Below are 52,689 nucleotides of genomic sequence, written 5' to 3'. Positions count from 1 at the left end.
AGCATGAGTAGTTTTTATTACTCATGCTTTTTGTGTCAGGTTGACTCCTGTAAGATCAAGTAATCATCCATCAATTTTTATAAAGAGCTTATGTCTTCTACTCCTCTAACATTAAATTTAGTTGAGGGTTCTGTTAGCTTTAGTTTTTCCCCCCAAGCGGCCACGGAATTAAAGGGTGCAATTGATCAATTGATGGAACGTCTCAAAACTGTTGCAGCTAAACCCAACTCTGGTACTAAAGTGACTCCTCAAGCACCATTGGAATATCGTTATACAGGGGAAATATTTTTAGAAATTTTCTGTAATCCCAATATCTGGCCTACACCCTTTGCGGCTAAAGTCTTACTGACTGTACGGGATATCAATATTCGTTTGACTACGGAAGCTGAACTAGTCAGAGTGATAGAAGATATTAACCAGTATTTAGAGCAAGTGGGATAAAGACTGCAAACATCTAGTTATTTAACTGTTGAATCCCAGCAAAATAGACACTCAAGATTTATGTCTATCTCAGGATGTAAGGGGGGATTTACTGGTGCTAAAGTTTGGATATTGCCCCAAACACACAAATTTGGCATTTTACTGATTGTGGCAACGTTTTGTTAGGAGTGAATGTGAAGAATATTTTTGTTCGTAAAGGTATTTATTGCTTATCTAGTTTAGCGGCTGTAGCTGTTGCTGGGACTGGCTTATCTGCTCATGCTCAAACAGTACCTCCCGTTGAGGCAAACAGCGATGCTATGTCTCCCGCAACATCAAGTGTTGAACCAGAAGTGGAAGCACAAAACTTCTCTTTTCCCAGTGCGACAACTTTTAACGCTGACAGCCGGACAGTTACACCAGTACCAGGAACAGTAGCCACTACCTCAGCAACTCTGGTTTCACCGGAAGCTGCAACATCTGCTCCTGCTGTTGCACCTACTCCCAACACAGTGGCACAATCAGATATTAATGTTGGTAGACGTACCCGTGGCGGTAGTAGCTACGTTGGTGTGGCTGGCAATATTGGTATCGGTGGTGGTGATTCATCTTTGGGAGATGGGAATTTTGCAGCTATCAGCAAGATTGGATTTACTAACACCTTTTCTATTAGACCCTCAGCTGTATTTGGTGATAACACCACGATTCTGATTCCTGTCACCTACGATTTTAACTTTAGACAGGTAGATCCATTTGATGAACCACTAGCGATCGCACCATATGTAGGTGTAGGTGCAGCTATTAAAACTGGTGATGATTCCCAAGCCGCGTTTTTAGTCTCCGGTGGTCTGGATGTCCCTCTGAATTCTCAATTTACTGCTACAGCTGCTATCAATGCTGGCTTTTTTGATAAAACAGATGTCGGCTTGTTATTAGGTGTAGGCTACAATTTCTCTGGCTTCTAAGTAGAGTGGTGAGTAGTGAGTGCTGAGTGCTGAGTGCTGAGTAGTGAGTGCTGAGTATTTTTAGGTTACTCAGCAATGAGTTATGAATTACGGAATGCAAGATACTCATTACTCATTACTCATTACTCATTACTCATTACTCATTACTCATTACTCATTACTCATTACTCATTACTCATTACTCATTACTCATTACTCATTACTCATTACTCATTACTCATTACTCATCACTCATCACTCATCACTCATCACTCCCTACTGCTTGGGAGTCACTTTATCAATAACTTTCAATTTGCCATCGTCCTGTACTGTCCAGACATCGTAAACACCAATGACATCACCGTTAGCATCAACATCCACATTCCCGCTAGCACCTTGATAGTTAATATCTTTGCCTTCTTTGAGTAACTTCAAACCTTCGCAAACATCGGTGACTTCTACACCAGGTGCATTAGATACTTCTCTAATTTTACTGGACACGCCAACACCTGTATTATCTTTAGCTGCTTGGGCTGCCAATACTAATAATGCGGCTGCGTCCCAGGCTTGGGGTGCAAATTCTCCTGGTGAACCACCCTTTTTAGATTGCCAAAGTTTTGTGAAGGCTTCTAAGGCTTTACCATCGGAACCAGGGACAGTCCCGATGACCCCAGAGACGATGAACTTACCATCTGCGGCTTTACCTACTTGTGCGGGAAATTCATCTGATTTCATGCCGTCTGTGAGCATGATTTGTACGCCGTTGGTTAAACCTTGCTGATAAGCTGATTTTAATAATAGACTGCCTGTCTCTACATAAAAAACGCCCAATACGGCATCTGGTTTACCTGCAAAGGCCGCAGTAGCTTCAGTTTCAAAGGTGGTGGCTTTGGGGTCGTAGCGGACAGGGTTATTTTTGTTAACGACTGTTCCGCCCAATTTTTCAAAGGCTTGAACAAAGGCTTTTTCAAAACCAACTCCGTAGTCGTTGTTAATCACTACGGTAGAAACTCGCTTATAACCTTTTTTAATGGCGAGTTCCGCTAAGGCTGGCCCTTGATAACTATCGGGGGGAACTGTCCGCGCCCAAAAGCCTTTAAAATCGCCTTTTTGCGCCAATTCGGTAAATTTGGGGCTAGTGCTACCAGGGGAAATCAGCATGACGTTATTTTGGGCAGCAATTGACACTGCCGCAGTAGATACGCTACTAGCAAATGAACCAACTACACCCGCAACTTTATCTACAGTTGCGAGTTTGGTCATCCCGGCTGCGCCTGCTTTGGGGTCGGTTTGGTCGTCTACTGCTACCAATGTGACTGGTTGACCATTCACACCTCCACAGGCATTAACTGTTTCTACTAGCAGAGGCACAGCAGCAGCCATTTGCTGACCAATTGATGCTAAATCCCCTGTGGTTGGTAGTAATGAACCTATCTTTAATCCGGTGTTATTGCTGCTTGTGGGACTAGTCGTACTGTTGGTATTTCCACCGTCAGTAGTGTAGGTGGTGCTTGAGCAAGCCGCCATCAAAAACCCAGTAGCTAGGGTAGTTAAGCCCAGAGTAAGGGACGCACTAATTTTAACCATAATCACTTTCACTCCTCTATTCTGTGGGAGCTTGAAAGCAAGATGCAAACTAGATGTTTTTACTTAGTTCAATCTTATATCAAGTCTCCAAAGGTTAAATGATAGCATCTACCTTTGGATACATATAGTGATTGCTACGACTTTTGTATTTTTTTGCAACACAGTTAGTTATGTGTTGCTTTTTTGTCTCCAAAACGGAGAGGGAGGGATTCGAACCCTCGGATGGGTCTTACGAGTCCATCAACAGATTAGCAATCTGCCGCTTTCGACCACTCAGCCACCTCTCCACGGTCACGAAATATAATGTTAGCAGTGATTTTTGGGAAAGTCAAGAGTTATTTAGTCAATAGTCAATAGTCAATAGTCATTAGTCATTGCTGTTAACTATGGACTATGGACTTTGGACTATTGACTAAACTTATAGGACTTGCGATCGCATCCAAGCTATGGGTAGGGTGCATAACTTTTGCAATTGCGGGACGTAGGCACGCTGATTAAAGACGTTGTAATCGTTGCGTTCGATGACATCTAAGATTTGCCCGTAGAGCATGGAAGCTGCCCACACAGGCCAGCGTGCATCCAGGGCTAGGTGGGCGATGCCTTGTTCGGCTTTGGTGTAGAACTGTCGCGCCCGTTCGATTTGGAAACGCATCAACGCCCGCCAACGGTCATCGACTACACAGTTAAAGAAGTCTTGTTCTGTGTAGTTGAATTTGGCTAGGTCTTCTAAGGGAAGATAGATGCGTCCTCGCCTAGCATCTTCGCCGACATCCCGCAATATATTTGTGAGTTGATTGGCAATTCCCAAGGCGATCGCTTCTTCTGTGGGAATATAAAGTGGTTTACGCTGAGACCACGGAGCTGTGTTTGCGGTGTTGTCTACTTCCATAACGGCGGTTGACATCAAGCCGACTGTGCCAGCAACGCGGTAACAGTAGAGGTATAATTCCTCAAAGGTTTCATAACGACTACGGTATAAATCCATACGCTGACCAGCAATCATATCCCGAAAGGGCTGAATGTCGATGTCAAAACGTTGCAGGGTATCGACCAAAGCAACATCATAGTTTTCTACGGGAATACCCGCAAAAATTGATTCTAGATGTTGCTCCCAGAGGTCTAAGGTTTCTGGTGTAGTAATGGCAGCACCGGGGCCGTCTACTAGTTCATCGGTACGACGACACCAAGCATAAATTGCCCAGATAGCTTGACGTTTTGCCGGACTCATCAACAAAGTACCCAAGTAGAAGGTTTTGGCGTACTTGGCTGTGAGATGCCGACAAATTTTGTAGGACTCGTCTACAGAGACCAGCGTTTTCATGCGCGGGGGGGAATCAGGCAGTTGCAGCATTCGTTGCAGGCGGTCGGGTTAGCGTTTGCAGGTTAGAGGCATTAGCCACTGGCAGTGATTCGCAGATCGCCTGCGCTGTTAGCTTACCAGAAAGTACAGCTCCTTCCATACTGCCTAAGTAGCGTTGCATGGTGTAACTCCCTGCTAGAAAGAAGTTAGCGATAGGAGTTTTTTGGGAGGGACGGTACTGTTGACGACCGGGGGTCGCTTTGTAAACTGAACGCGGCGTTTTCACTACATGAGATTTCAGCAACTTGGCTGGATTTTCTCCCCCAAAATCATCGGGGAAGAGTTTTTCTAGTTCTGCAATTGTGGCAGCAACTATTTCCTCATCGGATTTGCTAATCCAATCTTTAGCCGGTGCTAGAACTAATTCCAGCATGGAGCGATCAGGATTGGCATATTCGCGACAAGTGTTGCTCATATCAGCATAAACGCTGAGGAGGGGCGATCGCGAAAATAATAACTGATCGATATCGGTTAATTTTCGGTCAAACCATAAGTGCAAGTTAATGACTGGCACTCCTTCTAAACCTTCTAGCTTCTGGAAATACTCCATTTGCTGCCAAGGTTTGGGTAATATCACTTTGGCGACATCTACTGATGTGGCGACAACGTAGCAATCGGCGGTTTCTATATAATCAGCTGCACCATTGATTCCCCGAATGACGAAGTGCTTAACACTCCCATCTTCATTGAGAACAATTTCTTTGAGTGGTGCATTGAGGCGCACTTCCCCGCCGCCTGCGGTGATATGGTCTACGATGGGAGCGCATAGCCTTTCTGTGGGTGAACCATCCAAAAATGCTATTTTCGAGCCGTATCTTTCTTGTAGAAAGCGATTGAGCGCAGTTAAGAGGATGGTGGCAGAAACTTCTTCGGGATTGATAAAGGTGAGTGCTTTCGATGCTGCGATAAACACATCGGTGGAAACTCGCTCATCAATTCCCTGTCTTTCTAACCATTCTTTGAAACTGTACTTGTCCATCTCCTCTACATACTTTTGACCTCTGACCACGGCTGGAGTTAAGCCGACGGCGAAGCGCAGTTTTTGTCCCCAGGTCAACATATCGTTGTTGCGGAGAATGGACGCAATGACGTTGAAGGGGGAGGGAATATCGGGAACATCAAACCGGGAGTATGTTCCTGGCTTATCTGGTTGGTTAAAAATCAGTGTATGTTCTTTCCATTGGAGTCGGTCTTCAATACCTAACTCCTTAAGTAACTGGAGCATATTGGGGTATGCACCGAAGAAGGCGTGTAATCCAGTTTCATACCAGTCGCCGTCTGAGTCTTTCCACGCCGCGACAAGACCACCCAATACGTCCCGGCTTTCCAAGACAATGGGAGTGTGACCTGCGTCTGTGAGATATTTCGCGCAGGAGAGTCCTGCTAAACCAGCACCCGCGATCGCTACTCGCATTTAAACCTACTGTTTTTCAATATTTCTTAATTGTTTTGTCGTTCTCATTATACGTTGCAATCTGTTACATTTGGCAGAAAAAAGGGATTGGGTGTTGGGGACTGGGGACTGGGGACTGGGGACTGGGGACTGGGGACTGTGGACTGGGGACTGGGGACTGGGGACTGTGGACTGGGGACTGGGGACTGGGCATTGGCGTAAATATTTCTCCCCTGCATCCTTACACCCCTACACCCCTACACCCCTGTTTTTCTGAGGAAGGTGTAGGATCAGGCCTGAAATGGTTGCGGGTAAATGATTATGTCAGCTTCTCAACAGCTAGCGAGTTTTGGAAATCACCTGATTGTTGGTGTTTCTGGTACTACTTTAAGTGATGAGGATAAGCGCGCTCTCAGTGAATTAAAGCCTGTGGGGGTGATATTCTTTGCGAAAAACTTCCGAGATGGTGTTCCCTATGATGTGTGGCTGCAAAGTTTTCGGGAGTTGCACCAGCAAATTAGGGAATATACTGAACGTGATTTGATGTTTTTTACATTGGATCATGAGGGTGGTCGAGTTGTGCGGACACCTTTACCAATTACCAGATTTCCCCATACGGTGTTGTTGCGATCGCACTCCCAAGAAGTAGCCAAAGCTACAGGCATCGAATTAAAATCTTTGGGCATTAATTTATCTTGGTCTCCTGTAGCGGATATTTATTCTAATGCCCAAAATCCGGTGATTGGATTTCGCGCCTTTAGTAACACTCCCGAAACTACGGCTAAAGCTGTCTGTGAATATTATCAAGGACTCAAAGCATCGGGCATTGTCGGTTCTGCCAAGCATTTTCCGGGACATGGCGACACTAGTAAAGATTCCCATCTAGAATTACCTGTTCTCAATCTCTCTTTGGAAGATTTACGTCAACGGGAATTGATACCGTTTAAGGCTTTAATTGAGGCGCAAATCCCAATTATGATGACGGCGCATATTCTTTTTCCGCAAATCGACCCTGATTGGCCTGCGACTCTCTCAGCCGCTATTCTCAAAAATATCCTGCGGGAAGAGTTGGGATTTGGGGGTGTAGTTGTATCTGATGATTTAGATATGAAAGCTGTTTCTGATATGTTTATGGAACAGGGAACAGTGGCGCGTGCTTTTAATGCTGGATGTGATTTATTTATTGTGTCGCGCAATATTCATTCATCATCAATGGAACGGACTTATCAAATTGCGGCTGATTTTGCTGAGGCGTTAAATCAAGGTAGCTTGGCTAAGTCTGTGGTGGTAGCGGCTAGAAATAGAATTGAGAAGTTATTAGCAACTACACCACAGTATGATGTAGAGATGTTAGATCAAAAAATATTTTTACAACACGCAGAATTAGCGATCGCCTGTACTTTTTAGTTAAAAATGTAGGTGATTGTAATCACTAATCAAATTCTGGAGACCACAAATCAGAAATTTGTACTTCCCATCCAGGAAGCAAATAGTGACTTGATCTAACATTTATCTAAATCATAGAGGTCATCTATGCGATCGCAATCATATTTTCCTTTAATCTCTTGGTTGTAAAATCTGCCAAGGGAGTCGGATGATTGTAATTCTTGCCAAGTTTCTGGTTCTACTCCTGAATATTGATAGATTGCGCCGTTTTGAAACTCAACTTGCAATATTTGTTCATCACTACAATAGCCAACAGCACTAGCCATTGATGAACTCACAGGAAGCATCGCAATTGGTTCTATTTCAAAAGGTAATGTAGCTGTTTTTGCTACGATTTCATTGAGTTCTTGCAATCCTTCAAAAGCTTGCACCGGTGCAGGAATTTCTATAACCTCTAACTCATCGCCTCGGTCGAGTAATAGTTGTAAATGTCCATCAGTATGTGCGATCGCAACTAAACTACTCAAGTCTACTTTAGATAGCTTCATGAAATTTGCTCTCCTATTTCTGTAGGCGGGAGTTAGAAGTTTATGCAGTTAGAAATATATAGTATTTTTGTACTATATAGCTCATTGATTGTCAATCTCATTCATCTACTCTTCAAAAAAGTCTCAAATAAAGACATAAGGGAAGCTGAGTTATACCAATCCACAAAAAACTTGATACAGATGCAAACACTAAAAGGTAAGCTGAGTCTCACTTTCTTAATGAGTGAATTTTGCGGAAAGTTGCGTGCGGGGGTTCCCCCCGCCCTTGCAAACTTTCCAAGACGAATTTTGAATTGGTATGAATCCCAGTCGAGTTACCTGTTTCAGTTCAGCAACAATGAAGTAGTAATTCAGAAAGTTTGTAGTCAGGACTTTAGTCCTAATTGTTCTAAGCACTAAAGTCCTGACTACAAATGAGACACTTAAACAGAAGTTAGCGATTTGTGTGTTTGCAAATGGCAATATAAGCGATTGATTGCATTGATATGGGCATAAGCAGCAGCCACTACAATATCTGTATCAGATGCTTGTCCAGAAAAAATTCTGTCTTGATAAGCCAAACGAACTGTTACTGTTCCTAGTGCGTCAATTCCCCCAGTTACCGACTGCACAGAAAACTCAATCAATTGGTTGGGAATCTGCACTAGTTGATTAATTGCTTGATAAACTGCATCTACTGGCCCTGTACCGACACTTGCATTAGTAATAATTTTGCCTTCGGGGGTAACAATAGTAATTGTTGCTGTAGGACAAGTGCAGTCACCGCAAATTACTTGGACGTGTTCTATTTGGAAGCCACTTTCAACTTGAATTTGGGTTTCATCCCGCACGATCGCTTCGATATCCCAATCAGACATTTCCTTTTTCTTATCGGCGACTTCCTTGAAGCGGTTGAAGGCTTTGTTTAAGTCTTCTTCACTCAATTCAAACCCCAACTCCTTCAGCTTGGTACGGAAAGCATTTCTTCCTGAGTGTTTACCTAAAACAATGCGATTTTCTGGCAACCCTATGGAAGCTGCTTCCATAATTTCATAGGTTTGGCGGTGCTTAATTACACCATCTTGATGGATACCAGACTCATGAGCAAAAGCATTTGCTCCTACAATGGCTTTATTTGGCTGAATCAGCATCCCAGTTAATCGGGATACCAAGGTGGAAGTTTTGTAAATCTCCTGGGTTTTGATGTTGGTGAGGGGTGCATCAGCATCAACGGAACGATCAAAATAGGGATGGAAATAGTGTTTACGAACCTGCAAAGCCATGACAATTTCTTCTAAGGCGGCATTTCCTGCCCGTTCTCCAATACCGTTAATGGTACACTCCACCTGACGGACTCCTTGTTCAATGGCAGCTAAGGCGTTGGCTGTGGCTAACCCCAAATCATTTTGAGTGTGAATGGAAAGAATTACTTGATCAATATTGGGGACGTTTTGGCGAATCCCTTGAATTAAATTACCGATTTCTTTGGGTGTGCAGTAACCGACGGTATCAGGAATATTAATGGTAGTTGCACCAGATGCGATCGCCTGTGACAAAACTTGATACAAAAACTCAGGTTCGGTACGGCTAGCATCCATTGGTGAAAATTCCACATCGTCAACGAAAGACTTAGCATAGGCTACCATCTCGGCAGCGATCGCTAAAACTTCACTACGGGATTTTTTCAACTGATATTGCAAATGAATATCAGAGGTGGAAATCATCGTGTGAATTCTCGGACGCGCTGCACCTTTTAAAGCCTCGGCGGCGGCTTGAATGTCTTGGCGTACTGCTCTAGCCAAACTGCAAATCACCGGGCCACCAACTATCCCCACCTGTTCAGCAATGGTTTTGACAGCTTGAAAATCCCCTGGACTAGCCGCAGCAAACCCAGCTTCAATCACATCCACGCCTAGCAGAGATAGTTGATGAGCGATCGCTAGCTTCTCTTCTACGTTCAGGGTTGCACCTGGGGACTGTTCGCCATCCCGCAGGGTGGTGTCGAAGATGATGATTCTGTCTGCTTGTGATCTCATACTCATAACTTTCTCCCGTGGTGTTTAGGGAATTATTTTTGATGCCTGGGGATATTGTATACAATTTTAGATATTGTATACAATATAAAATATGAATTTAAATGAACTAGCAGCCAACGTTCTGCAACAACAACGCAGCACCCCCGATTTAATCGCTGATGCTTTGCGGGAAGCCATCCTGCGGGGCATTTTTCAGGAAGGGCAATTTCTCCGACAAGATGAAATTGCTACCCAATTCGGAGTTAGCCGCATTCCGGTACGGGAAGCTTTACGACAACTAGAAGCGGAAGGATTAGTTACATTGCATCTCAATCGTGGCGCGATGGTATCAGTGTTAACTGCGGTGGAAGCACAAGAAATTTGTGAAATTCGCAGTGCTTTAGAAGTGAAAGCGATACAGTTAGCAATTCCCCAAATTAGGGAAATAGATATCGAAAAAGCTGGGAAAATTTTAGTAGCCAGCGACAAAAGCACCGATGTGGGTGAATTAGCCAAACTCAACTGGGAATTTCACGCCACCCTCTACACCACAGCCGCACGTCCCCGAATGTTGGCGATGATCAAAAATCTGCACGTCAATGTTGATCGCTATGTACGCGTACAGATGGCACAAATGGATTATCAAGAGCGATCGCAAACAGAACACTATCAACTGCTAGATGCTTGTCAACAACGAGATGCTCAAGCGGCGATGAGATTACTGCAACAGCATATCGATACAGCTGGACAGCAGCTAGTTGCTTATTTACAGCAAAAAGCCCCACTGAAATAGTTTCTCTGTGCTACAACTACACCCAAAAACTTTAAAATATTCAAAGTGTATTAAAAATCGTAAAGCGTAATAAATATTTATGCCTCCCCGTTGGCCTCGTAAACCCGATCGCAATGACCCTGAATTTCGCAAGTTAGATGACCGTATGAACTTTGCCGTTCATGTAGCCGTTGCTGCTACGATTAACTCAGGGTTATGGTTCTTCCATAACTTGACAGCAGCTAATTGGGAATGGTTGCCCCCATTGACAGCAGGTTGGGTTGTAGTATTGTTAGGGCATCTAATTTACATTGCGGCGATCGCGAATTACTCTCCTACTCCCCCCAAATCCACCTGAAGAGGGAACATTAACGCTAGGGTGATTGTAACCTGTGGTTGTTTATTTGCCTGATAAATTGCGCGATAATGTTAATTAGTCTGAGACTTTGCGCTCTTTTTTGATCTGGAGTGATTTATATGGCTAAGACTAATACCACAGAATTACTAGAAGCCCTAGCAGCCGAAATCGGCGACAATATTTATATAGATATTGCTAAATGGCATCTTTATTTATCTAACGCCAAGTTACACACTGTAGTAGCTGAACAGTTATATCCTCTAATTACCTCTAAAGCGGTGACTGAAGACCGAGTTACACAGGTATTAGAATCTATTACCGTTAAAATTGGCGGTGGGAGGAGAGAGCTACCCTTGATAGATTTACTACCTCTGCAATGTCAAGTTAACTTAGTCGATATTTTAGAGAGATATCAACGCGAGATATAATTGTAGTATAGGCAGGCGATCGCATACGCGATTTAAGTAGCAAGCATTTCTCCAAAGATTTAATAAATAGTATTTGATTAGGGTGATTTGCTTGCTTTAAATGCTGACTTTGAATTGAAAATATTTCCGAATAAATAAATCAACGACACAGAGAAATCATATTTATCTCTGTAATCTTTTATTGCCATAAATATAGTAGCAATCAGAGGAGGTAATGATATGTTTTTACAAATCAAAAATAGTACCGATTTAATCAAAGTTCTTGATATCCAAGAATTAATCAATCCCAATTTAGACGTAGTTCATGGTCAAGACCAAGAAGGTCAAGAAGAACAAGAACCTGATACTTTTAAAAAAAACAATCTGGTTTTTCCCTCCGGTGAAAGTTTACCACGCTGTTGGATAGATGCGAACTACAGAATGGCTGTGTAAACATAAGATATGTAAGGGACTAGGGGAGTGAGATAATTTTCTCATCTCCCCTATTTATTACCTAAGACTCAGCACTTAATTTAGATTCGGTTTGGGGTGAAATTACTTTAGTAATCCAAACTGTGAAAATGTGGGATAGAACTCCTAAAGGGCCTGCAAATAAACAGAGTATCAGTGAATGAATTGTCCAAATTCCAGTCTTTTGTCCTTCCCAATAGATAAATCTCCCTACAAATAAATCCATTACTAAAAAATGAATCCAACCTGTAGCCGCAGCTTTTTCGTCTGCGAAGAATTTTGCAATATCAGCCAATTGTGGATTAGATAAGGCTTGGGCATTTTCTGGGGTAATACTGGTAATGAATAAATACAAATATGCCCCAGCTAACGGTAAAAATGGAATGTATGATTCCATGACTCGCCGTGTGACTTTCCAGTTAGGGAGAAGAATCATTAATGCCCAAAAAGGTAAAACGAAAACATTAGCAACGTTAAATAATTGCGTGATGTCCATAATATATTTGATTAAAATTTCCGCAGTCTTCAACACTCAACAGTTAACAATTGTGATTCTATCTCTTTTGAGTTTAAATCACGCCCAATAAATACTAAACGGGTTTGTCTGGCTTCTGTGGCTTGCCAAGGACGATCATAAAACTTTTCAAAGCGGTTGCCTACACCTTGCATTACTAAACGCATGGGTTTATTCGGTACGGAGACAAAGCCTTTAATACGGTAAATTTCTTGTTGATTTACTAATGATTCTAATTGTTGTTGCAGTTTTTCTGGGTCAAAAGTCCGGTCTAAAATGACGTGTGTAGAGTTGATTTCGTCGTCGTGGTCATGGTCTTCTTCGGTGTCGTGGTGACTGGGACGACTATCTAAATTATCTTCAACGGCAGCTTGCCATCCTAATAATATAGATGGGTCGAGTTGACCGCGATCGCTCTCCACAATTTTCACGACTCGCGGTAATTCTTGCTTGACTAATGACTCAACTTGTGATTTTGTGTCTGCATCCACTAAATCAGTTTTGCTTAAAACTACCAAATCTGCACAGGCTAACTGGTCTTCAAATAGTTCTTGCAATGGTGTTTCATGTTCTAGACTATCATCGGCTTGACGTTGGGAGGCGATCGCATCCAAATCACTCGCAAACGTCCCAGCAGCCACAGCCGCACAATCTACCACTGTCACCACTGCGTCTACTGTAGCGGCATTGCGGATTTCCTGCCAGCGAAAAGCTTTCACCAAAGGCTTAGGTAAAGCTAACCCAGAAGTTTCAATCACAATACAATCAATGCTGTCGCGGCGTTTGATTAACTCCTGCATTGTCGGATAAAATTCCTCCTGCACAGTGCAGCACAGACAGCCATTCGTTAATTCATAAATATTATTCCCATCGGCTTCATCTTCAGGGCAAATTTGACAGGATTTTAACAACTCGCCATCAATACCCAGTTCGCCAAACTCATTGACTAATACAGCAATGCGGCGACCTTGGTTATTTTGCAAGAGGTGGCGAATTAGGCTGGTTTTTCCACTACCCAAAAAGCCTGTAATGACCGTAACGGGAATTTTTGTAGCCATCTAAAATTAATTCAAAATTCAAAACAGCAAATCTTAACCCACCGAAGTGGGTTGTGCTTGTGTGGTTCTTTCTTAATATATATGAGTTCTCGCTTGTGAAGTACCCCTTTTTGCTGCACTGAAAAAGGAGCTTCCAATTTCAGTTAGGGACTTCCAGATAAAAAAATATCCAAACTGTAGGGTGCGTCAGTATGAATAATCTCTTGGTATAGTTAGGTTTTCTCGCACTGACGCACCCTACTAACCTCCCCACTCTCCATTCCTCACTCAGCACTCATCACTCCCCACTCCGTTTTGTCAAAATTATAGGGGTAGTTTTGCAACCACCCCTATTTCCCCTCATATTTAGAATTTACTTTCAGCACCTTTGCTGATACTTATACTTACTTTGAGATATTAACTAAACTTTCGACTTCAGCAGAAGCTAAAGTTGGTGCGGTGAAAATTTGAGAGTACAAACTCTTTGGCTGTTGTCCACCTACAACTGGTAATACTTGACGCGCATGGGTTGCAACTTCTACTGTCTTCACATCGTAAGTCTGCGTTACCATTTTAGGATACAAACCGATACCGATGATGGGAAGAATCAAGCAAGCGGTGATGAACAACTCACGGGGTTTGACATCAGCAACTACAGTATCTAAATGTAATTCTTCACTTTGATCACCGTAGAACACTTTACGCAGCATGGACAGTAGGTAAATGGGGGTTAAAATCACGCCTACTGCTGATAAAAGAACTACGACAACTTTAAAGCTAGAACTGTAAACATCACTGGAAGCGATACCCAGAAATACCATCAACTCACCCACAAAACCACTCATTCCAGGTAAGGCTAGAGAAGCCATTGCGCCTGCGGTGTAGAGTGCGAAGGTTTTGGGCATGACTTTACCGATACCGCCCATCTTATCCATTAATAAGGTGTGAGTACGTTCGTAAGTGACACCGGTTAAGAAGAATAAGCTAGCCGCAATTAAACCGTGGGATACCATTTGTAACATCGCGCCACTTACACCCAATTCTGTGTAGGAAGCTAAACCGATGAGGACAAAACCCATGTGAGCAATTGACGAGTAAGCAAGACGGCGTTTGAGGTTGGTTTGAGCAAAGGCGCAACAAGCACCGTAGATAATGTTAACTACACCTAAGATTGCTAAGACGGGAGCGAAGTAAACGTGAGCATTAGGCAACATTTCCATGTTGAAGCGAATTAAGGCATAACCACCCATCTTCAACAACACACCAGCCAGAATCATGGAACCAGGTGCGGACGCTTCACCGTGAGCATCAGGTAGCCAGGTGTGTAAGGGGAAAATTGGTAGTTTGACACCGAAGGCAATTAAGAAACCTGCGTAAGCTAATAATTCAACAGCTTTGGGATATTCTTTCATTCCCAAAGAGGCGATATCGAAAGTAAATGTATCTCCAGAGAATGCTAATGCAAAGCCAGCTACAAGAATAAATATAGAAGCAGCAGCAGTATAGAGGATAAACTTGGTAGCTGCATAGCGGCGTTTTGCACCTCCCCAGATGGAAATGAGCAGGTATACAGGAACTAGCTCAATTTCCCACATTAGGAAGAATAACAGTAAGTCTTGGGCAACGAACACGCCTAACTGCGCGCTATACATTGCCAACATCAAACCATAAAATAATCGCGGCTTGTTGGTTACTTTCCAAGCCGCGAAGATTGCTAGGGTGTTAATTAAGCCTGTCAGTAAGATGAGAGGCATCGATAAGCCATCTACTGCTACTGACCAATTTAAGCCTATTTGGGGTAGCCAAGCGTATTTTTCGACAAATTGATAGGCGGAACTGTGAAAATCGTAGTTTTGCCAAAAGGCGTAAATCATTAAGGCAAAATCAGCGATTGCTACTCCTAATCCATACCACCGAACAGTTTGACCTTCTTTATCTGGAATTATAGGGATGGCTAGGGCTGCCACCAAGGGTAAGGCAATTATGGCTGTTAGCCAGGGAAATTCAACGGGATTCATCACTTCTAACAATCGTTTTTTGTTTTCGCTTTTAATTACATTATATTAAGGAATCGTTACTTTTGTAAACGATATTTATCTCTAGAGAAATTAAATTTTTCTGATCGTTTAGGAATAAATACTCAAAAAAACCAGTATTTTCCGCAAAAAAGAGCATAAATACTTACCATAATTTCGACTCATCTATCCTAATCGTAAACATTTGTAACGTCAACCAGCGACAGCAAGTATAAATTACCGTTACAAATCGCAATATATCGCCAGAAGGATGTAGAGGTGAGGGACTTCCAACTAAAAAAATATCCAATCGCTTTGGTGAGCAGGGGGAGCAGAGGGAGCAGGGGAAGCAGGGGGAGAAAGAATCTTCTCATCTTCTTTGCTATCAACATTGGATAATTTATTTTCTGGAAGTCTCTGATGAAAAAACCTACCTGACAGCAATTTTAGATTTTAGATTTTGGATTAAAAGCTGTAAACTCTCTCCCTTGCCCCCTGCCCCCTGCCCTCTTCCTCCTTATTAAGCTAGGCTAAGTAGAGATTTTATTGAGTAAATTATGCACAGACTTTTATCTGGGCCGTTGAGTGTGGAACGATTAACGGTGAAGATTGCAGGGTTATCTGCGTCGCTACAGGGTAAGAAGTTGGTGCAGTTATCAGATTTTCACTATGATGGTTTACGGCTTTCGGATGCGATGTTGGAAGAAGCGATCGCTGTTACTAACCAAGCACAACCAGACTTAATATTATTGACAGGGGATTATGTCACTACTACGCCTGAACCCATTCACCAATTAACGCCACACCTCGAAAAACTGCAAAGTCGTTATGGTATTTACGCTATTCTCGGCAATCATGACTTATATTACAAAAATTCCCAAACTGTAATTACTCAAGCACTTACTAATATTGGTATTCGCGTACTTTGGAATGAAATTGCCTATCCATTAGGAAGGGAATTACCAATAGTCGGACTTGCTGATTATTACTCACGGGAATTTAATCCAGCCGCAATTTTCCCACAATTAGATCCATCAACACCGTGTTTGGTAATAGTTCATCATCCTGATACCGCCCATTATTTACAAGCTTGGCGGGTAGATTTACAACTATCTGGTCACACTCATGGGGGACAAATTGTTATCCCCGGCTTGGGGGCTGTATTACCCTATCACAAAAAAATCATCCGTAAAATTCCGATACGAGTGCGACGATATTTCCCCTGTCTACGCAAAGAATTTTTTATAGTTCGTCATTGGGAATGGTTACAGGGCTTACATCGTGTCGGCAATAATCAACTATATGTCAATCGAGGGTTAGGAACTTATTTCCCAGGACGCATATTTTGCCCACCAGAAGTAACAGTAATTACACTGGAAACAGAATAGTTATTAGTCATTAGTCATTAGTCATTAGTCATAGTTATAATTGCTGGATGAACTTTATTCATATCCCTACACCCCTACACCCTTATACCCTTACACCCCTAGATTAAGTTATTATTTTTTAACACTTTCTCAAGACTTATTTTGTTTTTTGATAAGCTGTAGACGCTGGTATGAGGAGTCCCTAATAGATTATGCACTGGTTGTTTACAGGACGTTTAAGTGTAGATAAACTCACGGTTAAGATTGCAGAACTCCCATCTAGTTTGCAAGGCTTAAAGTTAGTGCAGTTATCAGATTTCCATTATGATGGATTGCGATTATCAGAAGAATTATTAGCAGAAGCGATCGCAGTGACTAATGAAGTAGAACCAGATTTAATAGTATTAACTGGTGATTATGTTACTGATGATCCTGCACCAATTCACCAACTAGCATTAAGACTAAAATATCTACAAAGTCGCTATGGCATTTATGCCGTACTTGGTAATCATGATATTCACTTCCAACACTCCCAAACAGAAGTTACTCAAGCTTTAACCAGTATCGGTGTCAACGTCTTGTGGAATGAAATTGCCTATCCTTTAGGAGAAGATTTACCAATAGTAGGATTAGCTGATTATTGGTCAAAAGAATTCAATCCTGCACCACTAATGGAACAACTCAATTCATCTACACCCAGAATTGTTTTATCTCATAATCCAGACACAGCCAAAATTTTAGAACAATGGCGAGTCGATTTACAATTATCTGGTCACACTCACGGAGGTCATATTGTTTTACCAGGTATAGGGCCTGTAGTTTACCACTATAAAAAACTCCTCAAACAAATTCCCAAAAAAACGCGACGTTGGATTCCGTTGTTATTAGGAGATTGTTCTAAAGTGGTGCGATATTGGGAGTGGGCGCAAGGATATCACCAAGTTTCTACCAATCAGTTATATGTCAATCGTGGTTTGGGAACTTATAGACCAGGACGCTTATTTTGTCCCCCAGAAGTAACTGTGATTACGTTAGTTTAAGAGTCAATAGTCAATAGTCATTAGTCATTAGTCATTAGTCATTAGTTATAGTCATTAGTTATGCCCCATGCCCCATGCCCCATGCCCAAAAAACACGATAACCGCCCCAAGCTAAGAAGGAAAAAATCATTAGCTGAGACGGTTTAGTAAATGTGCAATTGTTAGAGAAGATGGAAAAAACAGAGATAAAAATAACTCAACTAGGGTGGACAACGTTCGCAACCATTACCCTTAGAACCTTGCATCCTTGATTCCAATAGGCAGGCATTTCTGGCTGTAAGTTCAAAACCTCCACAAATAAATCAATAAACTCAAGGCGAAAACACTTATACAGGATGCGACCGACGAGTTTAAGATTGCGAATCAATAAGCCATTAGAGCAGGAGGTACATGGCTCTAACTTCAAGGTTTGTTTCTGATGAACTTTTAACCTTTCTGTACCTTGGTCTTAATTTAGCACCTTTTTTTTCTGGTGATCTGTCTATTTACTAAACTTGAACACCATTAACGTTTTGCAACAATTGAGAAACTTTCCTTAATTATTTTTTTACTTCCCTATCTCCCGTCTCAAAAAAAGGTCTAAAATTCATGAACAATTGATTGCCCTTAGATTCCCCAATCCCCAGCGAAGCACTGAGCTTGTCGAAGTGTCCCCAATCCCCAATCCCCAGTCCCAGAAATCTTTGCCTTTTACCTTTTGCCTTTATCTGTTCCCCCCTCCTCTGGTATCCTCATCTAAGAGGTGTAGGTGCAGCACGGGTTGATATTCAAAAAAATATTTTTGCTGAATGGCCACGAATAAGGACTAAACTAAAAAGTCTTGTGCAGCAAAACTCCTAACTTATATAAATCATGTAATCATGTCTAAGGTTCTTGTCTCCGATCCTATTGACCAAGCAGGAATTGACATCCTCTCACAAGTTGCTACTGTTGATGTCAAGACAGGTCTCAAACCAGCAGAATTAATAGAAATTATTGGTGAGTATGACGCGTTAATGATTCGTTCGGGAACGCGGGTGACTCAAGAAATCATCGAAGCCGGTACTCAACTGAAAATCATTGGTCGTGCCGGTGTAGGTGTGGATAATGTAGATGTGCCTGCTGCTACCCGCCGAGGAATTGTTGTAGTTAATTCCCCTGAAGGTAATACGATTGCGGCGGCAGAACACGCCCTAGCAATGATGTTGTCTTTGTCACGTCATATACCTGATGCTAATGCTTCAGTGAAAAGCAGCGTGTGGGATCGCAAAACTTTTGTAGGTTCAGAAGTATACAAGAAAACCTTGGGTATAGTTGGTCTAGGTAAAATTGGTTCTCATGTGGCGGCTGTTGCCAAAGCGATGGGGATGAAATTACTAGCTTACGACCCCTTCATTTCCGCAGAACGGGCAGAACAAATAGGCTGTCAGCTGGTAGAGTTTGATTTATTGATTCAGCAAGCAGACTATATCACCCTGCATATTCCCAAAACTCCTGAAACAGCCCATCTGATCAATGCTCAGACTCTGGCTAAAATGAAGCCCACAACCAGGATTATTAACTGTGCGCGTGGTGGGATCATTGATGAAGCCGCTTTGGTCGAAGCAATTAAAGCAGGCACAATTGCTGGTGCAGCGTTAGATGTGTTCGAGTCTGAACCATTGGGTGAATCAGAATTGCGATCGCTGGGTAAAGAAATCATCCTCACCCCCCACTTAGGCGCGTCCACCACAGAAGCACAGGTGAATGTAGCCATAGATGTAGCCGAACAAATCCGCGATGTTCTTCTAGGTTTACCCGCCCGTTCCGCAGTCAATATCCCTGGACTTGGCCCCGATATTCTCGAAGAACTCAAGCCCTATATGCAGCTAGCAGAAACCTTGGGTAACTTGGTCGGACAGCTAGCCGGTGGTCGAGTAGAATTACTCAATGTGCGCCTGCAAGGGGAACTAGCAACAAATAAGAGTCAGCCATTGGTAATCGCTGCCCTCAAAGGTCTACTGTATCAAGCCCTTAGAGAACGAGTAAATTACGTCAATGCCAACATCGAAGCTAAAGAACGGGGAATTCGCGTCATTGAAACCCGTGACGCTTCGGCGCGTGACTACGCTGGTTCATTACGCCTAGAAGCCACAGGTACTTTAGGTACGCATTCTGTAACTGGTGCATTATTAGGTGATAAAGAAATTCACCTCACCGATGTTGATGGTTTCCCCATTAACGTCCCCCCCAGCAAACATATGCTGTTTACCCTACACCGCGATATGCCAGGAATTATTGGCAAATTAGGTTCCTTATTGGGAAGCTTTAATGTCAATATTGCCAGTATGCAAGTAGGTCGCAAAATCGTGCGTGGTGATGCAGTTATGGCACTCAGCATTGATGATCCCTTACCAGAAGGGATTTTAGCAGAGATTACCAAAGTACCCGGCATCCGGGATGCGTACACAGTAACTTTATAAAGTGCTGAGTGCTGAGTTGTTAGTGCTGAGTGCTGAGTTGTTAGTGATATTAGTGCGTCTTGATTGAAAGCAGGATTAATCGTATCTATATCTGTAGATTAGTGAAGAGAAAAGTGAAGAGTGAAGAGTTAGGAACAAACAAGATAACTCAAAACACTCTAAAACTTCTGTCTAAGCAAGGCTAACATCCCACTCCGCTAACTAAACCAGCACCCAGCATCGGCTAAACGCCACGCTACTCGCTAACAGCACCCAACACTCAGCACTCCACTCAGCACCCAGCACTCATCACCGGCTACACGCCACGCTACCGCTAACAGCACTCAACACTTAGCACCCTGCACCCAGCACTCAGCACTCAGCACTCAGCACTCATCACTAAACCATGGCAAACACTTGGTGGGAATTACAGATTTCATGCGAACCAGCGTTAGAAGACTCGGTTTTCTGGCGGTTGGAAGATTTTGGTTGTCGCGGAACAGCTAGTGAAATCAAAGGTACTGACTTTTTAGTTAAGGGTTACTTACCCACATTTCAAGCCCAGGTACTTGATTTAGCGGCTTTGGGGCTATGGTTACGTCAGGATGCTTTGTGTGTGGGATTATCGAGTCCTACCTTGAGTTGGCAGCTAATTGATGAAGAAGACTGGGCTAGTAGCTGGAAACAATATTGGCAACCGCAAGAAATAGGCGATCGCTTCCTCATTAACCCCGCATGGCTACCATTACCTGAAGACATCGATAGATTAGTCATTCGCCTTGACCCTGGTGTAGCTTTCGGCACAGGCAACCATGCTACAACTCAACTGTGCTTAGAATCTCTAGAGATGCGTTTAAGTTCAGTTCCGCAATCTTTCATCAGTACAGGTAGTAAACGTGAACCTGTTATCATTGCGGATATTGGTTGTGGTTCTGGTATTTTAGCAGTTGGGGCAGTATTATTAGGAGCAGAAAAAGTCTATGCTGTAGACACTGATCCCTTAGCAGTGCAATCGACTTTTAGTAATCGTGCGTTGAATGATATTCATCCAGAAAAAATAGTCCCCGCCGAAGGTAGTGTAGATATTCTCAAGAAACTCATTGAAAAACCAGTAGATGGAATTGTCTGCAATATATTAGCTGATGTCATTATTCAATTAGTTCCAGAAATCACAGAGATATCTAAATCCAGCACTTGGGCTATTTTCAGTGGCATTTTAACAGAGCAATCAAAATCCGTCGCTGATGCTTTAGAAAAACATGGGTGGGTAGTTGCTACCATGTGGAAACGCAAAGAGTGGTGTTGCTTAAATGTGCGTCGCTCTTAAACACAGGTAGAATACAGAGTTAGCGCAGACTGAATATCTGTCTTGGGATTTCACAACTATCGATTAGCAATGAGACAAAAAAAGATTTATTCGGTTTATCCGAAATGACTTTTCACTCACATTTCTATAACCTAAACCTACTAACCGAGGTATAGATGGTAAATGTCCTTTAGGTGCATCTAGACTGAAGTTGTATTCATCATGTTTAACCCATATCTTCTTAGTAGGGTTTATTAGCCATCCAACTTCATATGCAAATTTCTGACAATCGTTGCTAGCTTGTAAAATACTTTTTTGAATGCTAAAACCAAATTTGCCTTGACTATATTTAACCCACAAATTATTAATATTTCTAAGGTCTTGAGCAGATAATTTGTGGATTTCCTTATCAACTAACCAGCGTCCCTTTTGATGCCCACATATTTTCAGGATCATAGAGTAAGTCTCTTGATCAGCCTCTTGCCATTTTTGTTCTTTTAATAGGTTTTCTAATTTACCATAATCCATACCATTAACAGTGGAGGATATGAATAATTTTTCTACTAATTGTGATATTTCTTTTAAAATAGTCTGAGTTTCTGAACCTTGCTTCTCAGACTTTTTTACTGTATCTTTCGTTATCTGCAATTCACGTTTTAATTCTTTAATTTCGGTACACAAGTCTTGAGAAATATCAGTAATAGTGGGAACAATGACCAATTTTTCTAACAATTGTAATATTTCTTTCAATCTAGTCTGAGTTTCTGAACCTTGCTTCTCAGACTTCTTTACTGTATCTTTCGTTATTTGTAATTCACGTTTTAATTCTTTAATTTCGGCACACAACTCTTGAATATCTGAATTCATATTTTGTAGACAAATTGCCTTTAATTCTTGCAATTCCTCATGACTGCGCCGCAGTTCTTCTATTGCTTTTTCATAATAACTTAATGGTGTTTTAAATTGACTATTATCTGGTTTAAACATTAGCAATACCGTTACAAATACAATATTGGATTTTAAGTAAATTTGGGATTATTTTCAAAAATAATATAGGTTAAAAATGTTTAATATTTAAAAAATATTTATTCATTAATAACGTGATAGAAAAATTTTAATTCGGTGTGCAACTTCACCGCCATTTCTAGAATCTAAACCAACCAAACGAGATGTAGAAGGTAAGTGTCCCTTATTAGAATCTAAGCTAAAGTTATATTCCTCATATTTCAACCATTCGGTATTAGCTAAACTTGCTAACCATCCAACTCTATATGCAAAGTGTTTATAATCTTTCTTGGCTTGCCAAATATTTTTTTGAACACTGAAGCCAAATTTTCCTTGACTGTGTTTAACCCATAGTTTATTTATAATTTCCAGGTCTTGACGAGGCAAGGTTTTGATTTCACGATCATCTAGCCAGCCTTCTTCACTACGATCGCAAATTTTAAGGATCGCAATGTAAGTCTCTTGATCAGCTTCTTGCCATTTATTGTCTGTTAACAGTTGCTGCAAATTTCTATAATCTATCCCAGACATATGAGAAACAAGTGTTAATTCTGCTGACAAGTGAGATAATTGTAACTGTAAATTTGATAGGTACTCCAGAATCTCTGTTTGAGGTACTATCGCCTGAGATGGAGAAGTCATTTGAGATAATTTCTCTTTTATTTGTGCTAAATCCTCAATAATTCGATTGTTCATATTCCTTTCATCGATCATACCTTCTTGAATAATTTCTAATTTCTGTTGAGAATCTGAAGCAGTTTTTTGCATCTCCAATAAATTTGTCTGAATTTCTGCTGTTTTTATTTCAGAACTTACTAATTTCTCGTGTGTATTCTTCAGTTCATCTTTTAATTGCTGAATTTCTGAATTCCAAGACTGAGTAAGAGAATTAGCCCCTTGTAAATATATATCTTTTATATCCTGCAATTCTTCACGACTGCGCCGCAGTTCTTCTATTGCTTTTTCATAATATTCTAGAGGAGTTTTTCCTTGAGTTTTATCTACCTTAAACATAAAGTAAATTCCTATATTATAATTATTGGTTACTATTCAATAGTTTTGGCGAGTAATTAGCCTGTAAAGTTAAGCTATCTCTATCGTTATCGCTTTCCATAACACCACGCCAAAATTTACACAATAATCCATACCTAATCCAATCTTGAACAGCTCTTTTTTTCAACTCTGGAGAATGGCTCACTAAAGCAGCCATTCTTTCTGCATTATGTTGTAGTTGTCCATAAACTTTCAACACTTCATCAATTGGTGTGTTCTCATTTAACTTACTCAATTCGTAACATTCACTGAGTTCATAAAGCTCAACATCAGATAACATACCGCCTGGTTTCCAGGATATCTTCAGCTTTTGTCTACATTTATCCAAAGGAGATGGTAATGCGTGGACTAAATATCTTTTCAACTCATTCCGAATTATTTCGATTTCTGTCTTTATAATTTCGCCTATCTTATCTACTATCTGATTAGCATCTTGAAATAACTTATTTTCTAAAATCTCAATTTTTTGTATACTTTTATAAATACTGTCATCAGCCAAACTAATTGCATCCATAATGGACAATGTCATTTGATTGATACGGTTTTCTAGATAAAAGTCTGTTTCTGCAATGGTTTCACTAATAGCTTGTCTTGTTTCAGAAATAGCTTGTTTACGGATAGTTTCTATTGTTTCTAAATTCTTCTTCACTTTCCCATCTGCTGTTTCCAAGAGCTGATTAATATCAGCCACAGTTTTAGTTTCTAATTTTTCAGTATTCTTGATTGCCTTATCAGTCCATTGTTGAGTTATATAATCAAGTTTGTTTGCTAAAGGATACAGTTTGTTGTCAAACAATCCACCTATTTCTTTGCGAAAATCCTTGATAATATTTTTTGATGCACCTTCAAATTTCTTAACAAGTCCTGAAAATAGAAAACCAAGCATTTCTCAACACCCTTTACTAGATCAAATAGGAGGTATTTATATATTTATAAATAACATCTATTTTTCTAAGTGTCGACGAAAAATATTTATTAAATACATCCGTGAAAATTCGGTAGACAAACTATTTATTTATAAATAACGAGTTGATAATTATGGACACATATAGGAGCTTTTTTGTGAAAATAACTTATTTTGTGTGCGAAGTTTAGTACGAGCGCGATATGCTGGGAATATTAGGAATCTGACTTAATTATTGAAATTACTTACGTAGGCAGGAAACATAAAATAAGAAAGCAGAAATTATAGATGTACTGTTTTTTTTGATATCAAAGTATGATTCTTATGGATAGATGGCTGATTTCTATTAATGATTAATTAACCTCAAAGAAAGTTTAGAGACGCGCATTTTTACGTCTCTAAACTTAACTTTTGTTAAACGAAATTTTGCAGTCTTTGAACTAGCTGCGGTGCTTGTAAAACACCTTCAACTCGATCAACAGGTTGACCTTGTTTAAACAGTACCAATGTTGGTAGAGCTTCGATTCTATATTGGCTAGCTAATCCTGCGTATTTTTCTGTATCAATTTTAATAATACGCAAACGCCCTTGTAATTGAGTGTTGACTTGCTCTAAAATCGGCCCCATCATCTGACAAGGGCCACACCATTCAGCGTAAAAATCTACTAAAACAGGCACATCAGAACCAGACAGCATCTCTTCAAAGCTGTTGAATTGTTTATTTGTAGCCATGTGACACACACCAATTCATTATTGATTGAATTCAATCTTAATGTCTGCTTTGCAAAAACGGTGTAACATTATTTTGTTTTTATTGTTGCGAAATAAATTAGGGATTGGGGACACTTCGACAAGCTCAGTGCTTCGCTGGGGATTGGGGATTGGGAAAGCGATTTTTTATATTCAATACTTTTTTGAATTTGCAATTTTAAATTACTGATCATCTGTAGGTACAAATCACCATAAGATAATTAGCGCGGTGATTGAAATTTTGAGGAATAGTTCATGGCTGTTTTAAGTGAAAATTTAAAAGGGCAAGTAGCAGTTGTTACGGGTGCTTCACGAGGAATTGGCCGGGCGATCGCACTAGAATTAGCTGCTTATGGTGCAACTGTCGTCGTTAACTATGCCAGTTCTAGTGGTGCGGCTGATGCAGTGGTAGCAGAAATTACTGGTAAGGGTGGAGAGGCGATCGCTCTCCAAGCTGACGTTTCCCAAGCGGATCAGGTAGATGCTCTTGTCAGTGCTGTTATGGATAAATTCAAACGCATTGATATCTTCGTCAATAATGCTGGAATTACCCGTGATACTTTACTATTGCGGATGAAGCCTGAAGAATGGCAAGCAGTCATAGACCTAAATTTAACCGGCGTTTTCTTATGCACTCGTGCTGTGAGCAAAATCATGCTCAAACAGCGTTCTGGCAGAATTATTAGCATCACATCTGTAGCAGGTCAAATGGGTAATCCTGGTCAGGCTAACTACAGTGCAGCTAAAGCAGGTGTGATTGGCTTTACAAAAACCGTTGCGAAAGAACTCGCTTCCCGTGGAATCACAGTCAATGCTGTTGCGCCTGGTTTTATTGAAACCGATATGACCAGCGACCTCAAAGCCGATGAAATTCTCAAATACATTCCCTTGGGTCGCTACGGTCAACCAGAAGAAATTGCCGGTATGGTGCGCTTCCTCGCAGCTGATCCCGCCGCCGCTTACATTACAGGACAAGTTTTCAACGTTGATGGTGGGATGGTGATGGCTTAATTTTGGGAATAGGGAATGGGGAATGGGCAATGAGCAATGAGCCATTGGATATCAGTTAAAATCTTCCCTACACCCTTACACCCTTACACCCTTACACCCTTACACCCTTACACCCTTACACCCTTACACCCTTACACCCCTACACCCCTATCTTTCTTCCTTTCCTATGAGCCTTTGCCAAACGGTAAAGCCTAGCAGGACAATAATACTGGTGGTAGAGGCAATCATGACGGGTAAGCTCATCCCCTGAACCCTCATGGCTAATAAGTTGCAAAATAGGGTGATTAACCACAGGGTAAATGCAGCTCGACGTTGGGAAAATCCCCAAGCAAGTAAACGGTGATGTAGATGATCTTTTCCAGGGGTACTTAAAGGGTTTTTGCCTGCTAATAACCGTCGGATAAATACTTGGGTGGTGTCTAGAACTGGCAACAACAAGAATAAAACTGAGGGGCCAAGGGCATAAATGGTATTACGTTGTAAGCTACCTAAAATACTGGTGGCGGCTAAAACATAACCAAAAAAGTATGCGCCAGCATCACCCATAATAATCCTTGACGGGTGGAAATTATGGCGTAAAAAGCCCAAGGCAGCACCCCCCAAGGCTGCTAAGACTAAGGTAGCCGCCGCACGATTGGGAAATTGGGCAGAAACTGCTAATAAACTCATGGCAGTGATGAAACTAATCCCGCCAGCTAGTCCATCCATGCCATCCATCAGGTTAACGGCATTAGTAATACCAACAATCCACAGGACGGTGAGCAACATCGACAAAATAGAGTCTATCGGTGTACCCAGATGTACATCAACACTAATACCGTTAGCAAATAGTAATAATGCCGTGATAATTTGCGTCCACAAACGTACAGAGGGGGGTAATCCGAACTGATCGTCTATAAAGCCGACCAAGACTAGAATTGAACCTCCCAGTAAAATAGTCAATACTTGAGCTAATACATTCTGAAGTTCAATGGGGCGCAGTAAGATAGCTAATACCAGTGCGGCAATTACTCCCGCATAAATAGCCAAACCTCCTGCATTTGGTAAAGGTTCTCGGTTGAGTCTTCTGGCGTTCGGTTGGTCAGCCCAACCCACCCGCAAAGCAAATTTACGTACTGTGGGGATTAAACGCCAAGTAACTAACCAAGCCAAGATAAATGTAAACACTACTGCTAACCAGCCGGTGCCGCTAGGGCTAGCAATGCCAATCAGCTTAAGGGAGTTCTCTAAGTTCAGAACCATCTCCCGATTTAACCATTACTGCCAGTATCCTACATGAGCATCAAGTGTATATTACTCAATTTTTTTGATTTTCAGATGTGATTTGGAATGTTTAGGTAGTTAGCACTCTGGGTCAGTGAGTGCTAAATTGTCTAATGGAAACGCTAGAGAAAGGGAACATGGCAAAAATTATTTCTTTTGATGAAGAGTCACGGCGCGCCCTAGAACGCGGTGTAAATGCCCTGGCTGATGCTGTAAAAATCACTTTGGGGCCAAAAGGTCGCAACGTGCTTTTAGAAAAAAAATTTGGTATTCCCCAAATTGTCAATGACGGGATCACGGTTGCGAAGGAAATTGAATTAGAAGATCCTTTAGAAAATACTGGTGCTAGGCTGATTCAAGAGGTAGCATCTAAAACCAAGGATGTAGCAGGTGATGGGACAACCACAGCCACAGTTTTAGTACAAGCCTTGATTAAAGAAGGTTTGAAGAACGTTGCCGCCGGCAGCAATCCTGTAAACTTAAAGCGCGGTATCGATAAAACTATTGAGGCGTTGGTAGCAGAAATTGCTAAAGTTGCCAAACCAGTAGAAGGAAGTGCGATCGCGCAAGTAGCTACCGTCTCAGCCGGTAACGACGAAGAAGTCGGTAACATGATTGCCGAAGCAATGGAAAAAGTCACCAAAGATGGTGTCATTACCGTTGAAGAATCAAAATCTCTCACCACTGAACTCGAAGTAGTGGAAGGGATGCAAATTGATCGCGGTTACATTTCCCCCTACTTCGTCACCAACAATGACCGGATGACGGTAGAGTTTGAAAATGCCCGCATCCTGATTACCGATAAGAAAATCAACAGCATCCAAGATTTAGTACCTGTATTGGAAAAAGTTGCCCGTTTGGGTCAACCCCTGCTGATTATTGCTGAAGATGTAGAAGGAGATGCTTTAGCAACTTTAGTTGTGAACAAAGCACGGGGTGTATTAGCTGTAGCCGCAATTAAAGCCCCTGGCTTTGGTGAACGCCGCAAAGCACTGTTGCAAGATATTGCTATCCTCACCGATGGGCAAATGATTTCTGAAGAAATCGGCCTCAGCTTAGATACCGCAACTTTGGAAATGTTGGGTACTGCCCGTAAACTCACCATCGACAAAGAAAGTACCACCATTGTGGCTGGTAGTTCTGCTAAACCAGAAGTACAAAAACGCATCGGTCAAATTCGCAAGCAGTTGGAAGAAACTGATTCCGAATACGATAAAGAAAAACTCCAAGAACGCATTGCCAAACTCGCTGGCGGTGTGGCAGTGATTAAAGTCGGTGCAGCCACCGAAACCGAACTCAAAGACCGCAAGTTACGCATTGAAGACGCACTCAACGCGACAAAAGCGGCTGTAGAAGAAGGTATTGTTCCTGGTGGTGGTACAACCTTAATTCACTTGTCTAAAAAGGTAGACGAAATTAAGAACGGCCTGGTTGAAGAAGAAAAAATCGGGGCTGATATTATCAAACGTGCCTTAGAAGCACCCTTGCGCCAAATTGCTGATAACGCTGGCGTAGAAGGTTCTGTCATCGTCTCCAAAGTCAAAGACAGCGAATTTAACATGGGTTACAACGCTGCTACTGATGAATTTGAAGACTTGATTGCAGCCGGAATTATTGATCCTGCTAAAGTCGTGCGTTCCGCATTGCAAAACGCTGCTTCTATTGCTGGTATGGTATTAACTACCGAAGCGATCGTTGTCGAAAAACCAGAGAAGAAAGCACCTCCTGCACCTGATGCTGGCATGGGCGGCATGGGTGGTATGGGTGGCATGGGCGGTATGGGCGGTATGGGCGGCATGGGTATGTTCTAATACCGCGCATGGGGCATGGGGAATAGGAAACTACCCCATGAAGGCAGTTGCTACAACTTTGGAAACCAAAGCAACGCACTGCCTCCCCAATGCCCAATTCGCAATTTCCAATGCTGCTGATGATGCGGGGATGTTTAAGAGCCACAAGGGAGGGGGACATTTAGATAGAAGCCAAATATGTCGTCTGATACCCTACTGCGCGATGCTTGCAAACAAGTAGGTGTAATTTTAGGAGAATTTTAGAATGAATAGTGGCAACAATTTTGAACAAAGAATTTTGGCAATTGATGCAAACTTAGCTTTGAAATATCCTTTAAACAAGCGTATTTTGCAAGTAATAAAAGAAATGTATCCTGCTACATATAGAAATATTTTAAACACGGATTTAAATCAAAGAACGTCTGAAGATATATCCAATGTTTTTAAAGTTTATAATTGGTATCAGGAAAAATATCCAAACCAAAAGAATATTATTAATAGCTTCGGTTATAAGCCGTTTCTGCTAAATGGAAAAATTTACCATATTCTCATCAACCTAGATTGGGTATCTGACGCACAGGAAATGCAGCAGAAGCTAAAAGAACTAATTGATGATATGAATCAGCTAGAGAAAGATGCTCTTGTCAAGAATGATCTGGATCTGATTGATAATGAATTTCAAAAAGGTAGAAACTTCTACAAGAAAATTCATGAGTTAGAAATGAAGATAGAAGAAGGAAGTATAGATGCTGAGATTATTGAGTTATTAGCTGCTGGGATTTTTGATATAAATATATCATTATCAGCTTTTAGAAATCCTTTTTATTTAGATTCTCAACCAATAATGTTTCATGCACAACAAGCAGTTGAGAAATTTTTAAAATCATTATGCGCCCAACATAAATTACCAGAAATCCGCAGGTCTGGTAAGACAGTAGATGATTATGTGAAAAAAAATTATAATCATAATATTAACAAATTAAGTCAAGATTTAAAGACTCTTTTACCTGACTTTAATGCAATTGCTATCAAAGTTCAGGAACTACATACAGAAGTACCAGAGATGACTATTAGATATAAAAATTCCGGTAAAACTATTGAGAATGCAATTCATTGTATTGATCTGATGATAGAAATTTGTGGCTATGTTGCTGAAAACTTTACCTAAAAATCATAACCATTGTTGGTGTTGTTTGGTCAGTCGTGAATCATTTTGTACCCACCAAACCCAAATGTGAGTGTCAAGTATAATCATTGCAAAACTTCCCAGTCCTCTAAAGCGACGGGTTCTGTGGGGTCGTCATAACGGTATGGCTGTGTGTTGTGCAAAGGATAAAGACTTATATTTGATTGAGGTAAATGTTGAGCTTGTTGCTGTGGAGTTTTAGTTTCCAGAATAATCACTTCCACAGCGTCCCCAGCATGAAAAGGTAAACCCTGTAGCGTCAGAGTTCCATCTTCAGTTAAAACGACTTCTATCTTGTGAGCATTCATATTTCAACGCAGTAAGCAGGGTTTTCAGTAGGAGTTACAGTTGTAATTACATTATTACAACTGTAACTCCTACTGAACTAAAGCAATCATATAGCCCAAAACATTAGGGGCAACTTCCTCAAGAACATCTGCTAAAAGCAGAAGAACCTGGGGAGTTTGCCCCTAAATTTTACTTAAACTTACTTTACAAAAATTTACTTTTTACCAATTCTCCAAAATTCAGCTTTCGTAATTTTGAATTTTGAATTTTGAATTGATATTACTCAGCAGTTGCTAGTTCAGTGCTACCGCGTGTGCGTTTGCGAGTTAAGGTGTTGTACAACATCACACCAATGGCTTTGATTAAGTTACCTTCTAGTTCTTGGAACATCTTCATGTTCATGCCAAAAGCGGCGTTAGCTTCATCAACAATGCGATCGCCTGTGGCATCATCTAAAGGTAGTTCATCTAATGTTTGACGATATTTAGCTTTGAATGCTTTCTCATCGCTGATATCTGCAAATTCATAGAAAGCTGTACCTTGGCCATCATTGAGGTTCATGGCTGTTACAGCAATGTTTTTGAGAATTTGTCCACCGGATAAGTCACCCAAGTAACGGGTGTAAGAATGGGCGATTAATAATTCTGGTTCAGTAGCAGAAATTTCTCGAATGCGTTTGACATAAGCTTCCCCGGCTGGAGATAACTTGACTTGTTCGCGCCAGTTAGCACCATAGTAGTAACTTAGGTCTTGTTCTAAGGTATGCTTACGGTTGAGTTGGGTAAAGTTAATTTTAGAAATAATCGGATGCTGGGAGTGCTTTTCCATCTCCTCTTCCATCGCTGAGTAGATGTAGTAGAAGTTACCTACTAACTTCCGGTAAGAGCTTTTCTCTACTACCCCTTTTAAAAAGCATTTGACAAAACCCACGTTTTCTGCCATTGTGTGGGCTTTCTTTGTACCAACACGCAGTTTGTTTGCTAAATTGCTGCTCATACTAAAATTCTCAACTTTAAAGGTTCAACTGCCGGGGTTGTAAATTACAAACGGCTAAAAAATACCACTAAAAAGTTACATTAGAACTATTTGATGAGAATTTATATTAAAAATTTTTAAGCAATTACAACCGATAGCTAGTAGCTAAATACTGTTGGTATGGCAGAGTCTGGTTAAACAGAGTAAAATAGGCACACTCGAAAACCCAGACTGGGTAAATCTGGGTTTGTAAAATTAGGCAATATTTAGACTGTAACTAGTATTAGACCAATTATCCAAAATTAGGAAACAGATGCAAAGCTTGAAACCCAGATGGTATCTGAATTGCGTTAGCGTAGCGGGACGTTAGTACATTGCGAATAGCGAATTGCGAATTGCGAATTGCGAATTGTATTAGACATCACCACAATAGTTTGTAGCAATTAATCGATTATTTCTGTAAACCAAAACTTTGCCGTAACCACCATCTTGCACAGCAGCATACAGATAATTACCATTTCTAAATCTGTAAACTATATTGCCATCGCCGTCGCGTCTGGCTGTGCCACCATTGAGTAAAAGACTGGGACGTTGCAGAGTTGTAGGGATATTATATGCTGCGTAGCGTAGTGCGCCATTGTTGAGGCGCGAAACCTCAATGTATACATTTTTAGCACTACAACTAAATTGTGTGGTTGCAGCGTGGGCAGCAGGAGAGATTCCGAGTGTAGCAGTTAATATGGAAGCGGTTCCTGTAACTGTAGCTAAAATAGCTGAAAGGGCTTTTGTGTTCATAAGAAGTAATGTTTAAAAGCTTGTATGCTTCAGCTACAAAACTCAGTTACTAGTTTTCGGATTTTGGGAAGAAAAAAATTAAATTGATTGAGTTTGTAGTAAGGACTTTAGTCCTTTTTTGAGAATTGAAGTTCTTAGAGATGATGTATAAAGTAAAGCTTAAATGCGTAACGCATCGCATAATCATGGTGCGTTACGGCAATTTATACTGTCGCTCACACTCAAATCATCACACTGCCGTAACACACCCTACTTAATTACTACTTAATTACGAACTTTTATTTACTCTCTGCTTTTATGCAAATCACCTATTCCAGAGTTATACACCTGAGTCATGTCATTGATGAATATATCCCTCAATGGCCAGGTGATCCGCCAGTCAAGTTTACAACTGTGGCGGAAATTCCTGATGATGGCTATTATTTGCGGGGTTTTTCGTTAGGTGAACATAGTGCTACTCATATTAACGCCCCTAATAGTTTTTTGACGTATGGTGTCGGTATTGATAAATACCCTGCGGAATCATTGGTTGTGCCGGCGATAGTTATTGATATTAGCCAAGTTACGGCTGATAATTCTGATTACACCTTAACTATTGCTGATATTTTGGCTTGGGAAGGAGAATATGGCAAAATTGAAGGCGGTAGTGTAGTGCTACTTTACACTGGTTGGCAACATAAATGGGGAGATAAACAGGCATTTTTTAATCAAGATGCTGGAGGGATGATGCACTTTCCAGGGTTTAGCAGTTATGCTACAGAATTTTTACTCAATCAACGACAAATTGCAGGTGTGGGGATTGATACACATGGTGTAGATCCGGGAATTGATAGTGGCTTTGCAACTAACCGTCTAGTTTTGGCAAAGTCTGGTATTGTGTTAGAAAATTTGACCAATTTAGACCAGTTACCACCCAAAGGTACTACATTAGCACTCGCAGTTCTTAGATTACGTGGTGGTTCGGGTTCTCCTGTGGGTGTGTTGGCTTTTGTACCCTAGCTTATATCAATTTTGGATTTGGGATTTGGGATTTCAGAACTGAAAAAATAGGTGAGACAATCAATTTCAACGGTGTAAATGACCAAAGAAGAACTGCTGCAAATTATTGCACAAGCTGCCAAAGACAATGTGACGGAATTAGACCTTTCTTTCAAAGGCTTAACAACACTGCCACCGGAAATTGGTCAACTTACTAACCTGCAATTGCTCCACCTCCAAGATAATCAACTGAGCAGTCTGCCACCGGAAATTGTCCAACTGGTCAACCTGCGATCGCTCAATCTCTACAAAAATCAACTGAGGAGTTTGCCACTAGAATTTGTCCAACTGGTCAACCTGCGATCGCTCGACCTCAGCAGTAATCGACTGAGGAGTCTGCCACCGGAATTTGTCCAACTGGTCAACCTGCAATCGCTCGACCTCGGTGGTAATCAACTGAGAAGTCTGCCACCGGAAATTGTCCAACTGGTCAACCTGCAATCGCTCGACCTCCTCAGTAATCAACTGAGCAGTCTGCCACCGGAAATTGTCCAACTGGTCAACCTGCGATCGCTCGACCTCAGCAGTAATCAACTGAGGAGTCTGCCACCGGAAATTGGACAACTAAAAAACCTGCAATCGCTAAACCTCAACATTAATCAACTGAGCTGTCTGCCACTGGAAATTGTCCAACTGGTCAACCTGCAATCGCTAAACCTCGGTTGGAATCAACTGAGCAGTCTGCCACCGGAAATTGTCCAACTGGTCAACCTGCGATCGCTCCACCTCCGCAGTAATCAACTGAGGAGTCTGCCACCGGAAATTGGACAACTAAAAAACCCGCAATCGCTCGACCTCAGCAATAATCAACTGAGGAGTCTGCCACCGGAAATTGGACAACTAAAAAACCTGCAATCGCTCGACCTCAGCAATAATCAACTGAGGAGTCTGCCACCGGAAATTGGACAACTAAAAAACCTGCAATCGCTCTACCTCCTTGCTAATCAACTGAGCAGTCTACCACCGGAAATTGGACAACTAAAAAACCTGCAATCGCTCTCTCTCTACAATAATCAATTGAGCAGTCTACCACCGGAAATTGGACAACTAAAAAACCTGCGCTCGCTCGACCTCAGCAATAATCAATTGAGCAGTCTACCACCGGAAATTGGACAACTAAAAAACTTGCTATTGCTCGACCTCGTTCGTAATCAACTGAGCAGTCTGCCACCGGAATTTAGACAATTGGTCAACCTGGTATCGCTCGACCTCGTTGGTAATAAACTGAGCAGTCTGCCACCGGAAATTGTCCAACTGGTCAACCTGCGCTCGCTCGACCTCAGAGAGAATCAACTGAGCAGTCTGCCACCGGAAATTCGGCAACTAAAAAACCTTACAAAACTGGATCTTCGTAGAAATCCAGTCCCCATTCCCCCCGAAATCTTGGAATCGAAGAAAATTAGATTTGGAGAGCCTGGTGATGTGAATGAAATCCTTGATTTCTATTTCCAAGTACAAGACCCAACCGCGACTGAACCTTTATATGAAGTCAAATTCTTAATTGTTGGCGAAGGGGGAGCAGGTAAAACCTCTCTAGCCAAGAAAATCCAAGACGAAAATTACCAACTCCAACCAGATGAAGAATCAACCGAGGGTATAGAGGTTATCCGTTGGCACTTTACCCAACCTAACGGTAAAGACTTTCGTGTGAATATCTGGGATTTTGGCGGACAGGTAATTTATCACCAGACCCATCAATTCTTCCTTAGCAAGCGTTCTCTCTATGCCTTAGTAGCGGATGACCGCAGAGAAAATACTGATTTCTACTGGTGGCTCAACGTTGTTGAACTCCTCAGCGATAATAGTCCAGTTCTGATTATCAAAAACGAAAAACAAGACTGTCAATGTGAAGTTAATGAACGCCAGTTACGTGGAGAGTTTACCAACCTCAAAGAAGTTTTGGCTACTAACTTAGCCACTAATCGCGGTTTAGCCGCAATTAAAGACGCAATTCAGCTTTACATCAGCAGGCTTCCTCATGTTGGGACACCGCTACCAAAACTTTGGGTAAGAGTCAGAGCCGCATTAGAAAACTATTCTCGTAATTACATCACCCAAGAAGAATACTGTCATCTTTGCCGAGTCAATAATTTAACAGACCGCAAAGATATGCTGCGGTTGAGCAGCTATTTGCACGACCTCGGTGTTTTTCTCCACTTCCAAGATGATGCCACACTCAAACACTACGTCATCCTCAAACCAGAATGGGGAACTACTGCGGTTTACAAAGTTTTAGATAATGATACTGTCAAGCAAAACCTTGGTTGTTTTACACGGGATGACCTTGAAAATATTTGGAAAAGTCGTGAATATGCCGAAATGCGAGATGAACTGCTGCAATTAATGATGCGGTTCAAACTATGTTACGAAATTCCTAGTCGTCCTGGTACTTACATCGCGCCGCAATTACTCTCCATTGAACAACCTGATTATACCTGGGACGACACCAACAATTTAATACTTCGCTACACCTATGAGTTCATGCCCAAAGGTATGATTACCCGTTTTATTGTGGAAACACACCCTTGGATTGAATGGCAAACACACGTTTGGAAAACAGGCGTTGTTCTCCACAAAGACCAAACCCGCGCCGAAGTCATAGAAAATTACAATCAACGAGAAATTAAAATCCGTGTAACAGGAAATCGCAAAAAAGAACTCATGGCAGTTGTCACCCATGAACTAGAAAAAATCCACAAGTCTTATGAAACTTTAAAATATCAAACCCTAGTTCCCTGTAACTGTGAAATGTGCATAAATCTGCCAATTCCTCATTTTTATTCTTTAGACTCACTCAACAAACGTTTAAACGCTCGTCGCTACCAAGTTGAATGCGAAAACAGTTATGAAATGGTAGATGTGCGTAGATTAATTGATGATGTTATGTTCACTTCCGAACGAGAATATGGGGAAATTAATCCTCAAGTTACACCTTTACAAAAGGAATTAGAACAAGAGAGGGAACAACCTAAAATGACTAATTCATCTATATCAGAATATGAGAAAGAAATTTTTATCTCCTATGCTTGGGGTGGAGAAAGCGAAACCTATGTTAATCGTTTAGACGAAATTTTACAAACTAAAGGTATCACCATTATTAGAGATAAGCGAGACTTGGGTTACAAAGGTCTAATCAAAGCCTTTATGGAAAAAATTGGACACGGTAAATGTGTAATTGCTGTGATTAGTGATAAATATTTAAAATCGCCTAATTGTATGTTTGAACTGGTGCAAATTGCTAAGAATGGTGAGTTTTATCACCGAATTTTCCCGATTGTGTTAGCAGATGCCCAAATTTATAAACCTATTGAAAGACTTAAATATATTAAACATTGGGAAGACCAAATCAAAGAATTAGATGAAGCTATGAAAGGAGTTTCCGCCGCTAATTTACAGGGATTTCGAGAAGAAATTGATCAATATACCGAAATTCGCAACACAATTGCCGAAATTATCGACCTGTTGAAAGATATGAACACCCTCACCCCCGACATTCACAGCGAGACAGAATTTGAGGAATTAGTGCAGGCGATTAGCAACCGCATAGATGAGTAAAATTAGATGTCACACTGCTATAGGACTCATATTTGATTTCTGAAAAAACTCGGTACACCCCTGTTACTTCTTTTCCTGTTCCCTGTTCCCTGTTCCCTTCCTACGCAAATCATTTCAATAATCAAAGCGGATTCCTATATATCAGTATGGTAAGCTAATCAGCATTTAAGTTGCGTAAAGCCAGGGCTAAAGCCCTTACTACAAACGAATCAGTCTGGAAAAATGAATGATGATTAGCTTATGAAGGCAGTTTTTTGATTCCCTGATCCTTTGTTCAGAATAATTGCTGATTTTTTATCTGACTAAAGTCCTGACTACTAACTTTGAATTTGGAAGTGCGCTTCACAAAAATATATATAGAAGAAACTTATAGATATCAGAAGAAAATCAAAATGTGTAATCAATGATGCAACTGGCAATTCACACTATGATGAGAATTAGACAAAAAATTTGTAAAGAGGGGTAAATCTATGAGTTCAATTGATGGTGTCCTCTTGACTCTAGTAAATACAGTTGTGTGTCTGACGTTGCCAAAACTCCTGTCTGTAGTTTTAGCTACAAAAAATCAGAAGCCCAGTACATCAAAATCTGCCACAGAACTACAAGATACTGCTTCTAGTATTCCCAGTTATGTAGACATAGCTTCTTAGAATAGCAGCCAGCGATCGCACCTCAAAAATTAACAATTGCAAATCACCAAAAAAAGCTACAAACAAACAACTTCTCTACAATAGTAGTTTTCATAGATGCGATCGCTAAATTAATCCCCAGTCCCCAATCCCCTTAAACTACTTCCGTTGTCGTCGCCATTTTTCCCGCACTAGGCGAATCTCATCAAAGGTATAACTACCGCCTAACTGTTCTTTAATTGGCGTTAAGGGAATATCACCCAGCACTTCTAAAACTTGCCAAATTTTTTGTTGATGTTCTAAAGGGACTAATTGATTTAAGTCTACAGGCTGATTTTTTTCGATGAGTTTTTCTAAATGACTAGCAATAGTAGCCGGGCTTAAATTACGTTTTTGAGCAATTTGAGCAATATTTAAGCCTTGTTGATGTAACTGTAATGTCTGTAATTCAGTCCCAGAGACTAAGCTGAGTGATGGTGTATATCCATTAGTCTTAGTGGTCGAATTTTCTTCTTGAATATAGGCGCGAATTTCTGAGAGAAACTTTTCTCCATATTGGGCGAGTTTATGACTACCTACCCCAGAAAGTTTACCGAATTCCGTTAAGTTTTTCGGCTGTACCTGTGCCATTAATTTCAAAGTAGAATCGTGAAAAACTACATAAGGTGGTACAGACTGTTCATCGGCTAATTGTTTACGCAGCGATCGCAATCTCTGTAATAATGCTTCTGCAATCTCAGCTTTAGGATTATCGGGGACTAACCGCACTTTTTGCGCTACAGGAACAGATAAGAAAACTTGGCGTTGACGGCGCATCACTTCCCAACTTAACGCATTTAATTTCAGTACAGAATAACCATCGGTAGTCTGTTCTAATAAACCTTGATGTAAAAGCGATCTTCCCAACATTCGCCATTCATCTGCGGTTCTATCTTTACCTATACCGTAGGTAGAAAGTTTATCATGTTCATATTGAATAATCTTCTCTTTTTTTGCCCCACGCAACACATCAATAATGTGTAACATCCCAAATCTTTCTTTACATCGCGCCACACAAGATAAAAACTTCATGGCTTCAATTGTCCAATCTTCTAAAGGTTTGGGATGGCGACAATTATCACAATTAGCACAATTACCTGCAAAGCGTTCACCAAAATAACCTAGTTGAATTGTCCGCCGACAATCTGTCCCTTCAGCATAGTCGATCATCTGCCGGAGTTGTTGTCTGGCAATCAATTGTTCCTGGGGTTCGGTTTTTTGGTCAATACTCCATTCAATGGTTTTAATATCAGCAAAACTAAAAAAGATTGTACACCGCGATGGTTCGCCGTCTCTTCCCGCCCTACCTGATTCTTGATAGTAACTCTCTAAATTTCGGGGAATATCAAAGTGAACTACTAACCGCACATCAGGTTTATTAATTCCCATCCCAAAGGCGATAGTTGCCACCATCACCCGCACATCATCCCGAATAAATCGTGTTTGATTTCTACTCCGTTCATCGTCAGGTAAGCCGGCATGATAAGGTAAGACGGAAACTTTATCGTTTTGCAGTTTAAAAGTGAGTTCTTCGACCTTTTTACGTGTTAAACAATAAACAATGACTGAGCCTTCCGTGTCACGAATTAATTCTAATAATTCAGCGTAAGCTTGCTTACTTTTGGCGCGAACTTCGTAATATAAATTTTGCCGATTAAAGCTAGCAAGATGAATACTAGGTTGTTTTAAGCCTAATTGTTGAATAATATCAGACCGGACGCGGTCTGTGGCGGTGGCTGTCAACGCCAGCATCGGAACATTGGCGTAACGCTTCCGCAGTAACTTTAACTGACGATATTCTGGACGAAAATCATGTCCCCATTCCGAAACACAATGTGCTTCATCGATTGCAAATATCGATATGCCAATCTTTTCATGAACTAAATCCAGAAATGGGAGAAATCTTTCACTCAGCAGCTTTTCTGGGGCGACGTAGAGTAATTTTACCTTACCATTGACAATGGCTTCTTCCCGCGATCGCACTTGATAGGGATTCAAACTACTATTGAGGAAGGTAGCCGAGATATTATTATTTCGCAGTGCTTCTACTTGGTCTTGCATCAAAGCAATTAACGGTGATACCACCACAGTCAGTCCTGTTTTCATCAGTGCAGGTAACTGAAAACACAAAGATTTTCCCCCACCCGTAGGCATTACTATCAATAAATCCCGATTTTGCAGCGCGTCTTGGATAATTTGCCGTTGTCCTGGACGAAAGTTATCATAACCGAAGTGATATTTTAACGCTTGTTCGAGATTGGGATACTGAAGCATAGCGATCGCTTGTCTAACTGCGTTCTCTGTGGGTATTGATACTGAGATCATCAAAGCACAAGTTCTATGCTAACTCTTCTGTGCCTAGAACGCGAAGGATTTCTACGCTGTTTTTCCAGAGATTACAATTTGCGATCGCTTTTGTACATCAGACTACAGCCACCGATTGTCAATGGTAGATTAAAGTTACATCAACACAGTTATCAAAGTGTTGATGACACATTGTCATAAAAATGGGGTCGATGCGTATGTCTGAACATACCCACAAAATCACCACTACTGACCACAGTATAGGCAATATTTTGATTATTACCTTATTAGCTTTCTGTGGTTTGACGATGATTTTTCTACTAGGACTATTTTAAAAATTTGGCTGTGAGTTCAATCAAAATGCTTGGAAGCAGAGTTTAACCTATCTGCTTCCATTATTATTAGGATTTATCCAGCGAGCCACATTATTATATTATACTCCAACCAAAAAATATACATATATATATACTGCTTAAGGTGGAATAATTTCCTTGATATATAGAGTTTATTATTCTTGATCAAGTTGACTATATAGAAAATTTTCCATTGAGGTAATTTTACAGTTGATTCAATGACTAAAATTGTGATTTGCATGATAAAAAAATCACTAATCACAATTTAAATACTGCTACATCTAAAAGTTGGAACATCCAAAACTGATGGGATGAAAATGTTTCATGCTTTATTGATGATTTATTGATTTTTAGCAATTGCTCAAAATTTGACTCCAGAAATTTCAGTAATCACTATTCCGGAATAGATGATTTTCTTCTGTCAAAGGAATTATGGGTGATAGTGATATCAAATAACATGAATGATATTGTCCTGCTGATGACGGGTGTATTAGCAATCCAGCAAACATCTCCGTCGATTGTACCCAAGCAGCCTGTAATTCAGCTCGACAATGGCGTGAAAAAAGCTACATCTATTGAATCAGATCAGTTAGTGTCATCTGCAAAAACCACGCCGCCTGAATTCGTGCTGCTAAGTGACAGTTCCCCAAGTATTGAATTAGCTTTCAACACCGAAAATTCACATACACTAAGTAGACAAACACCTGTAAAAAAGGATGTTTACAGTGTAGATGAATTTCAAAATTTTCAGGCTGTGCGGCTCAAATCGCCACGTCAACCCATGCTTATTGCACAACAAACACCAAGTAAAATTTTGATTGCTAGACGCACTTCTAGGTCTGTTCGTAATGTACCAAATTTACGTTTTGGTCATTCAGGTAGTGCTGTTAGAGTCTTACAAAGATTATTGGTAGCAAATGGCTATCGTGTCCCCATTGATGGGGTATATGGAGCATTTACAGAAAGTGCAGTTAAAGCCTTTCAAGTGCGGCGAAATCTGCAAGCGGATGGCGTAGTAGGGCCGAGAACTTGGTATTCATTAACTGCATATTCCAGATAATTAGTAATGGGTTATACCCATTACTAAATTAATAATTATCGATATTGATGCTGTGCTAAAAGTTGTTGCGCTCTTGGTTTATAAATTAAATAGAACAACGCCTCCAGATAGCGCAACAAATCCTCTCGGTTTTCTTTGGATGTAAAGTTCCAGAAACCATAAATTCTGGCTAAAGTTAATAGTTTGGTGGTGTGAATTTTCCAAGTGTATGTGCTGTATACTCTGTCAATGGCTTTTTGAGAAACTGCATTCCAATATTGGGGATTCTCTGCACATTTAGTGACAAATTCGAGAATTTTATCGGCTGTTTCTTCGATATGGGTGGGGTTAATATAAAAACCATTAACTTGATTTTGAATGATTTCTAATGGCCCTCCAAATTGAGTCGCAAAAGTTGGTAGTCCAGAAATCATTGCTTCGAGAATTGTTAAACCAAACGCTTCAAATAATGCTGGTTGGACAAAGATTCCTTGATGATCTGCAATGACGCGATACACTTCTCCAGAGTCATTTTTTGAGAGGCGCACCCCTAACCAGCGAATTTTGCCGTGCAGATTGTATTCGTCAATAATATGATAGAGTTTGACGATTTCGTCCCGTTCTTCATTGTCGTCTGATTCTTCTACCCGCAACTTACCAGCAATTAAAATTAAGTTGCAATGTGCTTGTAATTCTTTGCTACGTCCAAAACACTCGGCTAAACCGGTCAGGTTCTTAATGCGGTCGAGACGCGCCATTGAGAAAATCGGACGCTTGTGGGGGTCATCAAGTTTACCGAAGATTTGGCTAGGGTCTTCTAAAGTAAATAGCATTTCGGCGAGGCGATCGCGATCGCTTTCTACCCTATCTTCATAGCGTGTATAGGGAAAATAAGCGTTTTCGTTCACCCCAGGAGGTACAACATTAAACTTGGGACTAAATAATTCAATCCCATTCACCACATGATACAACTCTGGCATGGTGAAACATTTGTAAGATTCGTACTGTCCGATGCTATCTCCTGTCCCGACGATTTCTTGGTAGGTACTGCTGATGATGAAGTTAGCTGCATTCATCGCAATTAAATCAGCAGTAAATTGCAAAGAAAAATGATATTTATCTTCCAAATCTTGCCAATACAAGTTACTAAACAAGTATTTGGATTTTTCTAAAGCATGGGCGATATTACATTGGGTGACTTTCATCCGTCGCGCTAACAAAAACGCTACTAAATTCCCGTCGGTATAGTTACCCACAATTAAATCTGGTGTCCCGTGGAATTCTGCTAGTAGTTCCCGTTCCGCATCAATGGCGAAGGTTTCTAAATAAGGCCAAAACTCAAATCGGGAAATCCAGTTTTGCGTCATGTTGGGGTTAAATTCCCGCAAAGGGACACGCAAAATCCAGGCGTTTTCTGTTCCGTGGACTTTTTCGAGGCGTTGGTTACAAAGAGTCCCATCACTGTTGGGAATCAGACGCGTCAGAATGATCACTTTTGGCTGGACATTTAACCTCTCTAAACCGGCGAGAATAGCATCTTCTTGCAGTTGCTTTTCTAAATTCTTGGCTTGGTCGAGGACATACACCACCTGACCACCGGTGTCAGGACGACCTAAAACCCCCTCCTGTCCAAACCAACCATGTGCTGACACTAAGACGATTCTAAAAATCATCGGGACGCGAGAGATGAACGCCTCTAGGGTATGGGGGTCTGGTGAGTCGATTAATTCATCCAGAATTTCTAAGGTGTCTCGCACACGGGAAACTGTGTTACCCCAACCTGGTTCAAAACCCATAGTTTGCAATTCCAGACGGAAACGTTCATAGGGTTCATCGTTGGGTCGGTTATTGACAAAGTTGATGGCTTTTTTAACTTGCTGTGAGAGTTGTTGTTGTGATTGAATGCGATCGTTGATTAATAGTTGGACACCGTTGTAATGATGTAGGCGTAGGAAGTTAAATAGACTTTCTAGCCATTGTCTAGCATCTTGAAATAGTTTGCTGGAGAGGTAGCGGTTGAGGAACTGTACACCCTTACCGATATTTTTTGGGTCGCGGATGACTGGAGTGTAGTCGTAAAAAGGGCCAAAGTCTAACTCTAGCAGATCACCATCTTGGGGATGAAACTTATTGACGAAGCGATCGCGCAAATCTAATAAATCCTGTACTGTCATTGCTTCTACATCTAAGTCTGCTGTGAGTCGATACACTTGTTGACTCGCAATTTTGGCACGAATAATAAAACACAAATTTGAATCTTCTTGAATAATCTCTTGGGTATAGTAAATTAATTTACCCAAATGAGAAGAAGTATAAAACGTCTCTGGTTTGTCGAATTTATTGCAGTATTCTTGATACTCATTCAAGATGTCATTACGCAGTAAATAATTCTGTTCCTTTTGGCGTAATTGACTCACAAAGCAACGTAAATCACTTTTTTCTTCACTATCCAGTATTGCCTGAATCAATTCTGACATAGTAACCTCTAAATGATAATTTTGCTTTCTAGGGTAGCGTAAGCTGCCAACCTAGATTTTAGACACGTAAAAACTTAAATAAACACAGATAAAGCAATTTATCTGTGTTCTATATGTGTATTCAATCGTGCCGTTATTTACGTAGAATAAATAAAAATCAGTGGTTTTAAGTCTGACTAAAGACAGAAAATAGCTAATTTTTTGATAAATTTTAGATTTTTAATAACTTGCATATGACATTACTATGACAATGATGTGTCAGCAATTTTACTTTCTTAGTTTGTGGTCATTCAGTCACATACTTAACTGTTTAATTGATAACTGTCTCTAGATAGATTATCTATCTCATAATTTAATTACTCTAGAGAGATGAATAAAAAATAAAAATATCAGAGCTTAATCATCATGGGTTAGGCAAAGGAAATAGTAAGATTGGCAGTCAAGCATAAGCACAATAGCTTTAAAAGTGAGCTAAATGATATTGTTCGGGGTGCTTGTGGAGGTTTTTTATTTGGCATCCCCTTGTTATATACTATGGAAGTTTGGTGGGTAGGATCGCTCGTCAAAGCACAACTGATGATGAGTGCGATCGCTTTAATGTTTGTTGTAGTGTTTCTACTCAATAAAACAGAAGGATTTCGGAAAATTCAACGTCGTAAACGACCTTATGAATCCATCACAGATACAATAGAAGCCATAGCTATTGGCATCATTTGTTCTGCATTGATGTTGATATTATTACGAGAGATAACAATTGCAACCTCCCTAAAGGAAGCGATTGGCAAAATTATTTTTGAAAGTGTTCCTTTTACTTTTGGTGTAGCACTAGCTAACCAATTTTTAGGTGAAAGTAATAATAATCAAGAATCCAGTCACAACAATCACCAGAAACCGAGTAATTTGAACGCTACTTTTGCAGACTTAGGTGCTACTCTGATTGGTGCAACCGTCATTGCATTTAATATTGCTCCTACAGATGAAGTTACCATGATTGTAGCTGCGGTTTCAGCACCCTGGCTTTTGGCAATTATGGCAGCATCTTTAGTGATTTCTTATGCAATTGTTTTTCAAGCGGGTTTTTCTGATCAGCAAAAGCGGAAACAGCAAAAAGGTATTTTTCAAAGACCATTAAGTGAAACAGTTATTTCTTATTTAGTTTCGTTAATAGCCAGTGCTTTTATGCTGTGGTTTTTTCATAAATTAAGCTTCTCCAATCCTTGGAGTATGTGGTTAGAAAATACTTTAATTTTAGGATTACCTGCAACTATTGGCGGCGCAGCAGGTAGGTTAGCCATATGAGTCAATCAGAATCAAAAGTAGAACGCACTCCAGCCGAGTGGATAACTTTGAGCATCTCCTTATTTATCCTGGCAATTATTATTAGTCTAGTAGGATATATCTGGATTAATGAAAAAAATCAACCACCAATCATTTCCGTCAATAAGAAGCAAACTATTAGAAAGGTAAACGGTCAATTTTATGTTCCCTTTGAAGTTGTCAACTCCGGCGGAGAAACGGCTGAATCAGTACAAATTATCGCCACGTTAAAAGTTAGCAGCCAGGTAGAAGAAACAGGAGAACAACAAATTGATTTTCTATCTGGAGGAGAAAAGGAAGAAGGGGCGTTTGTATTTAGCCAAAATCCACAAAGCGGCGAATTGAATATACGCGTTGCTAGCTATAAATTACCATAGCAATGCTAGAAAATATATATTTTTGACAAATCATGACACAAAGAAGTCTTAGTCAAGATAACTAAGACTTCTTTTAAGTTGCTTAAATTTAACCCAAATTGCTAAAGACACTTGCCCAAATAGTTCCCGCTACACCTACAGCAATTAAAAGGTTAGTGAAAAATCTACCTAATTCTGGTTGTTCCCCCAATCCCTTATCATCCTGACCTGCACTGAAAAATAATGACCAAGCTTCGTTAGCATTAATAGTTTTAAATTCGTTAAATTCAGGACGAAAAACCACAGGGCCGATTAAATCTTTTTTGGGAAAATCAAAATCAGTTCTCATAAATTGCTTTCCTTATTATTCAGTGGACAAAATTCTTAGTTCGTCAAAATTATCTACAGGTTTGTTAACCATCCAATCAAGCCTTGTCCTGTAATCACTTCTACAGCGATGAGTGCGACAAAGCCAAGCATTGCTAAACGTCCATTGAGTTTTTCCGCATACTCAGTGAAACCTGCTCTTGGGGTTTGATCTACATACACTTTCGGTTCAATTGCAAAGTTATTGAGTTGACCAAGTTCGTTCATCGTAAAGCCTTTGTTCATGATGTTTTTGTTTTCTGTGCTTGCTGTGTAACTAAATATAACATTATGTAAATATTTTTTGCAAATACTTGACAAGAGATTTTTGTGGTGAAAGCCGTAATTAAAAAGTTCGGTATACCATCTCATACCCCTATATACCTAGAACCCTATTTCCGAAAGGACTTATACAGGTTATTTGTTCAGAAGGGGTGTAAGGGTATGAGGGTGTAGGGGTGTAAGGGTTTTGGAAGTAACATTTGTTTGATTTTGATTAGTGTAATATGTTACTAACATTTTTAATAACAGATAATGACAACAAAACTTTTAAAAAGCTCTTTAGCTACTACTGGCTGGTTATTGACCTTGGCATTGCCTACATTACCCGCACAAGCAGCATCATTTGTCAATCAAAGAGACGCTTTAAATGCTAATGATCAAATCGATTGGGCTAGTTTAGATTTTGGTGTATCTGACCTCATTGCACCTGATACTATTGCTAAGTTTTTACCTTATTCTTTTACAGGTGAATCACAAAAAAAATTGGGATACAGTGTAGATATTCCTAATTTAAATAACCCAAGATTTACATCGCCTTTTGTCTTTCCTGTAACAACTAGTGTTCCTGCAAATTTTTCTTTGGGTGATGCTGTGTTACTTACAGGTTTAATTCCTGGAAGATTCCCGGCTGAGGGGAATCCAGGGCCAATCACAATTAAATTTAACCAGCCAGTGTTAGCTGTTGGTACACAATTGGCAGTTGATGATCAATTAGAGGAAGCCATCGCATTTATTCAAGCGTTTGATGCTCAAGATAACCTTTTAAATACTTTTTCAAAACCAGCAAAATCATCATTGGAAATTGATAACTCTGCTGCTTTTTTAGGAGTAGAGAGTGAAGTGGCTAACATTTCCAAAATCGTGATTAGTAGTAGTATCAAAAATCGGGCTTTAGGGATTAATTTTGTAAGTCTGAGATATGCTACTATACCTGAACCTGCTACTATTTTGGGTTTAGGTTTATTTGCTATGAGTTTACTAACTGTTAAACCCCATATTGCATCTAAGCATTAAATTTACCAAGTAAAAGGTAAAAGACAATCATCTTTTCAGTTTTTCCTTTTACCTTTTGCTTTCCCAATTGCCTAAGTCCGATTTTTAGCTGGTGTGGCGATACCTCGCTGTACTAAATTACTTTCTAACTCCTTGATGAATCGCATATCTGTTTCTAGTAGAGGTTGCTGACTCATCCTAGAAGAGTTGTTCTCCAGAAAAGCAAAGGCTTGACGAAATTCATCGGGACTCGCAGCAAATGGTGCATCAAAATGACAGGCGATAATCTGCTGAAAATCCCATTTGGCAATTTGATTTGCCCAGTTAATTACTTGATTTGGGTCTTGAGGCAGAATCAGAGTTTGTAAAATAGGAGCGACAAATGGTCTACCATGACCTCGCAGTGCGTTAAATGAATGCTGCCAGTTTTCTTGCCAGCAAAACGGAAATAAGCCAAAGTAAGCTTTATGTGAGTGATCTGGTGCTTGCATAGCATCACGAAACATCTGCCATAAACCAGTGATTTGCAGAGTGCTAGGACGAAAGTAAATGGCAAATAAGCAAATGCGTTGCCATCCTTGGCGGCGGTTGGTGGGGTTATCTGCTATTGTTTGCTGTGCGTGTTCCCTAGCGTGAAATAGCAACGGGTAGGGGTCTAATTGGCTGATGGCTGGTGGATCTTCGGATATGGATAATACTGTATCAGTAACTAAGAGAGTACGCGATCGCTTATGCAACATCGCCACCTCTACAAATGCGCCTCCCCCCAAATTAATGTCTAAAATTGCATAGTCCAACTCATCACCAAAGGGAGCTTGACTACTATCCTCTGGTAATATCTGTGTGCGCTTTTGAGGAAACCCTAGCCAACTCAGGGGCATATTCCAGGGGAAACTCCACTGGTGAGGGGCAATAAATACCTGGGCTTGAGGAAAACATCTCGCAAATGGCCCCACAAATACTTTATGTTCTAAACCCGAACTAGTCGGCAAAATAATGTACTTAACTTCACCGTGCCTAGCAACCAAATCCTTAACTAGTTTGATACACTCTGATGTTGCCGCCACAGGTGCATAAACCAACAAACCACCTGCATCTAGTTTGATCACCGTCATGCGAATAGGAACTATGGCGTAAAGAATGCCATGCAGTTGATCAAACGTCCAAATAGTATCTTTTACTACCTCTTGACAAATTGTCCGCCGTTTGTAGTAGGGATAAAGTGGCAAAGCCAACCAGAACGGCCAAAACCAATCTTGAGGATTCTCACCTAGTGACTTTGCCTGTAATCTCATCATCTTTCAGTTTTGGGGATTGGGGATTGGGGATTGGGGATTGGGGATTGGGGATTGGGGATTGGGGATTGGGGATTGGGGATTGGGGATTGGGGACTAAATTTGATAAGAGGCAGGGGGCTTACAGGTGTAGGTATTTTACAAACGTGGCGAAATATTGAAACCTCACCCCTTATGGATGATTTTCCCCCTGCTCCCCTGCTTTTTCATTTTGAAGCTTCTTTTTCATTTTTAACATTGAGATATGCAACGCATTGATTAATATAATTTAAGAAAGATTAAGCTCAAAATATAGTAAGTGTTCCAGTGCTGAGTACAAAATCATTCTTCCTCTGCACCCTCGCTTCTCCTGTTTTCCCAATCCCCAGTCCCCAATCCCCAGTCCCCAGTCCCCGATCCCCAATCCCCAGCCCCCATTATGAGCCAAACCGCCCTTAATCTAGTTGCCATATCTGTGTTTCTGATGACGCTATCAGCTTTGTTGGGGCCTTTAATTAACTTATCCCCTGCAATTCCAGCAATTACGACTTTCACAATTTTGGGGATAGCCACTATTGATAGTTTCAGTTTGCAAGGTAAGGGTGGTGCGCTGCTGTTAGATTGGATTGCGGGATTTTCTCCACAACATCGCGATCGCATTATTCACCACGAAGCTGGACATTTCTTAGTCGCCCACCTGTTGGGAATTCCCGTCACAGGCTATACCCTCAGTGCATGGGAAGCTCTGAAACAAGGACAACCAGGCCAAGGTGGTGTAACTTTTGATGATCAAGAAATAGCTTTGCAACTACAGCAAGGTAAAATCACCACCCAAATGCTAGATCGTTACTGCACTGTTTGGATGGCGGGGATCGCCGCAGAAAGCCTAGTATATGATCGTGCAGAAGGTGGTACTGATGATCAAAGTAAGTTAGCTAGTGTGTTAAAAGTTTTGGGTTTTTCAGAATCAAACTATCAACAAAAGAAAAGATTTCACGCCCTCCAAGCGAAAACTCTTTTAGAGCAGAACTGGTCTAGTTACCAAGCTTTAGTCCAGGTGATGAGACAGCGCGGTACAGTTGCAGACTGCGAAAAAGCTATGGTGAATGAGGTGTAATAGGTAGTATGGTTTTGAGCCTCTGGAATAGCCTCTGAATATTGGTTTTCAATCCAAAATCCAAAATTGGGATAAGGGTGTAGGGGAAGAATACTTGATATTCATTCGTTCCCCTATACCCCTACACCCCTATACCCCTACACCCCTACACCCCCATACCCCTACACCCTTATACCCCTACACCCTTACACCCCTACACCCCTACACCCCCATCCCCCTACACCCCTACACCCCTACACCCCTATACCCCTACACCCCCATACCCCTACTCATTCCAGAAACCGTCTCTAAACTCGAAGTTTGAGAATATTCTCCCCAAGTAATGACTTTGTTTCTACCAGATGCTTTTGCAGCTAGGAGACACTGGTCAGCACGATGTAACAAATTTATCCCTTTTTCGTCGTCGTCGGGTTGCAAACTGGCTACACCTAAACTAATAGTGATCTGCAAATGTAACTGACTGTTAATTGCAAAGGGTTGTTCTCTAACTATCCGGTTCAGACGTTCAGCGACAGTTAAAGCTTCATCACTGTTAGTGTAGGGTAAAAGGACAACAAATTCTTCTCCTCCATAGCGAAAAGCTGTGTCTTGACTACGTAAATTATGACGTAGCCGACTACACAGTAATTGCAATAGGCGATCGCCTACCAAATGCCCATGCTGATCATTCACTCTTTTGAAAAAGTCTACATCCAAAATAATCAAGCTTAAGGGAGTATCTTGACTACGGGCTTTATTGATTTGTCTGGGTAAATCCCATTCTAGGGCGCGACGATTATTTAAATCTGTGAGTGAATCTGCAAGGGCGATCGCTGAGAGAATATCATTTGTATTCATCAACTCGCGATATTTTTTGACTTTCCGCACACCAACTGTTAATTGACTGAGAATTAAACTTTTGGTGGCAGTTGTTAGGCGATTATTATTCTCTTCAGTTAATAACCAAATATAAGCATCTGCTCCTTGATTGAGTGCATGAGCCATCATTTCAAACTCCCACTCCCAACTGCTTTGGCCTTTCTCAATGAGCTGCTGGGGACGATCCTCTACCAAAATACAATGTATCCAAGATAGCTGGTTTTGTTCTTTCAACCATCGACAAACTTTGATGCTATCCTGACAACTTGCCTGCACAAATATGACATCTGGCTGCACAATTTGGATGTGCGACACCGCCTGATTAAAGTCAATAGACACTTTTACATTAAAAGTGCTGACATCGTGAATCTGATCAGGAAGTGTGGCAAGAAATTCATGACTTCCAAAGACCAGAATGCTGGTTTTCATTGCTGTGCTTTTCGCCTTTGTTCTTGCTAATATTTGAGTTGATTTCTGCCAAATCTATAGCTTTACTCTTCTCCAATTATGTCTGTATATATATATACATTCTTAACTCAAAAAAAGTAAATTTCTTAAAGCTTAATATCCTCTTAATACCTGTGTATAAACATAATAAAAGCCGGATTATATTCACTGATTTTCATTAATAAGTAATCAACTTTTTTATTTTTCAAACAGTGAAAATACTGAACATAGTATAGGTAATTATATTAATACTTTCTTTATAAATATGTAATTATTTGAGACAGCTTAAAATGATCATAAATGTATGATTTAAACCTCAAAAAACTAAAATATTACTTACATATAATTATGATATTAATGCTCAAGTCTACAGCATCAGTATAAATAACGAAAAATACATATTTTTTCTCTTCACATATACAATTTATGTATACGTGCTTTCGCGTAAAAACATCGTTTTATTATGGAATACACACAAAAAATCTAAATTTTACTGTAAAGTTATATACTTTTAGATAAATGTAAAATTTTAATAAAAAACAAGCAAATATCCTGAAGGAATATCACCTTTTTTTTATGAAAAGCCAGTCAAAAAATTTTGGACTTTGTGGAAAGTTCTATAGGTAGGTTTACCGCCGCAGAAACACCAATTGCTACAAGCCAGGAAACCAGTCCCACGCAGTAGCTCAAAATTTTAAGACTGATTTTGAATTGACCCCAACTACATTAGCGTCTCGGAAAAAAATCTGGGCGTGAGATTTGGAGATTTGAGATTGTATTTATATAGGGATATATTGCAAGTTGTAAAAAAATAGTGTATCTAAAGTTTTGAAAGACAAATATCTTTTCACACCTCTCAAATTTGTAAATTCTTTTGCGTATGCTGTTAAATATTACTTATCAACCGTTAATTCTTCCAGTGACCTCATGAATTAACACTGCAAATAAGTCACAACTACTTTTAGTAATTGACCGGAATTGTGGAAAACAGTGATGTATATAAATTGTTTGTCTCACATTCGAGATATTGCAGACTTACGTACTGGATATAGGAATCGTACTTGAATCTTGCTAAGTATACTGATCAGCAAACCTTTATATGTCAAGCCTCTAGCTAATTCGGTTTTTCAGAAATCAAATATGAGTCCTATATTTTTAATGCTAAATTTAAATTCATCTGAGTATTTCCTGTAATACGTATTCATCTATAGCTATATTTGTCACTTTAAAATCAAAAATTATTACTTAAATCAACTCCCTCTGGGAGAGGGAATTCTTTAACAATGTAATGATGGTTTATACCTATTCACGAAAACCTTGATACGGATGTAATCCGTGAAAGCTTTGCCGCATCTAAGTTTTTTAATTGCGTTAGCGGAGCAAGGCGGGAGCATCGTTGCGAATTGCGTTAGCGTAGCGGGACGTTAGTCCATTGCGAATTGCGAATTGCGAATTGCGAATTGCGAATTGGTATTAGTTCTACATCTACTGTCAGGTAGATTCCAGAAATCATACAGACATAGAACTGCTGAAAAACCGCAAATTTGTGGCAGCAAAGGGAAACAAAATGCAAAAATATATAGAGTTCTGTGAGCAGTAGCGGGATGTTAACCAGTGTGCTGTTAGCGGTGGCGGGGTGTTAAGCCCGTAAACATACTAGACTTTAGGCTCTAGTTCCTATTACAGCAAGGCGTAAATAAAGCCCTAATCATGACATAGGCAAAAAGCTGATTAAATAACTATTCTTTTTTCTTAACTTTTGCCTGCTTCCACTCACCCCTACTCGTTAAATAAAATTAGTTTGTCATTTCTTCCCATGTCTTCAAACCCCCAGTCCATCGGCGGTAACGAAATCCGCGCTAAATTCCTTAACTTCTATGCTCAAA

At 40.6% G+C, this 52,689-nt stretch carries 50 protein-coding genes, 1 tRNA gene and 1 pseudogene (1 of these 52 cut by a window edge); 28 read left to right on the top strand and 24 right to left on the bottom strand.

Annotation, left to right across the window (positions count from 1 at the left end; genetic code table 11):
* Positions 1 to 90: 90 nt before the first annotated feature.
* Both CV014_RS05145 and CV014_RS05140 read left to right on the top strand, forming a co-directional pair.
* Entirely contained in the window at positions 91 to 441 is a 351-nt protein-coding gene (locus tag CV014_RS05145; RefSeq protein WP_236141029.1) for a hypothetical protein, read from the top strand.
* Between the two features lie 173 nt (positions 442 to 614).
* Entirely contained in the window at positions 615 to 1,385 is a 771-nt protein-coding gene (locus tag CV014_RS05140; RefSeq protein WP_236141041.1) for a hypothetical protein, read from the top strand.
* A 255-nt stretch (positions 1,386 to 1,640) separates the two neighbouring features.
* Here the strand turns inward: CV014_RS05140 and CV014_RS05135 are convergent, their stop codons facing one another.
* The 4 genes from CV014_RS05135 to pds form a co-directional block, all read right to left on the bottom strand.
* A complete protein-coding gene (locus CV014_RS05135) occupies positions 1,641 to 2,951 on the bottom strand; it encodes an ABC transporter substrate-binding protein (RefSeq protein WP_236141028.1) in 1,311 nt (436 codons plus the stop codon).
* Positions 2,952 to 3,146: 195 nt separating this feature from the next.
* Positions 3,147 to 3,238, bottom strand: a tRNA-Ser gene (locus tag CV014_RS05130).
* Between the two features lie 131 nt (positions 3,239 to 3,369).
* Positions 3,370 to 4,302, bottom strand: coding sequence for a 15-cis-phytoene synthase CrtB (gene crtB, locus CV014_RS05125; protein WP_236141027.1), 933 nt, complete (start codon positions 4,300 to 4,302; stop codon positions 3,370 to 3,372).
* On the bottom strand, positions 4,286 to 5,725 hold the full coding sequence (pds, locus tag CV014_RS05120) for a 15-cis-phytoene desaturase (RefSeq protein WP_236141026.1): 1,440 nt from the start codon (positions 5,723 to 5,725) through the stop codon (positions 4,286 to 4,288). The genes crtB and pds overlap by 17 nt, the downstream gene beginning before the upstream one ends.
* Before the next feature lie 54 nt (positions 5,726 to 5,779).
* Between pds and CV014_RS05115 the strand changes: the two genes are divergently transcribed.
* The gene (locus CV014_RS05115) at positions 5,780 to 5,926 is read left to right on the top strand and encodes a hypothetical protein (RefSeq protein WP_236141025.1); all 147 of its coding nucleotides are present in this window, start codon (positions 5,780 to 5,782) and stop codon (positions 5,924 to 5,926) included.
* 99 nt (positions 5,927 to 6,025) lie between these two features.
* Positions 6,026 to 7,111 (top strand): beta-N-acetylhexosaminidase, encoded by a 1,086-nt coding sequence (gene nagZ, locus CV014_RS05110; RefSeq protein WP_236141024.1) that lies wholly within the window; start codon positions 6,026 to 6,028, stop codon positions 7,109 to 7,111.
* A gap of 95 nt (positions 7,112 to 7,206) precedes the next feature.
* On the opposite strand, the gene CV014_RS05105 is transcribed toward nagZ, so the two are convergent.
* A complete protein-coding gene (locus tag CV014_RS05105) occupies positions 7,207 to 7,638 on the bottom strand; it encodes a KTSC domain-containing protein (RefSeq protein ID WP_236141023.1) in 432 nt (143 codons plus the stop codon).
* A 422-nt stretch (positions 7,639 to 8,060) separates the two neighbouring features.
* Complete coding sequence (locus CV014_RS05100) at positions 8,061 to 9,659, bottom strand: 2-isopropylmalate synthase (RefSeq protein WP_442946884.1); 1,599 nt, start codon at positions 9,657 to 9,659, stop codon at positions 8,061 to 8,063.
* Between the two features lie 85 nt (positions 9,660 to 9,744).
* On the opposite strand from CV014_RS05100, the gene CV014_RS05095 reads away from it, so the two are divergent.
* The 4 genes from CV014_RS05095 to CV014_RS05080 all read left to right on the top strand — a co-directional run bounded on the left by CV014_RS05095 (position 9,745) and on the right by CV014_RS05080 (position 11,622).
* Entirely contained in the window at positions 9,745 to 10,425 is a 681-nt protein-coding gene (locus tag CV014_RS05095) for a GntR family transcriptional regulator (protein WP_236141022.1), read from the top strand.
* Between the two features lie 79 nt (positions 10,426 to 10,504).
* Positions 10,505 to 10,762: a hypothetical protein gene (locus CV014_RS05090; RefSeq protein WP_236141021.1), complete on the top strand. Its 258-nt coding sequence runs from the start codon at positions 10,505 to 10,507 to the stop codon at positions 10,760 to 10,762.
* Positions 10,763 to 10,881: 119 nt separating this feature from the next.
* Positions 10,882 to 11,190: a DUF3181 family protein gene (locus CV014_RS05085; protein ID WP_236141020.1), complete on the top strand. Its 309-nt coding sequence runs from the start codon at positions 10,882 to 10,884 to the stop codon at positions 11,188 to 11,190.
* Between the two features lie 219 nt (positions 11,191 to 11,409).
* On the top strand, positions 11,410 to 11,622 hold the full coding sequence (locus CV014_RS05080) for an acetyltransferase (RefSeq protein WP_236141019.1): 213 nt from the start codon (positions 11,410 to 11,412) through the stop codon (positions 11,620 to 11,622).
* Between the two features lie 61 nt (positions 11,623 to 11,683).
* Here CV014_RS05080 and CV014_RS05075 read toward each other — a convergent pair whose 3' ends face one another.
* The 3 genes from CV014_RS05075 to CV014_RS05065 all read right to left on the bottom strand — a co-directional run bounded on the left by CV014_RS05075 (position 11,684) and on the right by CV014_RS05065 (position 15,209).
* Positions 11,684 to 12,136: an ABA4-like family protein gene (locus CV014_RS05075; protein WP_103140607.1), complete on the bottom strand. Its 453-nt coding sequence runs from the start codon at positions 12,134 to 12,136 to the stop codon at positions 11,684 to 11,686.
* A 29-nt stretch (positions 12,137 to 12,165) separates the two neighbouring features.
* Positions 12,166 to 13,212 carry a cobalamin biosynthesis protein CobW gene (gene cobW / locus CV014_RS05070; protein WP_236141018.1) on the bottom strand — a complete coding sequence of 349 codons (1,047 nt, stop codon included), beginning with the start codon at positions 13,210 to 13,212 and terminating at the stop codon, positions 12,166 to 12,168.
* Between the two features lie 383 nt (positions 13,213 to 13,595).
* Entirely contained in the window at positions 13,596 to 15,209 is a 1,614-nt protein-coding gene (locus tag CV014_RS05065) for an NAD(P)H-quinone oxidoreductase subunit 4 (RefSeq protein ID WP_236141039.1), read from the bottom strand.
* Between the two features lie 554 nt (positions 15,210 to 15,763).
* Here CV014_RS05065 and CV014_RS05060 point away from each other — a divergent pair.
* From CV014_RS05060 to prmA, 4 genes are all read left to right on the top strand, one after another.
* Positions 15,764 to 16,594, top strand: a complete 831-nt coding sequence (locus CV014_RS05060; RefSeq protein WP_236141017.1) for a metallophosphoesterase — start codon at positions 15,764 to 15,766, stop codon at positions 16,592 to 16,594.
* 191 nt (positions 16,595 to 16,785) lie between these two features.
* Positions 16,786 to 17,613: a metallophosphoesterase gene (locus CV014_RS05055; RefSeq protein WP_236141016.1), complete on the top strand. Its 828-nt coding sequence runs from the start codon at positions 16,786 to 16,788 to the stop codon at positions 17,611 to 17,613.
* An 860-nt stretch (positions 17,614 to 18,473) separates the two neighbouring features.
* Entirely contained in the window at positions 18,474 to 20,054 is a 1,581-nt protein-coding gene (serA, locus tag CV014_RS05050) for a phosphoglycerate dehydrogenase (protein WP_236141015.1), read from the top strand.
* 385 nt (positions 20,055 to 20,439) lie between these two features.
* On the top strand, positions 20,440 to 21,360 hold the full coding sequence (gene prmA, locus CV014_RS05045; RefSeq protein WP_236141014.1) for a 50S ribosomal protein L11 methyltransferase: 921 nt from the start codon (positions 20,440 to 20,442) through the stop codon (positions 21,358 to 21,360).
* Between the two features lie 63 nt (positions 21,361 to 21,423).
* Here prmA and CV014_RS05040 read toward each other — a convergent pair whose 3' ends face one another.
* From CV014_RS05040 to trxA, 4 genes are all read right to left on the bottom strand, one after another.
* Positions 21,424 to 22,326 (bottom strand): GUN4 domain-containing protein, encoded by a 903-nt coding sequence (locus tag CV014_RS05040; protein ID WP_236141013.1) that lies wholly within the window; start codon positions 22,324 to 22,326, stop codon positions 21,424 to 21,426.
* A gap of 105 nt (positions 22,327 to 22,431) precedes the next feature.
* Positions 22,432 to 23,358, bottom strand: a complete 927-nt coding sequence (locus CV014_RS05035) for a GUN4 domain-containing protein (protein ID WP_236141012.1) — start codon at positions 23,356 to 23,358, stop codon at positions 22,432 to 22,434.
* Between the two features lie 22 nt (positions 23,359 to 23,380).
* Positions 23,381 to 24,283: a hypothetical protein gene (locus CV014_RS05030; RefSeq protein ID WP_236141011.1), complete on the bottom strand. Its 903-nt coding sequence runs from the start codon at positions 24,281 to 24,283 to the stop codon at positions 23,381 to 23,383.
* 432 nt (positions 24,284 to 24,715) lie between these two features.
* Positions 24,716 to 25,033: a thioredoxin gene (gene trxA, locus CV014_RS05025; RefSeq protein WP_236141010.1), complete on the bottom strand. Its 318-nt coding sequence runs from the start codon at positions 25,031 to 25,033 to the stop codon at positions 24,716 to 24,718.
* Positions 25,034 to 25,306: 273 nt separating this feature from the next.
* Between trxA and fabG the strand changes: the two genes are divergently transcribed.
* A complete protein-coding gene (gene fabG, locus CV014_RS05020) occupies positions 25,307 to 26,062 on the top strand; it encodes a 3-oxoacyl-[acyl-carrier-protein] reductase (protein ID WP_236141009.1) in 756 nt (251 codons plus the stop codon).
* Between the two features lie 36 nt (positions 26,063 to 26,098).
* Positions 26,099 to 26,257, top strand: coding sequence for a hypothetical protein (locus tag CV014_RS05015; protein ID WP_236141008.1), 159 nt, complete (start codon positions 26,099 to 26,101; stop codon positions 26,255 to 26,257).
* Here the strand turns inward: CV014_RS05015 and CV014_RS05010 are convergent.
* Positions 26,210 to 27,298, bottom strand: a complete 1,089-nt coding sequence (locus CV014_RS05010; protein WP_236141038.1) for an MraY family glycosyltransferase — start codon at positions 27,296 to 27,298, stop codon at positions 26,210 to 26,212. The two genes, CV014_RS05015 and CV014_RS05010, sit on opposite strands and share 48 nt — an antisense overlap.
* 164 nt (positions 27,299 to 27,462) lie before the next feature.
* Here CV014_RS05010 and groL point away from each other — a divergent pair, with 164 nt between their 5' ends.
* Both groL and CV014_RS05000 read left to right on the top strand, forming a co-directional pair.
* Positions 27,463 to 29,136, top strand: a complete 1,674-nt coding sequence (gene groL, locus CV014_RS05005; protein WP_236141007.1) for a chaperonin GroEL — start codon at positions 27,463 to 27,465, stop codon at positions 29,134 to 29,136.
* A gap of 244 nt (positions 29,137 to 29,380) precedes the next feature.
* A complete protein-coding gene (locus tag CV014_RS05000; RefSeq protein WP_236141006.1) occupies positions 29,381 to 30,283 on the top strand; it encodes a HEPN domain-containing protein in 903 nt (300 codons plus the stop codon).
* Positions 30,284 to 30,366: 83 nt separating this feature from the next.
* Here CV014_RS05000 and CV014_RS04995 read toward each other — a convergent pair whose 3' ends face one another.
* From CV014_RS04995 to CV014_RS04985, 3 genes are all read right to left on the bottom strand, one after another.
* Positions 30,367 to 30,609 (bottom strand): hypothetical protein, encoded by a 243-nt coding sequence (locus tag CV014_RS04995; protein WP_236141005.1) that lies wholly within the window; start codon positions 30,607 to 30,609, stop codon positions 30,367 to 30,369.
* A gap of 259 nt (positions 30,610 to 30,868) precedes the next feature.
* Positions 30,869 to 31,585 carry a biliverdin-producing heme oxygenase gene (locus CV014_RS04990; RefSeq protein WP_236141004.1) on the bottom strand — a complete coding sequence of 239 codons (717 nt, stop codon included), beginning with the start codon at positions 31,583 to 31,585 and terminating at the stop codon, positions 30,869 to 30,871.
* A 393-nt stretch (positions 31,586 to 31,978) separates the two neighbouring features.
* Positions 31,979 to 32,359, bottom strand: a complete 381-nt coding sequence (locus CV014_RS04985) for a hypothetical protein (RefSeq protein ID WP_103136314.1) — start codon at positions 32,357 to 32,359, stop codon at positions 31,979 to 31,981.
* A gap of 297 nt (positions 32,360 to 32,656) precedes the next feature.
* On the opposite strand from CV014_RS04985, the gene CV014_RS04980 reads away from it, so the two are divergent.
* The 3 genes from CV014_RS04980 (at position 32,657) to CV014_RS04970 (ending at position 37,602) form a co-directional block, all read left to right on the top strand.
* Positions 32,657 to 33,358 (top strand): cyclase family protein, encoded by a 702-nt coding sequence (locus tag CV014_RS04980; protein WP_236141003.1) that lies wholly within the window; start codon positions 32,657 to 32,659, stop codon positions 33,356 to 33,358.
* 78 nt (positions 33,359 to 33,436) lie between these two features.
* Complete coding sequence (locus tag CV014_RS04975; protein ID WP_236141002.1) at positions 33,437 to 36,952, top strand: leucine-rich repeat domain-containing protein; 3,516 nt, start codon at positions 33,437 to 33,439, stop codon at positions 36,950 to 36,952.
* Positions 36,953 to 37,422: 470 nt separating this feature from the next.
* Entirely contained in the window at positions 37,423 to 37,602 is a 180-nt protein-coding gene (locus CV014_RS04970) for a hypothetical protein (RefSeq protein ID WP_236141001.1), read from the top strand.
* 138 nt (positions 37,603 to 37,740) lie between these two features.
* On the opposite strand, the gene recQ is transcribed toward CV014_RS04970, so the two are convergent.
* Positions 37,741 to 39,894, bottom strand: coding sequence for a DNA helicase RecQ (gene recQ, locus CV014_RS04965; protein ID WP_236141037.1), 2,154 nt, complete (start codon positions 39,892 to 39,894; stop codon positions 37,741 to 37,743).
* 66 nt (positions 39,895 to 39,960) lie between these two features.
* Here recQ and CV014_RS04960 point away from each other — a divergent pair, with 66 nt between their 5' ends.
* Together CV014_RS04960 and CV014_RS04955 are read left to right on the top strand one after the other, a co-directional pair.
* A complete protein-coding gene (locus CV014_RS04960; RefSeq protein WP_236141000.1) occupies positions 39,961 to 40,125 on the top strand; it encodes a hypothetical protein in 165 nt (54 codons plus the stop codon).
* 609 nt (positions 40,126 to 40,734) lie between these two features.
* Positions 40,735 to 41,337: a peptidoglycan-binding domain-containing protein gene (locus CV014_RS04955; RefSeq protein WP_236140999.1), complete on the top strand. Its 603-nt coding sequence runs from the start codon at positions 40,735 to 40,737 to the stop codon at positions 41,335 to 41,337.
* Positions 41,338 to 41,372: 35 nt separating this feature from the next.
* Here CV014_RS04955 and CV014_RS04950 read toward each other — a convergent pair whose 3' ends face one another.
* Positions 41,373 to 43,793 carry a sucrose synthase gene (locus CV014_RS04950; protein ID WP_236140998.1) on the bottom strand — a complete coding sequence of 807 codons (2,421 nt, stop codon included), beginning with the start codon at positions 43,791 to 43,793 and terminating at the stop codon, positions 41,373 to 41,375.
* Positions 43,794 to 44,225: 432 nt separating this feature from the next.
* Here CV014_RS04950 and CV014_RS04945 point away from each other — a divergent pair, with 432 nt between their 5' ends.
* Positions 44,226 to 45,092 carry a TIGR02587 family membrane protein gene (locus CV014_RS04945; RefSeq protein WP_236140997.1) on the top strand — a complete coding sequence of 289 codons (867 nt, stop codon included), beginning with the start codon at positions 44,226 to 44,228 and terminating at the stop codon, positions 45,090 to 45,092.
* The gene (locus CV014_RS04940; protein ID WP_236140996.1) at positions 45,089 to 45,487 is read left to right on the top strand and encodes a TIGR02588 family protein; all 399 of its coding nucleotides are present in this window, start codon (positions 45,089 to 45,091) and stop codon (positions 45,485 to 45,487) included. The genes CV014_RS04945 and CV014_RS04940 overlap by 4 nt, the downstream gene beginning before the upstream one ends.
* 88 nt (positions 45,488 to 45,575) lie before the next feature.
* On the opposite strand, the gene CV014_RS04935 is transcribed toward CV014_RS04940, so the two are convergent.
* Both CV014_RS04935 and CV014_RS30565 read right to left on the bottom strand, forming a co-directional pair.
* Positions 45,576 to 45,815 (bottom strand): hypothetical protein, encoded by a 240-nt coding sequence (locus CV014_RS04935; RefSeq protein ID WP_103137392.1) that lies wholly within the window; start codon positions 45,813 to 45,815, stop codon positions 45,576 to 45,578.
* Between the two features lie 53 nt (positions 45,816 to 45,868).
* Positions 45,869 to 45,982, bottom strand: a pseudogene (locus tag CV014_RS30565) (chlorophyll a/b-binding protein); the annotation flags it as partial.
* 384 nt (positions 45,983 to 46,366) lie between these two features.
* Here CV014_RS30565 and CV014_RS04925 point away from each other — a divergent pair.
* Positions 46,367 to 47,128 (top strand): hypothetical protein, encoded by a 762-nt coding sequence (locus CV014_RS04925; protein WP_236140995.1) that lies wholly within the window; start codon positions 46,367 to 46,369, stop codon positions 47,126 to 47,128.
* 71 nt (positions 47,129 to 47,199) lie between these two features.
* Here the strand turns inward: CV014_RS04925 and CV014_RS04920 are convergent, their stop codons facing one another.
* Complete coding sequence (locus CV014_RS04920) at positions 47,200 to 48,405, bottom strand: DUF4336 domain-containing protein (protein WP_442946883.1); 1,206 nt, start codon at positions 48,403 to 48,405, stop codon at positions 47,200 to 47,202.
* A 23-nt stretch (positions 48,406 to 48,428) separates the two neighbouring features.
* Here CV014_RS04920 and CV014_RS29860 point away from each other — a divergent pair, with 23 nt between their 5' ends.
* On the top strand, positions 48,429 to 48,563 hold the full coding sequence (locus CV014_RS29860; protein WP_268964495.1) for a hypothetical protein: 135 nt from the start codon (positions 48,429 to 48,431) through the stop codon (positions 48,561 to 48,563).
* Between the two features lie 160 nt (positions 48,564 to 48,723).
* On the opposite strand, the gene CV014_RS30335 is transcribed toward CV014_RS29860, so the two are convergent.
* A complete protein-coding gene (locus CV014_RS30335) occupies positions 48,724 to 48,936 on the bottom strand; it encodes a hypothetical protein (protein WP_236141042.1) in 213 nt (70 codons plus the stop codon).
* Between CV014_RS30335 and CV014_RS04910 the strand changes: the two genes are divergently transcribed.
* Both CV014_RS04910 and CV014_RS04905 read left to right on the top strand, forming a co-directional pair.
* Positions 48,866 to 49,498, top strand: a complete 633-nt coding sequence (locus CV014_RS04910) for an ATP-dependent Zn protease (protein WP_236141034.1) — start codon at positions 48,866 to 48,868, stop codon at positions 49,496 to 49,498. The two genes, CV014_RS30335 and CV014_RS04910, sit on opposite strands and share 71 nt — an antisense overlap.
* A gap of 94 nt (positions 49,499 to 49,592) precedes the next feature.
* Positions 49,593 to 49,802: a hypothetical protein gene (locus CV014_RS04905; protein ID WP_236140994.1), complete on the top strand. Its 210-nt coding sequence runs from the start codon at positions 49,593 to 49,595 to the stop codon at positions 49,800 to 49,802.
* Here the strand turns inward: CV014_RS04905 and CV014_RS04900 are convergent.
* Positions 49,748 to 50,785, bottom strand: a complete 1,038-nt coding sequence (locus CV014_RS04900) for a GGDEF domain-containing protein (protein ID WP_236140993.1) — start codon at positions 50,783 to 50,785, stop codon at positions 49,748 to 49,750. The two genes, CV014_RS04905 and CV014_RS04900, sit on opposite strands and share 55 nt — an antisense overlap.
* Positions 50,786 to 52,619: 1,834 nt before the next feature.
* Here CV014_RS04900 and alaS point away from each other — a divergent pair.
* Positions 52,620 to 52,689 carry the 5' end (the start) of an alanine--tRNA ligase gene (gene alaS, locus CV014_RS04895; RefSeq protein WP_236140992.1) on the top strand. The gene runs 2,573 nt beyond the window's last position, so the window shows 70 of its 2,643 coding nt (coding positions 1-70); the start codon lies at positions 52,620 to 52,622; its stop codon lies beyond the right edge, outside the window.

Source organism: Nostoc sp. CMAA1605, assembly GCF_021596505.1.
In the GTDB taxonomy this organism is placed as follows: Bacteria; Cyanobacteriota; Cyanobacteriia; order Cyanobacteriales; family Nostocaceae; genus Trichormus.
The sequence above is the reverse complement of the archived record's forward strand: the minus strand, read 5'-3'. Positions and strand labels throughout refer to the sequence as shown.

Bases quoted from the DNA above. Each gene is read 5' to 3' on its own strand.
- CV014_RS05145 (WP_236141029.1), top strand. From the start codon at position 91: ATGTCTTCTACTCCTCTAACATTAAATTTAGTTGAGGGTTCTGTTAGC.
- CV014_RS05135 (WP_236141028.1), bottom strand. From the start codon at position 2,951: ATGGTTAAAATTAGTGCGTCCCTTACTCTGGGCTTAACTACCCTAGCT.
- crtB (WP_236141027.1), bottom strand. From the start codon at position 4,302: ATGCTGCAACTGCCTGATTCCCCCCCGCGCATGAAAACGCTGGTCTCT.
- pds (WP_236141026.1), bottom strand. From the start codon at position 5,725: ATGCGAGTAGCGATCGCGGGTGCTGGTTTAGCAGGACTCTCCTGCGCG.
- nagZ (WP_236141024.1), top strand. From the start codon at position 6,026: ATGTCAGCTTCTCAACAGCTAGCGAGTTTTGGAAATCACCTGATTGTT.
- CV014_RS05105 (WP_236141023.1), bottom strand. From the start codon at position 7,638: ATGAAGCTATCTAAAGTAGACTTGAGTAGTTTAGTTGCGATCGCACAT.
- CV014_RS05100 (WP_442946884.1), bottom strand. From the start codon at position 9,659: ATGAGTATGAGATCACAAGCAGACAGAATCATCATCTTCGACACCACC.
- CV014_RS05095 (WP_236141022.1), top strand. From the start codon at position 9,745: ATGAATTTAAATGAACTAGCAGCCAACGTTCTGCAACAACAACGCAGC.
- CV014_RS05090 (WP_236141021.1), top strand. From the start codon at position 10,505: ATGCCTCCCCGTTGGCCTCGTAAACCCGATCGCAATGACCCTGAATTT.
- CV014_RS05085 (WP_236141020.1), top strand. From the start codon at position 10,882: ATGGCTAAGACTAATACCACAGAATTACTAGAAGCCCTAGCAGCCGAA.
- CV014_RS05080 (WP_236141019.1), top strand. From the start codon at position 11,410: ATGTTTTTACAAATCAAAAATAGTACCGATTTAATCAAAGTTCTTGAT.
- CV014_RS05075 (WP_103140607.1), bottom strand. From the start codon at position 12,136: ATGGACATCACGCAATTATTTAACGTTGCTAATGTTTTCGTTTTACCT.
- cobW (WP_236141018.1), bottom strand. From the start codon at position 13,212: ATGGCTACAAAAATTCCCGTTACGGTCATTACAGGCTTTTTGGGTAGT.
- CV014_RS05065 (WP_236141039.1), bottom strand. From the start codon at position 15,209: ATGAATCCCGTTGAATTTCCCTGGCTAACAGCCATAATTGCCTTACCC.
- CV014_RS05060 (WP_236141017.1), top strand. From the start codon at position 15,764: ATGCACAGACTTTTATCTGGGCCGTTGAGTGTGGAACGATTAACGGTG.
- CV014_RS05055 (WP_236141016.1), top strand. From the start codon at position 16,786: ATGCACTGGTTGTTTACAGGACGTTTAAGTGTAGATAAACTCACGGTT.
- serA (WP_236141015.1), top strand. From the start codon at position 18,474: ATGTCTAAGGTTCTTGTCTCCGATCCTATTGACCAAGCAGGAATTGAC.
- prmA (WP_236141014.1), top strand. From the start codon at position 20,440: ATGGCAAACACTTGGTGGGAATTACAGATTTCATGCGAACCAGCGTTA.
- CV014_RS05040 (WP_236141013.1), bottom strand. From the start codon at position 22,326: ATGTTTAAACCAGATAATAGTCAATTTAAAACACCATTAAGTTATTAT.
- CV014_RS05035 (WP_236141012.1), bottom strand. From the start codon at position 23,358: ATGTTTAAGGTAGATAAAACTCAAGGAAAAACTCCTCTAGAATATTAT.
- CV014_RS05030 (WP_236141011.1), bottom strand. From the start codon at position 24,283: ATGCTTGGTTTTCTATTTTCAGGACTTGTTAAGAAATTTGAAGGTGCA.
- trxA (WP_236141010.1), bottom strand. From the start codon at position 25,033: ATGGCTACAAATAAACAATTCAACAGCTTTGAAGAGATGCTGTCTGGT.
- fabG (WP_236141009.1), top strand. From the start codon at position 25,307: ATGGCTGTTTTAAGTGAAAATTTAAAAGGGCAAGTAGCAGTTGTTACG.
- CV014_RS05015 (WP_236141008.1), top strand. From the start codon at position 26,099: ATGAGCCATTGGATATCAGTTAAAATCTTCCCTACACCCTTACACCCT.
- groL (WP_236141007.1), top strand. From the start codon at position 27,463: ATGGCAAAAATTATTTCTTTTGATGAAGAGTCACGGCGCGCCCTAGAA.
- CV014_RS05000 (WP_236141006.1), top strand. From the start codon at position 29,381: ATGAATAGTGGCAACAATTTTGAACAAAGAATTTTGGCAATTGATGCA.
- CV014_RS04995 (WP_236141005.1), bottom strand. From the start codon at position 30,609: ATGAATGCTCACAAGATAGAAGTCGTTTTAACTGAAGATGGAACTCTG.
- CV014_RS04990 (WP_236141004.1), bottom strand. From the start codon at position 31,585: ATGAGCAGCAATTTAGCAAACAAACTGCGTGTTGGTACAAAGAAAGCC.
- CV014_RS04985 (WP_103136314.1), bottom strand. From the start codon at position 32,359: ATGAACACAAAAGCCCTTTCAGCTATTTTAGCTACAGTTACAGGAACC.
- CV014_RS04980 (WP_236141003.1), top strand. From the start codon at position 32,657: ATGCAAATCACCTATTCCAGAGTTATACACCTGAGTCATGTCATTGAT.
- CV014_RS04975 (WP_236141002.1), top strand. From the start codon at position 33,437: ATGACCAAAGAAGAACTGCTGCAAATTATTGCACAAGCTGCCAAAGAC.
- CV014_RS04970 (WP_236141001.1), top strand. From the start codon at position 37,423: ATGAGTTCAATTGATGGTGTCCTCTTGACTCTAGTAAATACAGTTGTG.
- recQ (WP_236141037.1), bottom strand. From the start codon at position 39,894: ATGCTTCAGTATCCCAATCTCGAACAAGCGTTAAAATATCACTTCGGT.
- CV014_RS04960 (WP_236141000.1), top strand. From the start codon at position 39,961: ATGCTAACTCTTCTGTGCCTAGAACGCGAAGGATTTCTACGCTGTTTT.
- CV014_RS04955 (WP_236140999.1), top strand. From the start codon at position 40,735: ATGAATGATATTGTCCTGCTGATGACGGGTGTATTAGCAATCCAGCAA.
- CV014_RS04950 (WP_236140998.1), bottom strand. From the start codon at position 43,793: ATGTCAGAATTGATTCAGGCAATACTGGATAGTGAAGAAAAAAGTGAT.
- CV014_RS04940 (WP_236140996.1), top strand. From the start codon at position 45,089: ATGAGTCAATCAGAATCAAAAGTAGAACGCACTCCAGCCGAGTGGATA.
- CV014_RS04935 (WP_103137392.1), bottom strand. From the start codon at position 45,815: ATGAGAACTGATTTTGATTTTCCCAAAAAAGATTTAATCGGCCCTGTG.
- CV014_RS04925 (WP_236140995.1), top strand. From the start codon at position 46,367: ATGACAACAAAACTTTTAAAAAGCTCTTTAGCTACTACTGGCTGGTTA.
- CV014_RS04920 (WP_442946883.1), bottom strand. From the start codon at position 48,405: ATGATGAGATTACAGGCAAAGTCACTAGGTGAGAATCCTCAAGATTGG.
- CV014_RS04910 (WP_236141034.1), top strand. From the start codon at position 48,866: ATGACGCTATCAGCTTTGTTGGGGCCTTTAATTAACTTATCCCCTGCA.
- CV014_RS04900 (WP_236140993.1), bottom strand. From the start codon at position 50,785: ATGAAAACCAGCATTCTGGTCTTTGGAAGTCATGAATTTCTTGCCACA.